Here is a 56,445-nt window from a genome sequence, read left to right on the forward strand (position 1 = left end):
GTCTCTCCTCGTACCGTCGGCGGCGTGCGTGCTGTTCAGGCGATTCGTAACGCAGGACCGGGAGTTGGAGGCGGCCGGTCCCGCTGATCGGGAGGTCGGCCGCGGCAGGCGCGAAGAGCCTCCGGCGGAATCCCGTGCACACCTCTTCCTCCTGGTCCCGCACGTTGCTAGCTTCCAAAAATAGAATTCATTTCAGGAGAGCAGGAGGAGGGCCCATGACGGTTGTCAATGACGTGGCTGCTGTGGACACGCCCGCTCGCAAGGAGCTTCCGCCGTCGATGGTCGAGCGGATGACGCTGATCATGGACACGGCGAGTTCTTTCCACAGCCTCATGACCGCGATCGGCGAGGCCGCGGTCGGCGGCCGGATACGGGTCCGAAGCGACGAGCCGGACAGCGGGCCGGGGACTTCCTGAAGCACCCCGATCGGCCACCGGCCACCGGTCATCGGTCATCAAGGCACGGGATCCCGGACGGGAGAGAGAAGCCGGAACATGCAACTCGAAGGACGCGTCGCGATCGTCACAGGAGCCGGCGACGGCATCGGCGCCGCGGTGGCCCGGTGGTTCGCCGCCGAGGGCGCCGGCGTTCTGGTCGCGGAACTGAACGAGGAGACTGGCCGCGCCACCGCCGAGCGGATCGGCGGCCGCTTCGTCCGCACCGACGTGGGCGACAAGGCGCAGGTGCGGGCGATGGTCGACACGGCGCTCGAGGAGTGGGGCGGCGTGGACATCCTGGTCAACAACGCCTGGTCGCCCGGGAACGTGGGCCGTGTCGAGGACAAGACCGACACGATGCTGGCCCGAGGCCTTGGCATCGGGTTCTACGGGCCGTTCTGGGCGATGCAGGCATGCTTCCCGCACATGCGCCGGCGGGGATGGGGACGTGTCATCAACATGTGCAGTCTCAACGGTGTCAACGCCCACATGGGAACCCTGGAGTACAACGCCGCGAAGGAGGCCCTGCGCACCCTCACCAGGACCGCGGCGCGCGAGTGGGCGCCGACCGGAGTCGTCGTCAACGCCATCTGCCCCGGTGCGAAGAGCGCCGCCTTCCACCGGATGATGAGCGAACACCCCGAACTCGAGGCCCAGGCCGCCGCCATGAACCCCATGGGCCGGATCGGCGACCCCGACCGCGACATCGCCCCCGCGGCGGTGTTCCTCGCCGGAGAGGGCGCCCGCTACGTCACCGGCAACACGCTCTTCGTCGACGGCGGGGCGCACATCAACGGGGTGGCCTGGGCGCCGGACCTGCCCTGAGCGGCCCGTAGGCACGTGTCACTGTCCCCCGAGGCGATCGCCTCGGGGGACAGTGGTCTTCGGCCGACCGGATTCAGCCGATGTGCTCGGCGGCGAACTCCCTGAGGGAATCCTGTTTCTCCTCGACCGGGCCGTCCATCGGCAGCCCCTTCATCGCCCACGGTGACACCGTCACGTTGGTGACACCCGCGGCCGCGAGCTCCGCGTAGCCCTCGGCGCCGTGGCGATCGGCGCCCGACGCCTGGATGTCGAAGGGCCGGTCGGCGGTGCCGAACTCCGCGCGCAGGGCGCGCAGTCGCGCGATGGTCGTGACCAACTCATCGAATCCCATCAGCGCCGAGGTCCACCCGTCGCCGACCCGGGCCGCGCGCCGCAGCGCCGCGTCGGTGTGGCCGCCGACGACGAGGGGGACCTCGCGCGGCGGAGCGGGGCTCATCCGGAGCCTGTCGAAGTCGTAGAACTCGCCGTGGTGTTCGACCATGCCTCCGCCGAGGACGAGCCGGATCACCTCGATCATCTCGTCGACCCGCGCACCCCTGCGCTCGTACGGCACCCCGCACCACTCGAACTCCTCGGGCGCCCAGCCGACCCCGACACCCAGCTCGAACCGTCCCTGGGTGAGGTTCGCGACCGTGCCGACCTGTCTGGCCAGGAGCAGCGGGTTACGGGAGCCGAGCTTCAGCACGTTCGTCCGGAAGACGAGGGACCGGGTCACGGCGCCCATCGCGGCGGCGGCGATCAGCGGGTCGGCGAACGGGGCCTCCTCGGTCCACATGCGCCGACCGTCGGACGTATAGGGGTACTTCGCGGCGGCGCGCTCGGAGAAGAACACCGAGTCCGGCAGCGCGACGGCATGGAATCCGCACTCCTCGGCCGTCCTCGCCAGCGGCACGAGCTGGTCCAGCGGCACCATGGCCGGCGCGAGCGTGAACCTCATAGCCCCGCACCCGGCAGCTTCACGACCTTCGACGTCGGGATGGGATGCGCATCGGCCTTGATCCAGCGCAGCGCGAAGGTGCCCTCACGGTGCCCGTCCGTGTTGATCCAATTGCCGTGGCCCGGGTCCTTCGCCGCCACCACGATGGTCAGGGTGCCGTCGTCGTTGAGCTTCGCCGTGTGGTTGTTGAGGTAGATGTTGGTGCGGTGGTAGTCGAGGGATTCCATCCAGAAGTTCTGGAGCACGAAGTTGAAGTACTCGCAGTTCGGTACCTCGGTCTCGATCACCCACTCCTCGTCCTCCGCCAGTTTCCAGTAGCCGTGGAGATAGAAGATCGTCGGGTCCCCGCCGGCCTTCTGGAAGTAGTCCTGGCCCCAGTCCACGATCTCGTTGGGCCGAGGCGCGAACTTGCGGCACCACTCGAGGAAGGTGTTCGCGGTGCCGCGGACGTTGCCGACGGCCGCGGTGAGCCGCTCGCCGATCTGCTCGGGGGTCAGCGGGGTGAACTCGCCGTCCGGGTCCAGGCATTCGATGGTCAGCTCGGCGGGGATCTCGTGGGGGCGGTCCTGGTGGGTCTGCCGCACGGAGATGAGATTGCTGTCCGGTGCGAGCGGGAGCCAGTCGCCTTCCGCGGGCTTGTCCACGCTCGCGATGATCGAGAACCCGCCGTGCTCGTCGACCGTGAGGTCGTGGGCGTGCAGATCGCCGGTCTGCAGCATGGTGCCGTCGATGTGGTAGCGGTTGACGCGTGACCCGAACGTCACCAGCGGTATGGTGCCGCGCCTGCCGGTGATCCGGTAGGTGTGCCTGCCGGAGATGTTGGCACGCATGTAGACGTTGTCGGGGTTGTCGGCCCCGATCTTGGTGCTCATGTTCGGGTTGGGCGCCGATGTGAAGCTCGGCCAGCGCGGGTCGGTGTACTCGACGCAGTTGATCGTCGCGTACCGGAGCAGACGGCTCAGGTAGCGGACGCCCTCGGCCTGCGTCAGCGGATCCTGCGGCACGATGTCGTCCTGCAGGACGCTCCCGGCGTCCAGCAGATCGGCGCAGAACTTCTCCCATACGGCGTTCATGGTCATTCCCCTTGCTCGGTCGGATGTGTGCGGACACCGGGTCGTGCGTGGGTGGCGAAGTGTTCGTCGACCTCGGCCCCGGTCAGGCCGAAGTCCTCCAGGTAGTAGCGGTGTTCGGGGCGCCGGTGGGCGCCCAGGCTCCTGCGGTGCGAGGCCTCGATCGCCTCGCGCGCGACGGCCGTGAACTCCAGGCCGAAGTGGCCATAGATGTCCTCGACGGTGCCGAGCGGATCGGTGACGAAGTCCTGGTAGTCGACGTCGAGGAACTGCCGGGGGTCGTAGCGGCGGCGGGCCGTCTCGAAGTGCTCGATTCCCCGTGACCACAGGGCGAGTTGGGTGCGGCCGATGGTCTTCCGGTCGTATGCCTCGGACATGTCGTGCTTGCCCTGCTCCGCGAGGCTGCAGGTCGAGGCCATCGCCGTGCGCGGCGCGCGGTGCGTCCGGATGATGAGGGCGTCCGGGTAGATCCGCATGATCTCGTCGAGCGCGAAGACATGGCTGGGGTTCTTGAGCACCCAGCGCTTCTCCGGGTCGTTCATGCCGATCAGTTGCAGGTTCTTCTTGTGCCGGGCGTAGGTGTCGGTCCAGTCCTGTCCGGCCAGCCACGTCGAGTACGTGGGGAGGTACGAGACGCACTCGAAGGCCACGGAGCGCATCGACTGCTGCAACAGCTGCCAACATTCCTCGACTTCGTCGGCGTCCATGAAGTGCACCTTCATCAGCTCCGCCTCGTTGCGCCGACGCGCGGCGAAGTGGGCCTGGACGCGCTGGAAGTCGGGGTGGTCCGGCCAGTCCTCGCGGGTGGGCCGCGGCTGCGGGGCCTCGGCGAGCCATGTCTCGATGCCTTGCTGGCCGGGGTCGGCGGACAGCAGCCGGTGCAGCGCGGTGCTGCCCGTGCGCATGAGGCCGCAGACGAAGACCGGCCGTTCGATCGGTACCTCGGTGTGCTCGGGATGCCGGGCGAACGCCGCCTCGCTGAGCACCCTGCCCTTCAGAGCCTTCGTCAGCATGGCGCGCGCGATGGTCCTGCCGTGCGGGGTGAGCCGCGCGTCGTTGTCGAAACTGGAGATCAGTACGTCGAGGCCCTCGCGGAAGTCGTCGTCGCCGAAGTCGGTGAGCCCGGTCGCCTCGGTGGCCAGTGCGAGGAGTTCGTCGGCGGTCCCGACCGTGGGGGAGTGATGGTGGACGGTCATGTGTGTCTCTCCGGTTCAGTGGTGGGCGTGCCCGCAGTTGACGTCCAGGCACTGCCCGCTGATCGCCCGCGCGTGGTCGGAGGCGAGGAACACCGCGGTGTTCGCGATGTCGTCGGGTTCGGGCAGCCGGCGCAGATCGGTCTCCGCCGCGATCTCGTCGTAGAGCACGCTCGGTTCGACGCCGCGCTCGCGCGCCAGGCGCTCGAACCACGCCTGGACCGAGTCCGCCCAGATGTAGCCGGGCGCCACGGAGTTGACGCGCACCCCCTGCGGCCCGAGCTCCAGGGACAGGCTCCGGGCGAGGGCCAGCAGCCCCGCTTTCATGACCCGGTAGGTGCCGAACCCCGGCAGCCGGTTCCGCAGCACCATCGAGTTGATGACCACGATCGAACCCTGGGCCTCCACGAGCGCGGGCGCGACCTTGCGGGTGAGGCTCAGGGCCGCCAGCAGGTTGATCTCGAGCCCCTGGCGTACGTCGTCGGGTTCCGCGTCGAGGAGCCGGACCTGGGCGGGCTGGACGAACGCGTTGTGGACCACCGAGTCGAGGCGGCCGAAGGCGTCGTGCGCCTGCTGCGCGAGGTTCTCGACCGAGGCGTCGTCGGTGAGGTCGGCCGGCACCACGGCGGCCTCGCCACCGAGGCCGCGGATCTCGTCGGCGACCGCGTCCAGCCTGGACCGGGTGCGGGCCGCGAGCACCAGCCGGGCTCCGGCGAGGGCGCTGCGTACCGCGAGGGAGCGGCCGAGGCCAGGGCCCACCCCGGACACCAGGACGACCTTTCCCTCCAGCAACGGGATCCGGGTCACGGCGCCCACTCCACCGGGTCGGCGAGCGCCAGGGGATCGAGGACCACGCTGAGCGAGACGATCCGGCACGCGTCGTCGAACTCGAACAGGTCGGTGGCCACGAAGGGAGTCATGCCGGCCCGCTCGACACGGAGTTGTGTCGCGGCGAATCTCCCGGTCACGGTGATCGGCGAGAGCAGGCCGACGGTGAAGTCGACCTTCGCGTTCTCGGTGTCGAACGCCCGGATCTCGTCGACCCCCCGGTAGGCGGCGACACCGAGCGGCTCGTGCTGGACGGCGTCCTCGGCGAACAACGCCACGAGCGCGTCGACATCGTGGCTGCCGAGGTGTCTAACATAGGACTCGATGGCCGAGTGGATTTCTTCCCGACTGGGCATGGGGCTCCTTTGTCAGGCGATGGCGCCGCGCGAGCGAAGCACGTCGACGATCCGGTCGGCCGCCTCCGCCGGCGAGGCGGACGTGGTGTCGATCCGTACCTCGGGGGAGAGCGGGGGCTCGTAGGGCGAGTCGATTCCGGTGAAACGGGGCAGCTCGCCGCGGCGCGCCTTCCGGTAGAGCCCCTTCGGGTCCCGCGCCTCGGCGACGTCGAGCGGGGTGTCCACGTGCACCTCGCAGAACCGCTCGGGCCCGACCAACTCCCGGGCCGCCTCCCGCTCGGCGCGGAAGGGCGAGATGAACGACGCGATGACGACCAGACCCGCGTCGGCCATCAGCCGGGCGACCTCGGTGACGCGCCGGATGTTCTCCACCCGGTCGGCATCGGTGAATCCGAGGTCCCGGTTCAGGCCGTGGCGCACGTTGTCGCCGTCCAGGAGATAGGTGTGCACGCCGAGCGCGTGCAGCCGGCGCTCGATCTCGTTCGCGATCGTCGACTTCCCGGAGCCGGACAGGCCCGTCAGCCACAGGACCTGGGGGCGATGGCCCATCAGCTCCGCGCGAGCGCGTTCATTGACGTCGACCACCTGCCAGTGCAGGTTGTCCGCGCGCCGCAGCGGGTGCGCGATCATGCCGGCGCCCACCGTGTTGTTGCTCAGCCGGTCGATCAGGATGAAGCCGCCGGTGTCCCGGTTGGCGCTGTACGCGTCGTACGGCACCGGGCGGTCGAAGCTGATGTTGCAGACGCCTATCTCGTTGAGCGCGAGGGTGTTCGCCGCCGCCTTCTCCAGCGTGTTGACGTTGATCCGGTGCTTGGGCCGGGTGATCCGTGCCTGCACGGTCATGGTGCCGATCTGGCAGAGATACGAGCGCTCGGGCAGCATCTCCTCCTCACCCATCCACACCAGGTGAGCCTCGAACTGGTCGGCGACACCGGGCGCGTCGTCCGCCACGGCGAGCACGTCACCGCGGCTGACGTCGATCTCGTCGGTCAGCGTGACCGTGACCGACCGGCCGGCCGTGGCCTCCGTCAGGTCGCCGTCCCTGGTGACGATCCGGGCGACCGCCGACTCCCGGCCGCTCGGCAGCACCCGCACCCGGTCGCCCGGCCGCACCACGCCGCTGACGATCTGACCGGAGAACCCGCGGAAGTCCAGGTCCGGCCGGTTCACCCACTGCACGGGCAGCCGGAACGGGGCGGCGCGGAGGTCGTCGTCGATCTGGGCGGTCTCCAGGTGCCCCATGAGCGTCGGGCCTCGGTACCAGGGGGTGTTGGGGCTGCTCTCGATGAGGTTGTCCCCGACGTACGCCGATATCGGGATGGCCACGACGTCGCTCAGACCGATCTCGTCGGCGAAGGCGGAGTACTCGCCGACGATCCGGTCGAAGACCTCCTGCGAGTAGCCGACGAGGTCGAGCTTGTTGACCGCGAGCACCACGTGCCGGATGCCGAGGAGCGACACCAGGTAGGAGTGCCGGCGGGTCTGGGTGAGCACGCCCTTGCGGGCGTCGACCATGATCACCGCGAGGTCCGCGGTCGAGGCCCCGGTCACCATGTTGCGGGTGTACTGCTCGTGGCCGGGCGTGTCGGCGACGACGAACTTGCGCTGTTCGGTGGAGAAGTAGCGGTAGGCGACGTCGATCGTGATGCCCTGCTCGCGCTCGGCGGCAAGCCCGTCGACGAGCAACGCGAAGTCGAGGCCCTCGCCTTGGGTGCCCATCTTGCGGGAGTCGGTCTCCAGCGCGGTGAGTTGATCCTCGAAGATCAGCTTGGACTCGTAGAGCAGCCGGCCGATCAGGGTGGACTTGCCGTCGTCGACGCTGCCGCAGGTGAGGAAGCGGAGCATGCTCTTGCTCGCGTGCTGCTCGAGGTACTGCTCGATGTCGTCGGCGATCAGATCGGTCGCACGGGTCAACGAACGGGTCATCAGAAGTAGCCCTCCTGCTTCTTCTTCTCCATCGACGCACTGCTGTCGTGGTCGATGACGCGGCCCTGGCGTTCCGATGTGTGGGTCAGCAACATCTCCTGGATGATGTCGGTCAGGGACTCGGCGACGCTCTCCACGGCCCCGGTGAGCGGGTAGCAGCCGAGTGTGCGGAAGCGCACGCTTCTCAGCTCGGGTTCCTCACCCGGCAGCAGCGGCATCCGCTCGTCGTCGACCATGATCAGCGTGCCGTCGCGTTCGACGACCGGTCTCCTCGCCGCGAAGTAGAGCGGCACGATGGGGATGTGTTCCTGCCGGATGTACTCCCAGACATCGAGCTCGGTCCAGTTGGACAGCGGGAATACGCGCACGCTCTCGCCGGGCGACTTGCGCACGTTGTACATCCGCCACAGTTCGGGGCGCTGCTTCTTCGGGTCCCACCGGTGTTCGGCCGAGCGGATCGAGAAGATGCGCTCCTTGGCCCGCGACTTCTCCTCGTCCCGGCGCGCACCGCCGAACGCGGCGTCGAACTTGTAGAGGTCCAAGGCCTGTTTGAGCCCCTCCGTCTTCCACATGTCGGTGTGCACGGCCGACCCGTGGGTGAAGGGGTTGATCCCCTTCTCCACGCACTCGGGGTTCCGGTACACCAGCAGGTCCAGATCCGCGGCGGCCGCGGTCTCGTCGCGCAGGGCGTACATGTCGCGGAACTTCCACGTCGTGTCGACGTGCAGCAACGGGAACGGCAGTTTGGACGGGTGGAACGCCTTGCGCGCGAGGTGCAGCATCACCGCGCTGTCCTTGCCGACCGAGTAGAGCATCACGGGGTTCTCGCTCCCCGCGACCGCCTCCCGCATGATGTGCATGCTCTCGGCCTCGAGCCGTTCGAGGTGGGTCAGAGTGGGTGTCATCGTCCAAGTACCCCCAGCGCACGGTCCGTCAGTTCGGGACGGCAGATGAGCAGATCGGGCAACCAGGGGTTGGCCTGGTTGTAGTGCGGCTCGGATCCGTCGATCCGGGACACGTGCAGTCCGGCGGCGCGGGCGACCGCGACGGGCGCCGCCGAGTCCCACTCGTACTGGCCGCCGGCGTGGGCGTAGATGTCGGCCTCGCCGCACACCACGGCCATCGCCTTGGCCCCCGCCGAGCCCATCTCGATCAGTTCGGCGCCGAGCGCCTCGGCCATGGCCATCACCGGCTCGGGCCGACGGGTGCGGCTGACGGCCACGCGGGGCACGGCGGGCAACGTGGCGGGTGCGGCGAATGTGTCCGCCGTCGAGAAGGTGACACCGAGGCCGGGCATCGCGACGGCGCCGGCTACCAGTCGCCCCGCCTCGACCAGCGCGACATGCACGGCCCAGTCGGAACGTCCCGGTTCACCGAACTCGCGTGTGCCGTCTAGGGGGTCGACGATCCACACCCGGTCTGCCGCGAGCCGGGCGGGGTCGTCGGCGCCCTCCTCGGAGAGCACCGCGTCGCCGGGGAATCGCTGGGCGAGCGTGGCGACCAGAAAGTCGTGCGAGAGCCGGTCACCCGTCGCGCGCACCTCGGAGGGATCGGCGCCGGCGCGTTCCCGGTCCGTGCGATGGGCGAGCAGCAGGGCACCGGCCTCGGTGGCGGTCTCCGCCGCCGCCCGCCCGTCGGCGGCGCGGCGCCGAGCGCTCCGGGAGGAGTGCGTGAGCACAGTTGATGACGCATCAGGGTTCGTCATGGGGAGGACTGTAGACCCGGAATGAACATCGTTCAATCCATTCTGAACAACGTTCGTTCTTGGCTCTCCGTGCCGGCAGGGCCGACTAATGTGAGCGCATGAAGGATTCGAACAAGAAGTCCGTCTACGGCGACGCGGAGGCGCGGCGCCGGATGACGCTGGACGCGGCCGCCGAGCTCCTGGACGAGGGCGGGTACGCGGCACTCACCATCCGGTCGGTGGCCCAGCGCGCGGGCACCAGTACCGGGCTGATCTACCAGTACTTCGCGGACAAGGAAGAGATCTTCATCGCCCTGCTCAGCGAGAGCCAGATCGAATCCACCGCCTTCGTCGAGTCTCTCCCCAGGGATCAGGGCGTCGCGGCGCTGCTCGCGTCGGTGATCCCCCACTCCGCCCGTCAGTGGAGCCGGGTGGGCAGCCTGACCGCGACCTGGAGCAACTCCGAAGGCGACGCTCGGTACGATCGCAAGTCGGTCCTCGAACTGCGCGAGACGGCACGCCGCTACGACGAGGCGCTGCACACCGCTCTCATCGAGGCGGCCGACCGGGAGGGCCGCACCCTGCGCGAGGATCCCGCACTCGTCCGCTTCGTGGTGGCCGCGCTGATGGGCGTCAGCGAAAACCTCGCCAACAACTGGGCCCAGCACCTCGATCCGCAGGACTTCATCGCCTTCGCCGCCGACACCATCACGCGAGGCATCACCGCACCGGGTGCGACCGAATCCTCCGGCCGACCGGTGGGGTGAGACCGCTGCAGCCTCGAGCCGGTCCGGCAGGTGCGCCAATCGCAGCGGGCTCGGCGGCGGCAGCACACCGCGGGCAGGGTGGCTGCGGAAGGACTCCAGGAGGTACGCGACGAGTCGGCGGGAGGCCGCCGGGCCGTCCGGGAGTGCGGTGACCAGCGCGTCGTTGGTCAGCCAGACGATTCCCGGGTCGGACGGGTGGACGTCGGGCCGCAGCGCGCCCGCGGCCTGGGCCCGGCGCACCAGATCGGTGATGTCCTGCTGGAAGTCCGTGGGCTCCTGGTCGGGCGCGGCGCGCCAACGCCGGCATCGGCACCGCAGCTCCGTTCGGCGAGGTGACGGAGGAACTGATCGACTCGCTGTTCGTCACCAACGTCAAGGGAGCGATCTTCACCCTGCAACTAGCGCTGCCGCTGCTCAGTGCAAACGCTTCGGTGATCCTGACGGGATCGACCGCCGGGACACGGCCTGACCCGGGACTCGAGGTCTACGGAGCGACGAAGGCCGCGGTCCGCAACCTGGCCCGCGGTTGGGCCCACAGCTCGCGCGCGCATGGCTTTCGGGTCAACGTCGTATCCCCGGGTGGTACACGCACCCCTGGCCTGCTTGAGCTGGTCCCGCCCGAGGTTCTCGAGCAAGCAGAAGGTGAAGTCCCTCTTGGTCGGCTCGCCGAACCCGAGGAGATCGCCGCCGTGACGACGTTCCTTGCCTCGGACGCGTCGAGTTTCGTCAATGGTGCCGAGTTCTTCGCCGACGGTGGTTACGCGCAGGTGTGAGTGCTCTCTTCATGGAAGGGCCGGACTCCGAGACCCTCTGGGCTCGTAACACGATCACGATCCGGGCCACTTGAGGCGTCTCCACGCACGCGCGGGTCGTTGGCGGTGTGCGCCCCGAAGACGGGGTTCCCTATCGGGCGTACTTGCTGTCCCGGTCCCGGAGGAGGAAGCGCTGCGACTCCAACCGGGGCCCCTGGGTGGGCGGTGGGGCCGGAGTGCTGCTGCGTGGGGTAGATGCCGGCTGCGTGGAGGATCTCCCGGACTGTGGACGGGGCGATCGGGTAGCGGACGCGGGCGATCTGACGGCGCAGCACCGCGTTCTCATGCCGTAACGCGAGAGTCTCTGCGTCTTTGGCCGTGCGGCTGCGCAGTACGGCAGAAAGGCACCTTGATCAGGCTCCGGACCAGGGTGGTGACGGTCGACAGTGACATTGAAGGATCAAAACTGTATTTCCGAGCGGGACACGTGGGTGGCAACACCGGAGCGGAACTCTGACAGCACGCTGTGGTCGACGCCCGGATCCTGAAGGTCCAGGCCGAGTGCGTACTTCCAGGCGAGGTTCTCGCGAACCTCGTCAGCAGCCTGTCGGTCGGTCAGATTCGCGGCCTAGTTGTGTTGTTGCATGAGGTTGGTTACGCGACAGGGCCTCTCACTCTCCGGCGTCATCGAATCCGTCGCGCAGGGCTCGCAGCGCCTCCAGCTGCCGCGCGGTGCGGTCGTGAAGTTCTTGGAGTAGGGCGATACGGCCGTCCAGGGCTCCGACGGCCTGGGTGTATTCGCTCTCATCGAGTGCCTCGTAGGTCTCCGCATCGCAGACCGCTCGCACGGTAGAGGTGATCTCGTCGAGGGTCAGACCGTAGTCGAGCAGAGTCCTGATATTGCGCACCCGGCGGGCGTCGCTGTCCTGGAATTCGCGGTATCCGTTGGGCAGGCGAATCGAACACAGCAGGCCCGCTGCCTCGTAGTGGCGGATCTGCCGGGGCGAGGAACCGGAGATCTGCGCCAGCTCACCAATCTTCATGAGGACGCTCCCTATGGGCACGGTGCGCGCTTGACCTTGACACGGATGTCAATGTCTACCTTAACGCTCAGGAGAAACCGCGGCGAATACTGCTTTTGCCGCATAACGGGTCGATGGCAGCTTCGTCGTCCCGAAGGCCCTGACAGCACAGGAGGAGTCATCATGCTGCGTGTCGAGTTCGATCGTTTCGGCCCGCCCGAGGTCCTGGAAGTGCGGGAGCGGCCGGAACCGCTGCCGACCCGAGACCGCATCCGAGTACGGGTCCGGGCCCGCACCGCCAACGTCAGTGATGTGGAGCTCCGGCGCGGCGACACCCCGCAACGACTCAAGGATCTCGGCCTCGCCTTCCCCGCCGTACTGGGCTGGGACTTCGTCGGTACTCTCATCGATCCGGCTCCGACGCTCCCCGCCGGCTCCGCTGTGGTTGGTTTCGTCCCTTGGCTCGGTTCGGAGGTGGGCCGCGGCACCTATGCGGAGGTCATCAGTGTCGCGCCGCAGTGGGTGGCCGCGCTGCCGCCGGACCTCGATCCGGCGCGTGCCGCCGTCTTCGCGATGAACGCCCTGACTGGCGCGCAGGCCACCGATCGCATGGGGCCCCTTGAGGGAGCGAACATCCTGATCGTTGGTGCTGGCGGCCCGGTGGGCATGAGCGCTGCCACCGCGGCTGCAGCTGCGGGGGCGCATGTCTATGTCACCGGCTCGATGGCAGACGAGGCGCTTGCCGCTCAGGGCTACGCGGGAGGGCTCCTTCGTGGCACGCCGGAGGAGATGGCCACTGCGGCCCGTGAGGTGGTGCCGGGTGGCATGGACGCGGTCTTCAACGCCGCAGTTGCGGGCCCCGGGCTGATCCGCGCGGTGAAGGACGGCGGCGCCTTCGTCTCCATTCACGTCGCCGACAAGAACGAGCCGGAGCGCGGCGTCGCCGTCGAGAAGGTCGTAGTACAGGCCGACCCTCCTCGCCTGACCTCCCTGCTCACCACGTCTCTCCTCGACCGGATCCGCATCGAGACGCTCCCGCTTGCCCAGGCACGCGAGGCCCACGAACGCCTCGAGCGCGGTGGCCTTGCCGGGCGCAAGATCGTGCTGGTCTCGTAGGGCCACCTCTTGCGCGGATACGGAGAGTGGCAGCAACGGCGACGCCGACGTCTCCCACGCACGCTGACAGGCCAGCCGCAGACAGCCGCCTGGCAAGGCATCCCCGAGGGGAGCCGTCCTGGTGGCCTGGCCGCTGGGAGACCGAGGGCGTCCGGATGCGCATGAACTCCGCGTCCTGACATGGTGGGCCACCCCAACGCACCGCTGACACCGGAAGGGCGTCGCCGGCTCTGCGAGCGAGTGGACGCCGGACGCCCGATCGCGCATGTTGCGGCCGAGGCCGGCGTTTCACGGCGCTGCCTGGGCAAGTGGTACGCCCGCTGGACGGCGCACGGCGAGAACGGACTGCTCGACCGCTCCTCCCGGCCGGATGCCAGCCCGGACCACACCGCCGAGGAGGTCGCGGACCTGGTGGAGGCGCTGCGACGGCAGACCAAGTACGGCCCCGTCCGCCTCGCCGCCGACCTCGAACGCCTGCACGGCATCACTATCTCCCCGGCCACCGTGCACCGTGTTCTGGTCCGGCGAGGTCTCAACCGGTTGCGCGACCTGGACCCGCCCACCGGCGAGCAGATGCGCGAGGTCATCCGCTACGAGTACGAACACGCTGGTGACCTGGTCCACGTCGATGTCAAGAAGCTCGGACGCATCCCCGAGGGCGGCGGCTGGCGCATGCACGGTATGGGCACCGAAGCAGCTCGCGCCTCCAAACGGACCGGTCCAGGCAACGGCAAAGTCGGCTACGCGTACCTGCACTCGGCGCTCGACGACCACTCCCGGCTCGCCTACACCGAGGCCCTGGACGATGAAAAGGCCGTGACCGCGGTCGCCTTCTGGCACCGCGCCGTCGCCTTCTTCGCCGCCCATGGCATCGCCCCGCTCCGCCGCTGCCTCACCGACAACGGTGCCTGCTACCGCTCCACGACCTGGGCTGACGCGCTCACCGTGACCGCCACGAAGCACAAGCGCACCCGCCCCTACACCCCGCGCACGAACGGGAAAGTGGAGAGATACCAGGGGACGCTCGCCCGCGAGTGGGCATACGTCCGCGACTACAGCTCCGAGCACGAACGCCGCATCGCACTCGCCGAGTTCGTGAACTACTACAACCACGAGAGACCACACGCCGCGCTCGGCGGCCGACCACCCATCAGCCGGACTGCCGGAAGCGACTACCGCCTCGTCTTCGACCAGCCGCCAGAACCGATCGCGGGCATCCCGCAACAGCTCACCTTCGAGGACCTCGTGTAACCAACCTGGTGAGACACGACACCTAGTGCACCACCGTGACCACTTGGCCGAACGCGTCAGCAAAGGCGGCGTCCGGGAACGGCTCGCCGAGCCGGTCATGGACCTGCACCGCCAGCGGCGCCTCCCGCCTGCCCCGGTACGTCGCCCGGATCGCCGCCGTGACCTGCGGATCCGGCTCAGGCCAGGACTGTCGCTGCATCGGCACGACACACTCCGATCTCCAAGGAAGCACGACAAGACCAGCGACCAGCATGATCCCGTCCGCAGGAATCGTCGTTCCTCAGTGACCAACTCCGGCTCACCGTATGTGAATTGGATCAGCCGCAAGATCGCGCAGTGCTCGCCACGCCGCCGAGATCGAGAACCGGTCGGACAGTATCTGCACGGTCGCATCCGTCGGCGTCGGCGAGGGTCCCAGTCCTGCCGGGCGAGAAGCTGCGCGTCGATGCTTCCGTTGCTTGTGAATCGACCAGCGAAGCGGTGAACACCGAACGAGGGGCTGATGCAGGCCAGGCGTACCTACGTTCGCGTCGACGCCTCTTCCTGAGGCGGCGCGGTCGACGCCCGTACGACGAGTTCCGTGGCGAGTTCGATGTGGTGGGACTCGACCCGCTCGCCGTTCGCGAGGCGCAGCGCGGTGCGCAGCGCGACGCCGCCCATCTCGCGCAGTGGCTGGCGCACGGTGGTCAGCGGCGGTGACGCCATCCGGGCCAGGTGTGTGTCGTCGAAGCCCACCACGCTCAGGTCCTCGGGGATGCGCAGGCCGCACGTTCGGGCAGCCTCGATGGCGCCGAGGGCGATCTCGTCGTTGCCCGCGAAGATCGCCGTCGGTGGTTCGTCCAGTCCAAGGAACGCGGTGGCGCCGAGCAGGCCGGCTCGGTGCGTGAACGCTCCGTGCCGGACGTAGGTGTTGGGCGTCGGGGCGCCCGCTGCCTCCAGGGCGGCGCGGTAGCCGTGCATGCGGGCCTGGTTGCACACGGCCATGGTCGGTCCGCCGAGATAGCCGACGCGGCGGTGGCCGAGACGGAGCAGATGCCCGGTCGCGGCCAGGCCGCCGGCGAAGTTCGTCGCTCCGACGCTGTGAACCTGGCTGTGCGGCAGGTGGAGCGGGTCGAGGACCACCAGCGGAAGTCCGGCCTTGGCCAGCTGCTTCACATGTGCGGAGGTGTACATGCTGGTGACCGCGATGAGAGCGTGCCGCCCCGCCGACACCAGGTCCCGCGCCCAGTGCGGGGCGGGTGATGACTTGCTGATCACGACCGAGGTGCCCAGTTCGGCGGCGGCTTCGATGATGCCCTCAAGGGCTTCGACCGAGTACGTCTTGAGGTCGTTGTTGAACTGCACCTCGATCGTCGGGTTCTTCGCGGCCTCGCTGTGCCGGAACACCGGGGCCAGGTAGTCGTGCTCGCGAAGCAGCACCTGCACCCGGGCACGGGTCCCCGGCGCCACGTCGCTGCGGTCGTTGACCACTTTGGACACGGTCGCGACGGAGACCCCCGCCTCGCGGGCGATGGTCGCCAGGGTGGTGCGTCTAGCGTGCGGTGGCATCGGCTTCTTCCAGGGTTACGTCCACTCCGGGGTGACGTCCACCGGTGTGGTGAACCGCCGGTCGTGGCCGACCTCCCGGGTGGGGCCCGTCAACCGTACGGTAGCCCGGCAGGGCAGCTCCTGCGACGAGGTGCCGACCTGCACGTCGACCTCGCCGGGTTCGACGATCCGGGTGAGATCGCGTCCGGTGAACGCGGTCCGGTCGGCGTGCACCCGGAAGTTCACGCGCGCACTCGCCCCCGGATCGAGGTCGACCTGCGTGAAGCCGGTCAACTGCCGTACGGGTCGCGTGACTTGGGCGACGGTGTCGCGCAGATACAGCTGGACGACCTCGCGCCCCGACCTGGCACCCGTGTTGCGCACAAGCACCGACACCGTGAACTCCCCGTCGGTGGGGATGTCGTGCGCGCTCACGCGCAGGTCCCCGATCTCGAACGTGGTGTACGACCTGCCGAATCCGAAGGGGAACAGCGGCGTCGGGTCGACGCTGCTGATGCCCTGCGTGTGTGCGCCGAGCGGCGGCTGCAGATACGTGCCGGGCTGTCCGCCCCGGCGGCGCGGAATCTGCACCGGCAGCCGGCCCGCCGGCTGGACGCGCCCGGTCAGCACACCCGCGATCGCCGCCGCACCCTCTTGTCCCGGCATGAACGCCTGGACGAGGCCGGCCGCCCGGGGATGCACCTCGCCGAGCGCGTACGGGCGACCGGACAGCACGACCACGACCACGGGCGTCCCGGTGGCGAACAGCTCCGCGAGCAACTCGGCCTGAACACCCGGCAGTTGTAGGTCCTCCACGTCGCAACCCTCGCCGGACGTGCCTGCTCCGAACAGACCCGCGCGGTCGCCCACCACCGCGATGCACAGCTCCGCCTCGCGGGCCGCGGCCACCGCCGCGGCGAAGCCGGACCGGCCCTCCTCGCGCACGTCGCACCCCGGCTCGAAGACGATCTCGGAGTCCGGGAGTTCGCCGCGCAGCGCGTCCACGACCGTCGGCGCGGAGATGCCGAGCGGCAGACCGGGGTGGCGGGGCAGAACGTGGTTCGGGAAGGCGTAACAGCCCATGAGGGTGCGCGAGTCGGCCGCGCACGGCCCCACCACGGCGATTCGCCCCGGCGCCGCACGCCCCGCATCCGCGTCGAGGAGCGGCAGCGCGCTGCCCTCGTCGAGCAGCACGACGGATCGCTCGGCCAACTCCCGCGCAAGGGCCCGGTTGTCCGGTGAGTCCAGGTCCGTTGCCGCGGCCGAGGCGACCGAACCCTCGGGCGTCCAACCGGGATCGAGAAGGCCGAGCTCGACCTTCTGGGTCAGCAGCCGGCGCACCGCCCGGTCGAGCAGGGACTCGGCAAGCTCGCCACGACGGACCCGTTCCTCCAGGTGCCGGCCGAACGTGAGGGTGTCCGGCAGCTCCACGTCGATGCCCGCGCCGAGCGCCATCACGCCCGCCTCGCCGAAGTCGGCCGCGACCCCGTGCAGGCCGGAGAGGAACGCCAGCGACCCGTAGTCGGAGACGACCGTGCCGGTGAACTGCCACTCTTCGCGCAGCAGTTGGGTCAGGAGCCAGGGGTCGGCTCCGGCCGGTACTCCGTCGATGTCGGAATAGGAGTTCATCACGGAGCGGGCACCGCCCACCGCGATCGCCGTCTCGAACGGTGGCAGGATGACATCCATCAGTTCGCGTCGGCCGATCGGTACGGGGCCGTGGTTGCGGGCGCCGCGGGCGGCCGAGTACCCGGCGAAGTGCTTCAGGGTGGTGATGACACCCGCGCCCTCCACCCCGCTGACGTACGCGGCACCGAGCATCGACACCAGGTACGGGTCCTCGCCCATGGTCTCCTCGACCCGGCCCCACCGGTAGTCCCGCACCACGTCCAGGACCGGTGCGAGCCCCTGGTGCACTCCGACCGCCCGCATGTCCCTCCCGATCGCCCCGCCGAGGCGGTGCACCAGGTCCGGGTCGAAGGCCGCCGCCCACGCAAGCGGAGCGGGGTAGACGGTGGCGCCGTAGGTGTTGAACCCGGTGAGGCACTCCTCGTGGGCCAGGGCCGGGATGCCGAGCCGGGAGCTCTTGACGACCGCGTGCTGCTGCGCGACAAGCAGGTCCGCGCCCTTCTGTACGCTCACCGGACGGCTGCCGTACACCCGCGTGAGGTGGCCGAGCCCGTCCTGCGCCGCCTCCTCGAGCGGAACCCGCCCCGCCTCCTCGAACACGGCCTCCAAAGGGGCCACTTGAGGTCGCTCGGCCTTCCCGTCACCGGCCTTCCCGTCACCGGTGTCGCCGTCGTCGGCCGCTTTGCGCCCCACGAAGTTGCCGAGCCAGCGGCTGCCGAGCTGTGCGACCTTCTCCGTCACCGTCATCTCGGCGAGCAGTGCGTCGACCCGGTCGGACACGGGCAGCACCGGGTCCTGCCAGCGCGGCAAGACCTGCCCTTTCCCGGCAAGTGAATCAGCTGCGGACATGCGCATCCTCCTCTGTCCTCAGCCGCAGCGTGTCGAAACATTTTCGATGTCTGTCGCGGCTTCTGTGTGCGTCGTGTCTGCCGGACGCTACGCACAAGTGCCTTGCCCCACAACGTTATTGCGCATGCCTTGACACCCCCGTGCCCGCTACCTAATTTGCACTCACAGAGCTAAACGCTGGTTGGATTTCGAAAAGTTTTCACGGTGGCTCATGAGCTGCCGACGGCTCCCGAGTGCGGAGAACAGATATGGAAATCCCCCTCTCACGACGTCCCGTCTCAAGACGGACCGCCCTCGGCATCGCCGCCGGCGTCCCGCTCTCCGCGGCGCTCGCGGCCTGCGGCTCCTCAGGGCCCAGCAAGAACGGTGCCGGCGGCAAGGGAGCCACTTACTGGTACCTGAGCGGCCAGCCCGACGAGGGCGTCAGGGCCGATACGGTGGCGGCCTTCAACAAGTCCCACCCCAAGAGCCAGATCGCCGGCACCGCCTTCCAGAACGACGCGTTCAAGACGAAGATCAAGACCGCCATCGGCGCCGGGAAGGCGCCCACCATCATCAAGAGCTGGGGCGGCGGGACGCTGCGCAGCTACGTGGCGGCGAGCCAGGTCGAGGATCTGACCCCGTGGTTCGAGCAGCACCCCGAGGTCAAGAAGACCCTGTTCCCCACCTCGTTCCCCGCGGCGACCGTCAAGGGCAAGATCTACGCGATGCCCGTCGAGCGGGTGCAGCCCATCTTCCTCTACTACAACAAGAAGGTCTTCGAAAAGGCCGGTGTGAGGCCGCCGCAGTCGTGGGACGACATCATGTCCCTGGTTCCCAAGTTCAACGCCAAGGGCATTGCCCCGTTCTCGCTCGGCGGGCAGTCCCGGTGGACGAACATGATGTGGCTGGAGTTCCTCTTCGACCGCATCGGCGGCCCCGAGGTGTTCCAGGCCATCTTCGACGGCGAGAAGAACGCCTGGTCCGACCCCGCCGCCATCAAGGCCCTTGGCATGGTGCAGGACCTGGTCAAGGCCAAGGGTTTCGTCAAGGGCTTCTCGTCGATCACCGCGGACTCCAATGCCGACCAGGCGCTCCTGTACACCGGCAAGGCCGCGATGATGCTGCACGGCTCCTGGTCGTACGGCATCCAGAAGCACGACGGCGGTGACTTCGTCTCCAGCGGCGGCCTGGGCTACATGAACTTCCCGTCCGTCGCGGGCGGCAAGGGCGATCCGAGCAATACCGTCGGCAACCCCGGCGAGTACCTGTCCATCTCCTCGAAGGCCAGCGCGGAGGAGAAGAAGATCGCCAAGGAGTTCTTCGCCAAGGGCATGCTGCAGGATGCCGAAGTGAAGGCGTGGATCGACGGCGGCGGCGTTCCGGTCAAGGTGGGCACGGAGAAACTGCTCGCCGCTTCCAAGGACGCCGATTTCCTGCAGTTCACGTACGACATTGCCACCAAGGCCAAGACGTTCAGCCAGTCCTGGGACCAGGCGCTCAGCCCGACGGCGGCGGAGACGCTGCTCGACAACATCGCCAAGCTGTTCCAACTGTCCATCTCGCCCAAGCAGTTCGCCACCAACATGAACAAGGTCATCGGTACATGACCTCGCTCACCGCCCACCCGCCGCGTCGCGGTCGGCGCAGCATCCTGCCGTGGCTGACCGCGCCGGCGCTGGTGGTCTTCGTCGGCTTCGCCGTCATCCCGCTCGTCGGCGTCTTCGCCCTGTCCTTCACCACGTGGGACGGCATCGGCGCCATCCACCCCTCGGGTCTGACCAGTTGGCGGTCCGTGCTCAGCAACCCCGGCCTGCCGCACGCGGTGTTGGTGACGTTCGGGGTGATGATCGCGTCCTGGGCGTTCCAGACGCCGATCAGTATTCTGCTCGGTACGTTCATGGCGGGACGCCAGCGCTACCGGGCGCTGCTCGGAGTGGTGTACTTCATCCCGCTGATGCTCAGCTCAGCCGCGATCGCCGTCGCGTACAAGGCACTGCTCAACCCGACATTCGGGCTCGGCGCGGGACTTGGCGTCGACTGGCTCAGCAAGGACTGGCTGGGACGGCCCGGACTCGCCTTCGGCGTCGTCATCTTCATCGTCTCCTGGCAGTTCGTCCCCTTCCACTCGCTGATCTACCAGGGTGGTGTGCAGCAGATTCCGAAGTCCCTTTACGAGGCGGCCCAGTTGGACGGCGCCGGGCGGATCCGGCAGTTCTTCAGCATCACGCTGCCCCAGCTGAAATACACCATCATCACGTCGTCGACGCTGATGGTGGTCGGATCGCTGACCTTCTTCGACCTGATCTACGTCCTGACCGAGGGAGGACCAGGAGACGCCACCCGGGTCCTCGCGCTCGACATGTACAAGCGGGGCTTCCAGGCCAACCTGATGGGTCCGGCCAGTGCCATCGCGGTCATCCTCGTCCTGGTGGGTCTCGCCTTCGCCCTGCTGCTGCGCCGGCTCGGCGGCAGGGATGCCGCCGCGAGCCAGCTCGAGGGAGCCTGACGTGACGACCACACTGACCAAGGCACAGCGTCAGGAAGAGACCGCCCGTCGCGAGCGGCGCCCCCGCCCAGCCACTCAGCGCCGCAACTGGCTCGGCGGCCTGGCCGGCTGGTTCTGGCTCGTCATAGTCGCCGTTCCCCTGTACTGGACGCTCATCACCAGCTTCAAGGCCCAGAGCACCTACTACGCGAGCAACCCGCTGGTCCCGTCCGGCGACCCCACTCTCGACAACTACCGCCTCGTCCTCGAAAACGACTTCGTCGGCTACTTCGTCAACAGCGTCGTGGTCACCGTCGGCGCGGTGGTGCCGGCGGTTGCGATCTCCTTCATGGCCGCCTACGCGATCGTGCGCGGCGGCCGCGCCCGCTACCTGCGCGCGGTCAACGGCCTGTTCCTCATGGGCCTGGCCATCCCGCTGCAGGCGACGGTGATCCCGGTGTACCTGATCATCATCAGGCTGCATCTGTACGACAGCCTGCTGGCGCTGATCCTTCCGTCGATCGCCTTCGCCATCCCACTGTCCGTGCTCGTCCTCGCCAACTTCATCCGGGACGTGCCCAAGGAACTGTTCGACTCGATGCGGGTCGACGGCGCCACCGAGTGGGGCACCCTGTGGCGCCTCGCGGCCCCGCTCACCCGCCCCGCCATCATGACCGTGAGCATCTTCAACGCGCTGACCATCTGGAACGGATTCCTGCTCCCGCTGATCCTCACGCAGAGCCCCGACATGCGGACCCTGCCGCTGGCCCTGTGGACCTTCCAAAGCGGCGAGCACGGCGTCAACGTCCCCGCCGTTCTCGCCTCTGTCGTCCTCACCACGCTGCCGCTCCTGATCCTGTACGCGTTCGGCCGCCGGCAGTTGCTCAGCGGCCTGACGGCCGGGTTCGGCAGGTGACTGGGCCGGATGTGCTCGGACGCGCCTGGCGCGGTGGCGTCCGAGCGGATCCGGCGGCTATTGGCCGAGCGCGAGGACGTTCACATCCGTACGGGTCTGTGACGGCCCGTGGGCCCTTCCCCACGGAACAGGCCGCTCTGAAGTGTGTCTACCTGGCCGTGTCATGAGCCTGGATCCCACCGGCACCGGACGCAAACGCTGGACCATGCGCTGGAAGGCCGCGCTCCAAGCCTTCGACATCACCTTCGACGGCCGACTCACCGCCGGTCGCAGCTAGATCAACCCGACCGAGTTCCACCGATCGCTACACAGACCCGGGCTGGGGTATCAGGAGCCTGGCGCGCCACACCGCGGTGGACGCCCGGCCGGTGTCCGGCGCGGCAGCCGCCGTGCGTGCCTGCTGCAACTGGTCAGCGGCGGCGTTCGCGAGCAGTGCCACGTCGGAGGTGACGGCGAAGAACGCGCCCCGGCGGCCAGCCAGTCGGGCAGGTGGGCGGCAGAGCCCATTACTCCGGCGGGAGACGTCTCGGCGCGGGCCGCACGGATCGCTGCGCAGGATGCCGCGACGACATCGGGGTGACCGGGGTTGCCCGCGTGGCCCATGGACGCGGCCAGGTCGGAGGGGCCGAGCAGGACGGCGTCGGCTCCGGGAGTACGGGCGATGGCGGCGGCGTTCTTCACAGCGGTCGCCGACTCGATCTGCACGATCACACCTGTCGTGGTGTCGGCGGCGGCTTGGTAGTCCTCGAACCGGCGCCACCGTGAGGAACGCCCGAGGCCGCTGCCCATGCCGCGGATGCCGTGCGGCGGATAGCGGGTCGCGGCGACAGCTGCGGCGGCGTCCTCGGCCGTGTCGATCATTGGGATGAGGAGGGTACGGGCGTCGATCTCCAGGTATCGCTTGACGGTGACGGGGTCCGCGGACGGCAGGCGCACCACGGCCTCGGTCCGGGGGCGGCCGGCGGGCAGGCTCGCTGCGGCGCTGTCGATCGCCTGGAGTTCGCGGAGCACGGAGCGCACGTCGTTGGGGGCGTGTTCGGCGTCGATGAGCAGCCAGTCGTAGCCGATGCCCGCGAGGATCTCCGCCGGGTACGCGTCGGCGAGCGCCAGCCAGAGGCCGACCTGTCGTTCACCGGCCCGCAGGCGGTGCAGGAAGGTGTTCGTGGGGGTGGGGTGGGTGTGCGTCCTGAGAGTGGAGTCGGCCCTGCTGGCCGCGCTCGGCGACGACCGGCTCAAGGTTCTGGAAGCCTTGTCGCTGCTCGTGCGGTCGATGGAGTCGAGGCTCGCGATTGCCTCGAAGGAGGCACCGGCGGGTGAGTTCGCGGGAGGACTCGGCGGCCCGGAGTCCTTCATCGCGGGTGGGGAGTGTGGGTGCGCATCTTGATTTCCCGGGGCCGCGGCGAGATCGCGTGAGAGGCGCCGGCAGCCGGAGCGCTCACGAGCGCGCTACATGCCCTTGACCTGACGTGGAGGTGCCAGTTCGGGCTTCCGATAGGAGTCGGAAGCCCGAACCGGCCGGGAAGGGCTGCTACTTCGCTGCGAGTTCGGGGGCGTCGCCCCGACCGGTGGCGGAGGGCTCGGCCGGGGACCGAGTGGGGGTGCGGTGGGGGCGGACGCCGATCATGCCGACGGCGGTAAGGACCGCGGCCAGGGCGGCCGCGGTGCCGCAGATGAGGAAGGCGGTGCTGAAGCCGCTGCCCAGCGCGTCGAGGGCGAGGCCGTGCGCTGCCGACCCCGGAGCGCCGTGCGGCAGGCTGTTCACGGCGATGGGTCCCCCCTCCGCGGCGATCCCGCGCGCGGCTCCCAGCTGCTCCGCCGGCAGGTCCGCGACGTTCAGTTTCGACGCGAACGCCGTTCCCGCGTTGCTGAGGGCGACCGAGGTGACGACGACCGGGCCGAGCGCGAAGCCCAGATCGCGGAGCATGTTGGTCGTGGCGCTCGCCATGCCCGCCAGCCGCGGGGGCACGCTGTCCAGCGCCACGGCCGTCACCGAACTCACGCACAGAGCGAAGCCGACACCGATCAGCAGTGCGGGCGCGACGAACGGGGTCAGGCCGAGGTCGGTGATATCGAGCCGGGTGCACAGGAGGCAGCCGACGGCCATCAGGACGAAGCCCGAGGTCAGCAGCCAGGTCGGGGCGACCCGGTGCAACAGCCGGGAGACGACCGGTATGAGGACGAACGCGGGCCCTTGCAGTAGCAGGAACGGGATGGCGACGCGAAGCGGGTCCTGGTGCTGCACCGGTCCGAGCCACATGGCCGTCGCGAAGCATGCGCCGAGAAAGGCGAGCATGCCGATGACCGCGACGACGGACGCCACCGTGAAGGCCCGGTTCCGGAACAGGGTCAGGTCGAAGATCGGGGACTTGGCGCCCAGTTCGACCAGGACGAAGCCTGCGAGGAAGCAGAGCCCGAGGACGGCGGACATGATGACAGGGAGGGTTGCCCACCCCGACTCGGGTCCCTCGACGGCCGCGTACAGCACCAGGATGAGGCCGATGGCGAAGGTGATCTGGCCCGGTATGTCGAGCTCGCGGCCCTCGGGCGATCGGGACTCGGAGGTCAGCGCAAGCGTGAGCGCGATGCTCAGCACGGCGACCGCGACGAGCACCCAGAAGGAGCCACGCCAGGAGCCGACCTTGGCGAACGCCCCGCCGAGGAAGGGCGAGACGGCGGCGCCCGCGGAGAGGAACCCGCTCCACAGAGCGACGGCGTGAGCGCGTTCCCGGGCGTTGCGGGTGACCGACACGAGCATGGTGAGCGAGCCGGGGAACAAGGCGCCGGCGCCGAGACCGTTCAGCGCGGCACCGATCCAGAGGACCTGCACGTTGGGCGCGACCGCGGCCACGGTACTGCCGATGGCAACGAGGCCCGCTCCCGCGGAGATCAGCTTCTTGCGGCCGAACAGGTCGCCGAGCACGCCGAAGGTGAATTCGAAGCAGACCACCGCGACCATGAAAGCCGCGGTGATCCAGGTCAGTTGGGAGCCGTGGGTGTTCAGGTCCTCCTGGAAGAGTCCGAGGAGGGACACCGGCAGTGCGTTGGCTACCTGCGCCACGAACACCGCACAGCAGGTGGCAGCCAGCGTCCCCGCGTAGCCCGCCTTCCGGGCCGCCCCCGCTGTGGGGCTGTGGGACGTCGTCGTCCCGTTGTTGCCAGTCATTACTTCTCCCTGACTGTGAAGGTGAAGTGCCCCGCCGTCGGGCGGGGCCGCTTCGGCCGACTGCCGAAGCGAGGAGAGCGTGAGAGTTGCGGTCGCTCACCGTTCTCGCCGGGACCCGGGCGCGCCGACGGGCTTCTCGTCGAGCGCTGCGGGCCTGTCCTGGAGGGGCAGGTGTGGCGAGCCGCTGTCGTACTCGAGGTGGAGGGGCACGGCAGGAGTCAGGCGCGGTGTCGTGGAGAATGGCATCTCGCTTTACGTCGCGTCAATAAAATGTTCGCTGTTTAAGCAAAATGTTCACAGCGTAAGGGTCGGGCTGCTTCGGCGGGGCGACACCTGTTCCGGCGGCGGTGCCGGCAGGGGCTCAGTGCGTCGCGGCCAGGTCCGCCGCCGGCGCGCGTGCCGCGACGCGCAGGGCGACGCCCAGGGCGGCGATCGGCGACCGGAGGCCGCGGGGGTCGTAACGCACGCTGGGCATCGCCCGAGCTCGGTCGTCACCTTCTTCGCACGCCGTCCGTTGCGGTAGTTCTCCCGGCCGCCCTCGGCCCGCTCGCCGGGCTCGTGGCCCGGGTGGGCGGTCAACTCATCTTCGAGCGCGGACTCCAGCACCCGCTTGGTCAGCTGCTGCAGCAGCCCGCCCTCGCCGGTCAGGCTCACCCCGTCGGCCTTCGCCTCGGTGCCACCTGTCACGTCAGTCATCAACTGTCGCTGCCTACACGGGAGTTACACCACTCACCGTACGGACCCCGGGCAGAGGGAGGAGCGAGACGCCGACGCACGGGAAGGCGGCGGCATCATTCTTGCGGAAACCGGCGGCACCCCCTACAGGAGGGCCGACGAGGCAGGAGCCGTGGTCCGAGGCGCCAAGACCTGTCAGGGCATGAACGCCTGGCACGTCGAGGACGAGGGGCAGCGCATCAGTCTGCGAGTCTTGCGAGACCGAGTCGTGGCCTCCGGAGCCTTGTGGCCGCACGCCGTCGCTCGGGCATTGTCTGAGGCTCTCCAGGCCTGAGACGATCGGTAAGACCGTAGGGCTGGACGCGGAGGGGAAGAACATGATTGTTCTGGTGCTGCTATGCATCTTGGCGCTCACCGTCGGTGGGTGTGCATGTGTGGTGTGGGCGGCGCGCGGCGGACCCCGCTGGGTCCGCGGCGTAGCGACAGCAACTCTCGCCGCGGGCGAGCTGGTGCGTCACTCCCAGAAGGACCGACGCCGGAGCTCCACCAGCGGCGGCGGTGACTAGGAACGGTCAAGGTCAACTGGCAACCTGTCAGGATCACCTGTCAGAGGTCAGCTGTGGGGTGGGCCACGTTGGTTGAGGACGAAGAGCACAACTCCCACCGCCCGCACCATGGCATCGCTTGCGTGGTTTCCGGCAAGGCCGGCGTCAGATCGTTCGGGGTGGTCAGGGCAGCAGCCGCGGTCGACGATCCCAAAGCCATTCCGGGGAACGCCGGGCGAACGCCTGCAGGAAGTCGCCAAGAATACCTGCTCCGGGCCCGCTCGCTTCCTTCACTGTGCAAGTCAGGAACCGGCTGTCGAGCTGCCCCGATACCTCGATGATTTCCATCGGGGGGGCGCCCTCGATTTCCTGCAGGCCCTCTTCCGGGGCGGCACGCATGTCGAGTGCGAAAAGGTAGTCATCAATGCGGAGTTGGCGCTCCGAGGCCCACCCCGATTCCAGCACGTTCACCAGCCCCTCCCGCTCCATCAGCATGTTTTCAATGGACTGAGTCGGAGTGGTCATTTTCTCGGCCGCTGCAGGACTCACCCGGCTGCGCTCAACGTTAAGGCGCTGACGGTCACGCGCGGCCACGCGTGAAAGGTCGGTGGCGGTCAGGCGGGTAAGTGCCCGAGGGGTCAGCGGGAACATCGAACGATCGCCTGAAGGGAATGCCGTCACTGTCTACTCTCACTGAAGGGTCAGGATCCATCCCAGGCGCCGTTGAGGCTGTTGCCTCGCGTGAAGAAACTGCAGGCCAGAGCCGAAATGGTAATTCCGGGCGGGACACCGTGGGACGGCGCCGTACCGCGCGCCACCTGCGCTGCCGCTGCGTCCGCCGCCGCGCCGTTCCTGCCGACGGCAGCCGGTCTGCAGCGCTGACACCAGCGGCCGAGCGGTCGGACGACGGCCTCCGTCGCTGTCGTGAAGCGGCATCGACCACGGCCGGCGGGCCGTATGTACCCGTCTGACGGAGCTACTGGGCTGCGTCGAGCCGGATGGGCGGATGGGGCACGGCGGCAGTGAAGTTGTCAGAAGGGCGAGGCGCCGCGATTTCGGGGGCCGCGCGCTCCAGGAGGATCCCGGGCAGGTTGTCCTCGGTGGAGACGAGGACCGCGGCGGAGATGGCCGCGGCCAGCTGGAGCGCCTCGGGGGTGGAGAGCGGCGTCGTGCCCAGCCCGGCCGCCTCCAGCGGGATCAGGGTGTCCACGGTGTGCCACACGCCGGTGTCGATCGTGCCGAGCAGTACGGCCCGAGGCACCTGGGTGAAGTCGGTCTCCACGTACTGCACGCCGTTCGGCGGGAATTGGGCCTCGGTGAGTCGACGGTGGTCGTCGGAAGCCGGGTCGAGGGCCACGCGCAGGGGACCGGTGCGGTGGCCTGCCGTGCTGTCCGTGCGGGAGACCGTGACCAGGGTGCCTGGAGCGTAGTAGGTGCACTCGCCAAGACTGATTGAGCGATGCCCCTGCGTACTGCCGGGCCGGAGCAGGTCATCGGCGGCGCCCGCCGATACGAGGGCGAGGTCGGCCTCTTGGCGGCCCAGCGCCGCCAACCGGCCTTCCGCGCCCCGCTGATGGCCGATGGTGGTGAGGATGCCCGAGTCGGCGAAGACTCGTGCCACCGCCCGGGCGACATGGGTCGCTTCGAGGGGCGCGTTCGGCGGCAGGAGCAGGTGCACGGGGGCGAGGCGGGCCGCCGACCACAGCTTGCCGGTGTCCAGGGCGGTGACGAAGGTGCCCTGGTGTCCCCGGGCCACCAATGCGAGGGCGTGTTCGTCGCGCAGGGTGCGTAGTGCCTTTTGCACGGTCCCGGAGCCCACGCCCAAGGTGTCTTGGTAGTGCGTGGTGGTGGGGAGCCGGCCGCCGGTGCCGACGCGTAGCGCGTCACGGGCGATGGCTGCCGTCGGATCACCGGCTGTGCTGGGGGTCACTGTCATCAGGTCTGCGTGTGCTCTCGCGTATTCCGGTTCCCGCGGCCCGAGTTGACGGGCCACGGGACGGTTGATGGTGGGTCAGCCGAGGAACTTCCCGGCCGCGTCGGCGGACATCCCATCATGGACGACCGCCGCAAGCCCGGACAACACAGCCTCGGGGCTGGGCGCGCGGAACACCCGCCGTCCGAACATCACGCCCCCGCCGCCGGCTCCCACCGCGTCGGCGGCCAGGCGCAGGGTGTCCTCGGGGTCCTCGCCACCCTTGCCGCCGGCGAGGAGCACAGGCGCATAGGTGCTGGAAGTGACTTCCTGCCAGGCCTCGGCCGATCCGGGCCACAGTGCCTTGACGAGGTCGGCGCCGATGTCTGCGGAGATACGGCAGTAGGCGCTCATCACCTTGGCGCTGAGCGCGTCCGGGTCGTCGCCCTCCAGGGCCGAGCGCGGTTCGATGATGACACCGAGGCCGAGGCGTTCGCAGTCGCGCACGATCCGGGCGTTGCGCTCGATCTCCGCTCGCTCCAAGCGGCTGTCGCGCTGGCCGAGGTAGAGGTACGTCATCACCGCGTCGATGCCGGCCGCGGCGACCGACTCCAGGTCGGAGAGCTGGGCGAGCACGCCCTCGCTGCGGCCGTCGGCGCCCGGGGTGTAGACGCCGCGGGCGTGGCTCTTCCAGTCCAGGTGCAGGACGAGGCCCGGCCGGTCGCGCCCGATGAAGGTCGACTCCACGTGCGGCACCATGCCCGGCGTCACCATGATCGCGTCGGCGCCGCGCATCCGGGCGAAGACGGCGCGGATCTCGTCGAGAGTGCGCAGTCCTTCGGTGGGGCCGCTGTTGACGCTGTGCGAGGCGGCCACCACGACGGCCCGTCCGCTCTCGGGGCGCACCAGCCGTCCGAGCCTGATCTTCTTGCCGGTCCGTGCGTCCATGGTGACTCGCTTCCTTGAATATGCAGCTTGCGGAGAATTGCATTTTGAGCCTAGGATCCGGAACGGCGGCTGTCAATCGAGCCGCTCCGGCCCACCGGCGGTGCCGAGACCGACCCGCCCTCAACGAACGCCGGTTCCCGCAACCCAGGAGCTCTCATGGCAGACCTGTCCACGACTCTGGCCACGCTGACCAGCGTGCTGGGGCCGGAGGCCGTCCGCACCGACGACACGTCCCTCGCCTCCTCCAGTCACGACTCCTGGCCCCTGTCGACCAAGCTCGCCAGGCTGGAGCGGCACGAGCACCGCGGTGACGTGGTGGTCCGTCCCGCCGACGAGGGGCAGATCCGCGCCGTGCTGGCCACCGCGGCACAGCACGACGTTCCCGTCACCGCGCGCGGCCTCGGCTCGTCCGTCACCGGCCAGCCGCTGCCCGTGCGAGGCGGCATCGTCCTCGACCTCTCGGCGCTTCCGGTCTCGCACGAGCTGGACGAGGAAGACCTGGTCGTCACCGCCTCGGCGAGCTGCAACGGCGGCGAGCTGGAGGACGCGCTCCAGGCTCGCGGCTACACCCTCGGTCACTCCCCGCAGTCCCTGTACCGCTCCAGCGTCGGCGGCTGGCTCGCGACACTCGCGACCGGCCAGTTCTCCTCGTACTACGGCGGCATCGAAGACCTGGTGACCGGCTACACCGTCATCCTCGCCACCGGTGAAACACTGCGCCTGACGGCGTCGCCGCGCGCGGCCATGGGCCCGGACCTGCGCCGTCTCTTCCTCGGATCCGAAGGGACGCTGGGCGTGATCACTTCCGTCACCCTCAAGGTGTTCCCGCTGCCCGAGACCCGTCTTCTGGAGACGTACACCCTGCCCTCGGTGGAGGCCGGCGTCGCGGTGATGCGCGCCCAGGCGGCCGCCGGACTGCGCCCGTTCCTGCTGCGCCTGTACGACCCCGTGGAGGCGCGCCACGCACTGCAGGACGAGACCGTCGACACCGCCGTGATGTTCGCCGGGACGCAAGGGCCGAACGATGTCGCCCGCGCCGAACTCGACGCCCTGGGCCGCATCGCCGCCGAGTACGGCGGTACCCCCACCGGACCCGAAGGGGCCCAGAAGTGGATGGGACGCCGCTTCGACTTCTCCTCCGTGGAGACGCTGCTGGACCAGGAGGGCGGATTCGCCGAGACCATCGAGGTCGCCCACACCTGGCGCGGCATCCTGCCCCTGTACCACGCGCTGGCCGAGGCGCTGGCCCCGCTCGCCGACGAGGTCCTGGGCCACTTCTCCCACGTGTACACCCAGGGCACCTCCCTGTACCTCATCCTGCGCGGCCACGCGGAATCCGACAGCGCCGCGGTGGAGCGGCTCCGTGAGATCTGGGCGACGGCGATGCACGTGGCCCTCGAGCACGGCGCCGAACTCTCGCACCACCACGGCGGGGGACTTGCACGCTCCCCGTACACCCGGCAGTCCCTCGGCGCGAGCCACCTCCTGCTGCGCCGGCTCAAGAACACCCTCGACCCGGATGGCGTCCTCAACCCCGGCAAGCTCGGACTGAACTGACGCCGTATCCGCTCTTCCCACCCCGCCGCCGCTACACCGGCGGGCCCGCACCCCGACGCGTGAGGAGGCCCGGAAACAATGTGGTTTCTCGGCATCGACATCGGCACCACCCACCTCAAGACGGTCGGCGTCACGGACGAGGGAGCCGTCCTGCCCGCGGGCCGCATCCGTACCCCCACCGTCACCCGTGACGGGCTCACCTTCCACGATGCCGAGGAGGTGTGGACCCGCACCCGAGAACTCGTCACCCGATACGCGGCCACCACCGCACACCCCCACGGAGCGCTCGCCGGGGTGTGCGTCGCCAGCTTCGGACAAGAAGAGGCCGTGCCGGTGGACACGCGTGGGCAGGCGCTCCATCCGTCTCTGGCGTGGTGGCAGAATCCGCCGCGGACCGCTCTGACACCGGACACCGCCGAACTCCTCGACTCCTACGAGCACTACACGGCGACCGGCATGCGCCACCGCCCCGCCCAGACTCCCGAACGCACTGCACACCTGCGGGCCGAACAACCGGAGGTATGGCGCTCCACGGCCCGCTGGGTGGACTTCGGCAGCCTTGCCGTGCACCGGATGACCGGTCGCTGGACATCGGCCGCCGCCCAGCTCACGCACAGCCAGTGCTTCGACCTGGTCACACTGGAGCCACTGCCCGACGTCATGCACCGCCTGGGCCTCACTCCGACGATGTTCCCCGAGCCGCTGCCGGTGGGGGCCATCGCCGGCGCCCTGCGACCCGACGTACTACCCGGAGTGACACTTGCGGGCGAGGTCCCCGTTGTCATCGGCGGCCACGACCAGGTCGTCGCCGCCCACGGTGTGCACCGCGACAGCGGGGCCCGCGTACTGGACTCGATCGGCACCTCGGAGTACCTGATGGTCGCCTCCGACAGCTACGCGCCCGAGCGCCGCGCCTGGGATCTCGGCATCGACCACAGCCGCTCCTGGTCGGCCCAGGGGTACCTCCTGGGCAGCGCCACTCCGACCGGCAAGCTGGTCCAGCTGCTCGCCGACCTGTTCTACGACGGCGACTTCGACGCCCTCTTCGTCGCCCTGGCCACCCAACCCCCGGGTCCCGACACCGCGTTGCACGTCGACCTCGCCGGCCCGGACACCTCGGACGAGGGCCTGCTCAGCATTTCCGGGCTCGCTCCCGGTCTGCGCGCCGCCGATCTCGTCCGCCACGCCCTGGACCGGGTCGCCGACCACACCCACACCGTCCTGGGCGAGATGTGCGCCCTGGCCGGCATCCAGCCGGACACCGTGGCGCTCGCCGGATCACTGTGGCGCCGCCCTGAGATGGCCGCCCACCGTCAGGCGCGGTGGGGCATCGACCTGGACGTGCGCACGGTGCCCGAGCCGGTGGCGGAGTCCGCCGCACGCATCGCCCTGGACGCCGTACTGCCCGGCGCGGCAGGCGCACCACCCCTGAACTCCGCCGAGAACAAGGAAGTCGGCCCGCAGTGAACACCGTCATCGCCATCGCCTCCGTCAACCCCGCGATCGAACGGCTCCTCGTCGTCGACCGCAACCAGCCCGGCAGCGTGCACCGCCTCGCCCGGAGCGAGACTCTCGCCGGCGGCAAAGGGGTCAACGTGGCACGGGTCCTCGCGAGCCTCGCCACCGACCCGCCGGTCACTCCCGCCGCGCACCCGACGCCGCACCTGTTCGGATTCGCGGGCGGACCCACCGGACAGCTGCTGCGCGACCTCCTCGACACCGAGGAACTCGCCGCCGGCCTCGTCACCACCCGCGGCGCCACCCGGGTCAACGAGGTCCTCGTCGACCTCGCCGACCCGGAGGGCGCGACGGTGTACAACGCCACGGGCGCGGAGATCGACCAGGGTGAACTCGCGGCCCTGGAGGCGGTGTTCGTACGGGCAGCCAACGACGCCGCGGCGCTGGTCTGCACCGGCAGCCTGCCCCCAGGCGCCCCGTACGACCTGTACGCACAGTGGACCGCGAAAGCACCTGGACACGTACTGACTGTCCTCGACGCCCATGGCCCGGCCCTCGCCGCCGGGATCCGCGCCTGCCCGGACGTCGTGAAGGTCAACGCCGAGGAACTCGCCGCCGTGTCCGACGCAGGCAGCTCGGCGCTCGCCGCCGCTCGAATCTGGCGGGACCGTGGCACCGGATGCGTCATCGTCACCGACGGACCGCGCCCCACGCTGGCACTCACCCCCGACGGTACGTACGAGGTGACCGCCCCCGACGTCCCGACCCGCAGCGCGGTGGGTTCCGGCGACGCGTTCTGCGCCGGGCTCGTGCACAGCCTGCTCACCGCCGCCGACCGCGGCTGGGGACGTCATCTGCGCGTCGCCGCCGCCTGCGGTGCCTCCAATGCGGCCTCACTCACCGCGGGACTGTCCAGCGACCATCCCGTCCGCTCCCTCTACGACCGGGTCACCGTCCGCCGCATCGACGACTGACCTGCGCACGCGGCGAGCACCCACGCCACATGTGACACCGACAACCACCCCAGGGCCGTTGCGGCCCTCCAGGACGGAGGTCCTGATGGACAGTACATCCTCCCCGGCCGGCTCCACCACGGCTCGGGGCACCGGCTCCATCGACGGTCCCCGCCGCCGAAACGGGCGCGGACACATGGCCAACGTCGTCGTCATCACCATGGTCACCGCCGTCGGTGGATTCCTGTTCGGCTTCGACAACGGCGCCATCTCGGGCGCCACCGGCTTCATCCAGGACCGCTTCCACCTCACCCCCGGCGGCCTGGGCTGGGTGACATCCAGCATCGTCGTCGGCTGCGTCATCGGCGTGGTGATCGCAGGACGCCTCAGCGACGTGGTGGGCCGCAAGAAGGTCATGCTCGGCACGGCCCTCGTGTTCCTCGTCGGCGCCTGCGGCGAGGCACTCGCCCCGACCTCCGGATGGCTGGTGTTCTTCCGCATCCTGGTCGGCATCGGGATCGGCACCGAGACAACAGTGGCCCCGCTCTACATCGCCGAGGTCGCCCCCGCCGCCGTCCGCGGACGCCTCGTCTCGTTCAACCAGTTCTTCAACACCATCGGCAACCTGGTGGTCTTCGCCGTCAGCGCGGTCATCGCGCACGTCAACAGCGAAGCGTGGAACATCGATCAGGGATGGCGCTGGATATTCGCCCTCGGAGTGATCCCCGCGGTCGCCTTCTTCCTGATGCTCTTCCTGGTGCCCGAAAGTCCGCGCTGGCTGGCCCGAAAGGGCCGCAGTGACGAGGCGTTGACCGTCCTGGAACACGTCAACGCCACGCCGGAGGACGCCCGTTCGGAACTGACCGCCATCGAGGGCGCACTCTCCCAGGAACACGCCGGACTGCGCGAGCTGCTGGCACCGGCACTGCGCCGCATGCTCGTCGTCGGGGTCGGCGTGGCACTCTTCCAGCAGATCACCGGCATCAACGCGATCTTCTACTACGCCCCCGAGGTGTTCCGCACCGCCGGCTTCGGCTCCGACGGCGCCATGATGAGTACCGTCCTGATCGGCGTCGTCCTGGTCGTGGCGACCCTGGTGTCCATGCGCCTCATCGACCGGGTGGGCCGCCGCGCACTGCTGCTGGTCGGCTCCACCGCGATGACGGTGCTGCTCGCCGGTACCGGGATGGTCTTCCGTGCCGCCCACCCGAACGCCGCCCTGCTTCTCGTTCTGATCCTCGCCTACGTGGGGTTCTTCGCGGTCTCCTTCGGCACCGTCGCCTACGTGATCATCTCGGAGATCTTTCCCACCCGGGTCCGCGGCGTCGCCGCCTCCGTGGCGACCTTCGCGCTCTGGGGCGGCAACTACCTGGTCTCGCAGTTCTTCCCCGTCCTCGTCGACGGTATCGGGGCCTCCGGAACCTTCTTCCTCTTCGCCGGCATCTGCCTGCTCGCCCTGGTCTTCACGGCGACGCTCGTCCCCGAGACGCGAGGCCGGAGCCTCGAGGACTTGGCGCCCACCGGGTGACCAGCAACAGCTCGCAGAGCGCGGGGCCTTGGACGACTGGTGCCGTCCCCGCCCGAAGGCTCAGGAGCAGCTACGTCGGGCAGCGGTGGCAACGCGCCGAGGTCGAGTGGGATCCCCGCGAGCACGGCCGCCGAGCTGTGTCCCGGCTCCCGGTTGCAGGGTCTCGGCGGCGGGCGGCAGGTGCCACCAGCCCCACGGCCCGACCTCGGTCACCGCTCCACCGAGTGGACCCAGGAGGACGGACGTGTCCAGGCGCATGGTCTCGCCTGGATCCAACTCGGCGTAGGGTCCGAAAACTTCGCACTCCGCGATGCGCTGCGTCGGCTGCAGCTCGCCCAGGGGATACCCCAGCCTGGGGTGATCCATCCGGATGCTGCGGGGAACCCGGTCTTGCCGACAACGTCCTGGGCCGGTACATGCGCCAGGCGGGGCCCGTGCCGCTCGACCTTAGGGTTGCCGGTTCCGGCCACCAGCTGCGTCGCCGTCGGCCCGGAGCCGTCGAGGCCGACCACCTGCCCCACGGTTTGGGTTCCAGCTATGGTGGCTAACTGGAGGCGTGGGTGGTGTCGTTCTCGGAGAGTGGTTCTACTCGACCGGCGTGCGGTAACGCAGTGCTGAGTGGCGCCGCTGTCGGTTGTGGCAGACCTCGATGTACTCGAAGACCCCGTTCGCCAACTCGTCCCGGGCTTCGACCGCTTGCGGTTCAACAGCTCGATCTGCATCGAGGACCAGAACGACTCCATCATCGCGTTGTCCAGACCGTCTCCGACCGCACCAATTGATGGCAAGGGTGCGAACTCAGCGGGGTAGGCACGGGGCATGTCCGGCGGGCGGTCCAGGCCCACCGGACCTGGTTCCGGCAGACGGTCCTGAACCTCGCGACCGCTGCGGGCTGCACCGACAGCGAGCACACCACCGCGGTGCTGATCCTCCTGCGGGACGGTGCGATGGCTGGGGGAGACCTGGATGATCCGCAATCGGTGCGTGAGCACTGATGCGGACTGTCTCCGCCCTCCTTGAGGACGGGCGCAAAGCCCGGTAGTGGGGGCGGTGTCCGCCGCTCCGGTCCCTACGTCACCCTTCCGTTCGCCCCAACCGGCAGGTCGGAAAATGCGGCAGCCGTGGAACGAACTCAGTGCCTTCCTGCGCGCGAACCGCGCCCGCACCGAACCGACCGACGTGGGTCTGCTCGCCGGTGGTGGCAGCCGAAGAGTCAAGGGCCTGCGGCGGGAAGAGGTGGCTGTGCTCGCCGGCGTGAGCGTCGACCACTACGCGCGCCTGGAACAGGGGCGCGAGCGCCACCCCTCACCGCAGGTGGTCGACGCGGTGGGGCGGGTGATGCGCCTGACGCCGGACGCAGGGACCCATCTCTTCCGGCTGGCGGGCCTTCACCCCGCGCTCACCTCGGCCGGGGGCCGTGACCTGGCCCATCCTTCTCTGCTGAACCTGCTGGACGCCTTTCCCGCAGCCGCCGCCTATGTGCTGAGCCCCGCCTTCGACGTACTCGCGAAGAACGCCGTCGCCACCGCACTTCTCGCACCCTTCGAGGGCACCTCGAACACGGTCCGGGTGCTGTTCCAGCATCCTCGTGCACGAGAGGTCTTCGTCGAGTGGCCCGTCGTGGCGCGCGCCACGGTGCACGCGCTGCGGCTGCACGCGGGCCGGTTCCCCGACGACCCCGGCATCAGCGGTCTCGTGGCGGAAATGTCGCAGGAATCACCGGACTTCCGCGGGGTGTGGCAGGAGAACGAGGTCGAGAGCATGCCCCGGGCGTACAAGGTCTTCGTGCTGCCCGGCGCCGGCCGTATCGAGCTGACGTACCAGACCTTCGACGTCCACGACGCTCCAGGACAGCAGCTCCTGGTCGGCGTTCCCGAGCCCGGCAGCGCGAGCGCCGCGGCGGTCGCGTCCCTCGTGGCGCCCGCCGAGCGTGGCGCGACCATCGCGTGATGTCCTGCCGGCGCCGCGACCGCGGTGTGCGAGAGCTCCGCGCCAGCTCCGACCCACGCGGGGCCGCCCCGCTCACGGCTTCCGGATAGGTTCGTTCCATGATCACCACCTCCGCTCGGCTGCTTCGGTTGGTGTCCTTGTTGTCCAGCAGGCCCACCTGGTCCAATGCGGAGCTGGCGCGACAGCTGGACGTCACCGAGCGCACGGTGCGCCGGGACGTCGACAAGCTGCGTGAGCTCGGCTACGGCGTGGAGTCCGTACCGGGGCCGGGCGGCGGCTACCGCTTCGGCGCGGGCAACCGCATGCCGCCGCTGAACCTGGACGACGACGAGGTGTTCGCCGTAGCCGTGGCGCTCAGGGAAGCCGCACACGGAGCGGCACTGGGTGCCGACCCGGCAGCACTGTCGGCACTGCTGAAGCTGCGGCAGATCCTCCCCACCCGGATGGCGAGGCGGCTGGAGGGGCTCGATGCCACCGTCGAACACACCCCGCGCTGCGAGACCCCCCGGGCGTCCGCCGACGTGCTCCTGCTGCTGGCCTCCGTCTGCCGGGCCTCCGAGCGCACCACACTCACCTACCGCGACATGCATGGCACCACCACGGTCCGGTGCGTCGATCCGTACCGCCTGGTGTACACCGGCGTCCACTGGTACTTCGTGGCCCGCGACGTCGAACGGTCGGCCTGGCGGACGTTCCGTGCGGACCGGGTGGTGGAGGCCGAGTCCACCGGGGAGGTGGTCGAGGTGCCGGACACCCCGGACGCCGCGCAGTTGGTCTCCGACACCATCACCCGCACCGGATATCCCTTCTTCGCCCGCGTCCGGCTTCCGCTGTCCCACGACGACGCCCGGCGCTTGGTGGCACCCATCGTCGCCACCCATGAACCCGACGGGCCGAACGCGACGGTCATCAGCATCGGCGGGTCCGACCCCGACCAGCTCGCCGGTTACCTCCTGAGCCTGCGCACGCCGCTGGAGGTGCTGTCCCCCGCCTCCGTTCGCGAGGCGCTGCTCGCCCGGCTCGACGCTCTGTACCGAGGGAACGAAGCGGGCCGGCAGGGAGCCGACGAGCAGCCGTGACGAGCCGCTCGTGACGACCGGGAGGGTCACGCGGCGACCGGTGGGAGACCAGGACCGTATGTGTCCGGATCTGCTCCTAGCCTGGATGCGAGGCACACAGCACCGAGCGCGTCACCGCTCGGGACGGGCCTTTCCCGCAGTCCCACCTCATTGCCTGTTCATGGGAGCGCATCATGTCAGCCACCCCCCGCCTGCTGATTTACGGAGCCACCGGTTACACCGGGAAGCTCGTCGCCGAGCACGCCAAGGAGTCGGGCCTCGACGTCGTCGTGGCCGGCCGCAACCAGGAGCGCGTCAAGGCACTCGGTGAGGAACTTGGTGTCGACAGCCGGGCATTCACGGTCGATGACCCCGCACTCCTGCGAGACGCGCTCGACGGCATCACCGTGGTCCTGAACGTCGCCGGCCCCTTCCAGCGCACCGCGGGCCCGCTGATGGACGCCTGCATCGACAAGGGTGTGCACTACCTCGACACCACCGCCGAATACGACGTGTTCGCCACCGCGCGTTCCCGGCACGCCGAGGCCGCGGCCGCCGGCGTGATGGTCATGTCCGGCGCCGGCTGGGACGTCGTGCCCAGCGACTGCGTGGCCGCGCATGCCGCGGCACGCGTCGACGAGCCCATCGGTCTGCGCCTGGCGCTCAAGCTCCTCAGCGCGACCCCCGAGGAGTCGGAAGGCTTGAATCTCTTCTCCCGCGGGTCCATCGTCAGCGCCACCGAGGGCATCGGTGACCTGGGCGTGCTGGTCCGCAAGGACGGGGACATCGTCGCGCTGCCGGAGCCCAAGGCCGCTTCGTTCGACTTCGGTGACGACGGTCCGGAAGAGTGCGTATCCGTGTCCATGGGCGACCTGATCACCAGCCACTACGCCACGGGCATCCCCTCGATCGAGGTGTACGTGCAGGTCGGCCGGCCGCTCCCCATCGACCTGGACCTCTCGACGCTGCCCGACGGCCCTACCGCCCAGGAGAGGGAAGTCGGACGCAGCAAGGTCGTGGCCGAGGTCACCGGCCGGGACGGCAGCGTGGTCCGTTCCCTGATCGACACACCGACCGGCTACCGGTTCACCCAGCTTTCCTCCGTGGAGATCGCCCGCCGTGTGTTGGCCGGTTCCTTCACGCCTGGCTTCCAGTCGCCTTCCTCCGCCTACGGGCCCGAACTGGCTCTCGCCGTCGGCGACTCGCAGATCAAGGACCTGTAGGGGACACCCCGGGGCACGGACCTGCTTCACCGAATGGCCTGGGTGTGGCACACCCGCCCTCGCGCAACCTCCCTCTTCGGGGCCCTGTCGGCGAGTGTGGAGTCCACGCCCCACCGCGGACCATCGTCCGCATCCGTAGTTCTGAGACTGCGAGACCCAGAAGGAAACACCATGTCACTCACCTCGTACCGCACCCTCGGCCGCTCCGGGCTCCGCGTGAGCCCTCTGGCCTTCGGCGCCATGAACTTCGACGACGGCAGCTGGGGTTCCGGCCCAGAAACCTCGTTCGGGCTGCTGGACCATTACCTCGACGCCGGCGGCAACTTCGTGGACACCGCCAACATGTACAACAGCGGCGCTTCCGAAGAGACCCTGGGCCGCTACTTCGCCCAGCGTCCCGGCCGCCGTGACCGCGTCGTCCTGGCGACGAAGTTCGGCGGCAGCATGGCGGCCGACGATCCCAACTCCGGCGGTGCCGGCCGCAAGGCGATCCGCGCCCAACTGGACGCGTCTCTGCGCCGGTTGAACACCGACTACATCGACCTTTACTGGATGCACCAGTGGGACCGGCACACTCCCGTCGCGGAGACCCTGTCCACCCTCACCGATCTGGTCCGCGCGGGAAAGATCCACGCCATCGGCCTGTCCAACGCGCCCGCCTGGTGGGTCGCCGAGGCCGCCACCACCGCCCGGCTGCGGGAATGGGAGCCCGTCGCCGCACTCCAGGTGGAGTACTCCCTGCTCGCCCGCAGCGTCGAGGGCGAGACTTTCGGAGCCGCCCGCCGCTTCGGACTCGGCATCACACCATGGAGTCCGCTGGCCAGCGGGGTCCTGACCGGCAAGTACTCGCGCACCGCCACCCAGGTGGCCGGTTCAGGGCGCACCGCGTACGCCGCCTCCTACCTGAGCGAACCGACCTTCGTCCTCCTCGACGCCCTGCAGGAGATCGCCGACAGCCTCGGTACGACAGTGGCAGCGGTGGCGCTCGCCTGGGTGCGGCAGCGCTTCGAGGTGACGTCCACCCTGGTCGGCGCCCGGACACAGGAGCAGCTGGCCGCCAATCTCGCCTCGCTCGACGTCACGCTCACCGACGCGCAGATCACCGAACTGAACAGCCTCACGGCAGTCACCCTCGACTACCCCCACAGCATGATCGAGTCCATGGTCGGCTTCCAGCAGGGTGACACCACGGTCAACGGCCTGTCCGCCAAGGCGTTCGTCCGCTGACCGCCATCAACAGCACTGCGTGACGAGAACGGAACACATCATGGCCGAGACACTTGAGATCACCACGTTGCGCCCGGTCCCGGGCCTCTCCGCCGCCGACTTCGTAAAGGCGAACGCAGACATCGACGCCTACCTGAAGCGACAGTTCGGCTTCCTGTGGCGACGCATCGTCGAGACCGGCGACGGACGCATTATCGACTCTCACGTCCGCGCCACGATCGACCACGACAGCATGGACCGGCAGCTCACCACCGCGCTGCACCACGTCACATGACGGAGAGACCAGCATGCCGTTCGCCGACGAACTCATCAGCCGCCACACCGTGCAGAACCTCACGCACGCCATCCGGGCCGCCGCTCCGGACGCCACCCTCACGGCACTGCACGCGGCAGCACGGCAGATCGGCCCGCTGCCACTCAGACAGCGCGCCGACCTGCTGCGCGACGCACTGCTGACAGACCTACCGGGCGATTACGGCACACTCGCCCGGACAGTACGAACGGCCCGCGACAATGCACCTCAGTTCACCGGATGGTTGATCTGGCCGGTCACCAGCGCGCTCGCCACCCGCGCCGTCCAGGAAGGCGAGACCGCCCCCTTCGACGACGCCATGGCGCTCCTCGCCGACCTCACCGGGCGGCTCTCCTCCGAGTTCGCGATCAGGACACTGCTGCGACACGACCTCGACCGGGCACTCCGCGCCATCGCGGACGACTGGACGGGATCGGCGGACCCCGACGTGCGCAGGCTCGCCTCCGAAGGCACCCGTCCCTATCTGCCCTGGGCGGTACGTGTGCCACAGATCCTGGCCCGTCCCGGAGCGACCGTCCCCATCCTGGACGCCCTCTACCGGGACGAGAGCGCATACGTACGCCGCTCGGTCGCCAACCACCTCAACGACCTCAGCCGCGACCACCCCGAGCTCGTCGTCGACACGGCGCGCCGCTGGCTGGACAGTCCTGATGCCACCACGGAACGCCTGGTACGGCACGGGCTGCGCACGCTCATCAAGCGCGGCCACCTCGGGGCACTGGAACTGCTCGGCTTCGCTCCCGCCGTCCTGGACGTGGTCGGGCCCCGGCTGGACCGGGACATCGTCCCTCTTGGTGAGAGCGTCCAGCTCACCGCCTCGATCCGCAACGTAGGTGATACTGCGGCGCGGCTGACGATCGCCTACATCGTGCATCACCGCAAGGCCAACGGAAACCGGACCGGCAAGACCTTCAAACTGACCACCCGAACCCTCGAACCGGGCGCACAGATGGAGGTGATGCGGGAGCATTCGTTCCGGCCGATCACGACACGCCGCTACTACCCCGGGCGACATGCAATCTCCCTCCAGATCAACGGAGTCGAGTCCGAGCGGTCCGAATTCGAACTGGCTCCCACAGACACACCGTGACGTGCGGCACGGAGGGAAGCCGGGCGGTCTCCGGGCCCCTGTAGGCGATCACCGGCTACGTCCACCTGCCTTTAGCGTCGTCAATGACACCGACCATCTCCCCGGAGGGACACCTAGTGAACGAGACGCCGGAACGCGACGAAAAGGCCGGCCTCATCGAGGCCGATGAGAAAGCACTGCAGGTCCGAGCCCAGTACGAGCAGATCGAGCAGCGCGTACTGGGCCGGACCTGGACCCTGCCCGAGCTCGCGCTCGGCTTCACCAACGACGCGGCCTACGTCGGGCGCCTGGTGCTCGCCGCTGAGCGCACCTGGGGCATCGACGGTGACGTGGACGCCGAACTGCGGCACAAGCTGGCCGAGTGCCTGTGGTGGGTCTTCGTGCTCGCCGACCGGCTCGACGTCGACATGCCGGAAGCCTACGAGGCCACCATGGACCGCATCGGCGACGGCCTGCAGCGGACCCTGCAGAGCATGCCCGAGGGCCCGAACCCGGACTTTCCGACCGGTGAAGTGGGCACACAGTGAGCGCGGTGTCGCACCGATCACAGGCCGGCCCAGCCCGGCACCGCCGAACGGCAGGCATCACCGCGCGTGGCCTGCCCCGCCAGCAAGGAGTCCTCTGATGAGCACCCATACCGATACCGATCCTGCGATCCGCTATTTGGCCGTCACCTTTGACTGTCCCGACCCTGCCGAGCTGGCCCGCTTCTACGGTGAGGCACTCGGCCTGCCCGTCACTCTTTCCACCGACGGTTTCGTGCTGCTGGGCCGTGAAGGGGCACCCGGGCTGGGCTTCTACCGCGTCGAGGACTACCAGCCCCCCAGCTGGCCGGACTCCTCCGTACCGAAGCAGGCTCACCTCGAACTGGGCGTGGAGGACCTGGATGCCACCCAGGCCAGGCTCATCGCGCTGGGAGCCGTCGAAGCGGAGGTGCAACCGCTTCCCGAGCGCCGGCGAGTCATGCTGGACCCGGCGGGGCACCCTTTCTGCATCATTCTGTGAGGCCACGCTCTCGTTCCGCCGGCGCCTCAGCTGTGCTGACTGACGGGGATGTAGTGGGCGTAGGCCAGTCCCTTTTCTGATGGAAGCCGCGGGGGCGCCGACAGGGCAGGGGCGGGTCCGCTCCGACCGGACGACCAGGCGCCGCCCGGGGTTCAGGCGGGCGGCGGGCCGTCGTGGTTCACGAACGGCGCCGAGCCGTCGGCTCAGGTCGTCGGCGACTGCGGTGGCTGACGGATCCAGTCGGGGAGGAGGGCGTACAGACGGACAGCGATCTCTTCCGGGTCGCAGTCGGTGATGCCCCCGACGGCGGCAGAGAAGACTCCGTGCACGCCGGAGGCGGTAAACACGTCCTCGACGGAGTTGTGCGGGCCGGATTCCCGCTCGTCGGCGCCGAGGTCGCGCCGAAGAGCGCGGAGCTGCTCCAGGAGAAGGTCGCCGATCCCCATCAGTCCGCTCGGCGATTGCCAGGTCGAAGCCAGCAGGAAGAGGCCTCTGCGCTGCCTGAGGGAGTCGAGCATGGCGTTCAGCGTCGCCACTGCCACGGCGGTCGGGTCCGCGCCCATCCGCCGATCGCTGATGTTCAGGTCGTGAAGGGAGCGGAAATCGTCTGCGATCACGAATACTGCCGCCTCTTCGACGGAGTCGAAGTGGTTGTAGAAGGTGGCGCGGTGGATGCCGGCAGCTTCCGAGAGGGCGGAGACCGAGGGGCACGACTGTGTCCGCTGCATGAGGTCGGCAAGTGCATCGGCGATCGCCCGTCGCGAGCGCGTGAAGCGCGGGTCCGCGTCGTTTGCCGGGGGCTGATCACTCACCATGGGCGCACTTTACTTCGAGGGTGATCACAGCGCTGCACCCCCGGGTCGCTGGGGCAGTCGCCGAGAACCGGCCATCGGCAGGTACGCCAAGGGCGCGTCGCAGGCGCCGGCGAGGGAGGGGATTCACGTCGGACATGTCGCTCCTTCGGTCGGGTTCGTTCTCGACGCTACCGCTATTCGACACCTGTCGTTTAGCGGTCTACGGTTGATCGTGTATCGGCCCGCCAAGTAAGGAAGCACCATGTCGACAACAGGCAGCAGCACCTCCACCGCGGCAATCACGGACAAGTTCGCCGTGGTGGAGACCATCTACCGCTACGCAGCCGGCCTCGACCTGCGTGACAAGGAACTTCTCTCGTCCGCGTTCACAGACGATGCAGTAGCCGATTTCGGTCCGGCCACGAAGAAGGCCGGCCAGGAGTACCCGCCGGTGGAAGGCCGCGAGATCATCGCCGCAGCCCTGTTGGCCTCGCTCGGCCACCTGGACACCACGCACTCCGTGAGCAACCCGCGCGTCAGCCTGGACGGCGACAGGGCGAGCCTCGAGGCGATCGTGGCGTGCCAGCACCTGCCCCGAGAGGACCACTCACGCCACGTCCTCATGACCAACCGCTACGACGTCGAACTTGTCAGGAGCGGGGAGGTCTGGCTCATCCACCACGTCACCGTCGACAACGCCTGGACCCAGGGAGACCCCACCGTCCTCGCCGGAATCTAGGAACCTGCCTGGCGACGGACCGTCTTCGCATCGCTCTCGGTCAAAGCCGGCGCGCCCCAGCGCACAGCCGCCGGCGCGGTCCAGACCGCAGGCCGCGCATGGCGCTTCATCTCCCCGGCGTCCCGGTGCGGCCTCCGCACAGGACATCAGGCCTGCCTGGGTGCGGCGCCCCCCTTCGTGCAGCCTCCCTCTCGTGCGTCGCGTCCATGAGTGTGGAATTCACACCCCCCACAGGCATTGCCGCAATCCAGCGCGCCCACGACCTGGGTGTCACCTTCCTCGACACCCCCGAGTTCTACGGTTGGGGCACCGGCTCCAACGAGAAGCTGCTCGGTGGGGCCGTCAAGAACTTCCGCGAGGAGGGTCGTCCTGGCCACCAAGCTCGGCTTCGACATGTCGCTGCCCCCGAGGAGATCGGGGTCGCCCTCGACAGCCGCCCGGACAACATCCGCAAGGTCGCCGACACGTCGCCGGCCCCGAAACCGTCCGCAGGGCGCACGCCGTGCCGCCGATCTCACGCTGAGCAAAGCCGATGTGGCCGCAATCAACGAAATTCTGCCGCACGGCGGCTACGGCGCCCGCCACGGCGAGGACTACGTGCCCACCTGGGCCGCTGCACGATCGAGTGCCACCACGACCCCGAGACCGCGACGCTCACCGCCACCACCCGCTACGGACCCTGTGGGTGCCGCACGGCACCCTCGGTGCTCTCGCGCAGCACCAACCTGTGGGCCACCACCAGGTCCTGGGGGGAGCGGGCCGCGGCCGAGGAGGTCTCCGTGGGGGTGCGGTCGGTGGCCTCGTCCATTCGGCGGGCCAGTAGTTCGACGGCGATCCTGGCGATTGCGGCCTTGTCGGGAGCCACCGTACTCAGCGTCGGCGTGCTGAACCGTCCGCCCTCCACGTCGTCGAAGCCGATCACGGCGACGTCCTCGGGCACCCGCACCCCGTTTTCGTAGAGGGCTCGCAGCGCTCCCAGCGCCAGTTGGTCGTTGAGGCAGAGCAGTGCGTCCGGCTGGGCGCCCTCGCGAAGCGCCCGGGTCACCGCCTCGGCCCCGTCGGGCATCCGGAAGGAACGCACGGGCAGCAGTGCGGCCGGGTCGAGGGCGAGGCCGACCCCGGCGAGGGCGGCGCGGTAGCCGCGAGTGCGGGCTTCCGCGGTGCCGAGGCCCGCGTCGTCCCGGCCGCCGACGGCGAGAATCGTACGGCGCCCGAGACCGATGAGGTGCTCGGTCGCCTCCCGCGCGGCCTTCTCGTTGTCGATGGCGACGTGGTCCGCGCCCTCCTCCAGCAGCTCGCCGAGCAGCACGGTTGGTGGCGTGCCCGTGCGGTCCCGCAGGTCGTCGGCGGTCAGGGCGAGCGGGCTGAGGATGACTCCGTCGACGAAGGTGGAGTCGAAGCCCGTCAGGGCCGCCAGTTCGTGGTCGCGGTCCGCGCCGGTCTGGTGGATCAGCACGGTGAGGGAGCGCTGTTCGGCCTCGCGGATGACGTGCCAGGCGAGTTCGGCGAAGTAGGGGACGTCGAGTTCGGGGACGACCAGCGCGATGATGCCGGTGCGGCCCTTGCGCAGGTGGCGGCCGGCCAGGTTCACCTTGTAGCCGAGCTGGTCGATGGCCTCCTGGACCACTCGCCGGGTCCGCGCCGAGACATGGACGTAGTCGTTGATCACATTGGACACCGTCTTCTCGGACACCCCTGCGTGTCGTGCGACGTCCTTGATCTTCGGTCGTACCACCGGCCACCTCTCTGCCCCGCGTCGGCCCCGAGTCTAGATCGTGGCGGGCCGGGGCCCGCTGTGCGTCGCCCCTCCGTACCGGCTCCCTGCCGCGGACTCTTTACAGCCAATGTACATCGATGTAAAAACATGCCACCGCACCGCGTCAGCAGGTGCGCGCCCTGCCTGCCGGGCCCGGAGGGCCACCTCGGCAGTGGTCCGCCGCCGGGTCCCACACGCGTGTCCGGCCGTCGAAAGGTCAATGATGACTGCGCGACCCCCTGTCACCGCTCCACCTCCGGCGTCCGCCGCCGGCCGTTTCTCCCGCCGTCGCCTGCTGGGCGCGGGCATGGCCGGAGCGGGCGCGCTGCTCGGCGCGGGCTCGCTGTCCGGATGTGCCTCCCCGGCCTCGGCCTCCGGCTCCACCGCCCTGAGCGTCTGGGATCTGTTCCAGGGCGGCGACGGCCTGCTGATGGACGACATGATCAAAGCCGTTTCCAGAAGTGGACGGGGCTTCGACGTCGACCGGACGATCCTGGACTGGGGGCCGTCCTACTACACCAAGCTGGCCATGTCGGCCGCCGGCGGCCGGTCCTCGGACGTCGCGGTGCTGCACCTGTCCCGGCTGGCCGGTTACGCCCCGGGCGGCCTGCTCGACCCCTTCGACCTGGACCTGCTCGCCGAGTTCGGTGTCACACAGACGGACTTCACCACCGCGGTGTGGAAGCGGACCCAGCACGACGGGTCCGTCTACGCGATCCCGCTGGACGTCCACCCCTTCATCGTCTTCTACGACAAGGACGCCGCCGACAAGGCGGGCCTGCTCGACTCCTCCGGAGAGCTGGCGCCCATGGGGTCGCCGGAGGCCATGCTGGACGCCGGTAAGGCGCTGGCCGAGGCGACCGGCCACGCGGGCATCGTGTTCGGACACATCAACGACACCGCGCAGAACTGGCGCCTGTTCGCCGCCCTCTACGCCCAGACCGGCGCCGCCTTCACCCTCCCCGAAGGCGGCCCGCCGCGGATCGACGTCGATGCCGCGACCCGGGTCGTGTCGTTCATGCAGCGGCTCTTCGACGGCAAGACCAATCCCAGGAACCTGGACTACTACGCGGGTCTCACCATGTTCACCTCCGGCCGCGGCGGCATGGCCATGCTCGGCGAGTGGGAGCTGCCGACGCTGAAGGAGTCCGACATCCGGCTCGGCGCCGCGCCCTTCCCCCAGGTCTTCGACCGGCCCGCCGTCTACGCGGACAGCCACAGCTTCGTCCTCCCGCACCAGAAGGCACCCGATCCGGCCCGGCGGCGCGAGGCGCACCGGTACGTCGCCGAGATGGTGAAGCAGAGCCTGACCTGGGCGAGCGCCGGCCACATCCCGGCGTACCAGCCGGTGCTCGCCAAGCCGGCGTACGCCGCCCTGAAGCCGCAGGCCTCGTACGCGGATGCCGGGAAGGTGGCGGTCCTCGATCCGCCGAACTGGTTCACGGGGGCCGCCTCCAGTTTCCAGGTCGGGATGTGCCAGCCGCTCCAGTCGGCGCTGCTGGGCGACATCACCGCCGAGAAGGCGGTGCGGCTGATGGTCCGCGAGGCGGACACGTTGCTGAAGCAACCCAACCCGGTGGCCTGACGAGTCGAAGGAGCCATTCCCATGACCACCACCGCACCCCCCGGCACCGGTCCGCAGACCAGACCGGCGCCCCGCCGCGCCGACCGCTCCCGCCGCACCGGACGGCGGCGCTCCCTGAGCGCCCCCGGCTCGGGCCTGGTCTTCGTCCTGCCGTTCCTCCTGCTGTTCGTCCTCTTCCTGGTGTGGCCCATCGTCCAGGGACTCTGGATGAGCTTCACCGACTCCTCACTGACGCTGCGCGACACGGCCTTCGTCGGCTTCGACAACTACGTCGAGGCCTTCGGTGATCCGGACGTCTGGAGCAGCCTCGGCAACACGGTCTTCTTCACCGCCGTCTCCAGCGTGCCGCTGATTCTTGTCGCGCTGGCCATGGCGCTGCTGGTGCACAGCGGAATCGCCGGGCAGTGGGCCTGGCGGCTGGCGTTCTTCGCCCCTTACCTGCTGCCGGTGACCGTGGTGACACTCATCTGGTCCTGGCTCTACCAGCCGGACCTGGGCTTCGCCAACCAGCTCCTGGGCACGCTCGGCATGGAGCCGGTGGGCTGGCTCTCCGACGAGTCCGTCGCGATGTGGGCGATCGCCGCGCTCACCGTCTGGTGGACGGTCGGCTTCAACTTCCTGCTCTACCTCGCCGCCCTCCAGTCGCTGCCCACGACCTTCGACGAGGCCGCCGCGCTGGACGGCGCAGGGGCGTGGCGACGGCTGTGGTCCATCACCCTGCCGCAGCTCCGCCGGACCACGGGACTCGTGGCCATGCTCCAGATCCTCGCCTCGCTCAAGGTGTTCGACCAGATCTACATCCTCACCAAGGGAGGCCCCAACAGCTCGACCCGTCCCATCCTCGAATACGTCTACGACGTCGGCTTCACCGGCTACCGGCTGGGCTACGCCTCGGCCGTTTCCTACCTCTTCTTCGCGCTGATCATCATCGTCTCGCTCGTGCAGCTCCGCCTCTTCCGCCCGGAGGACTGACCGTGTCCGCTTACTCAACGCCCTTCCAGTCGCGGCGTCCCCGGGAGGCGGCCGGCTCCCCGCTCCTCCTCGGCCACGGGCGGCTGCCCCGAGCCCTGGCCGGGACCGCGCTCGTCGTCCTGGCGGCCGTCTGGCTGCTGCCGTTCGTGTGGGCGATCGCCACGTCCGTACAGAGCGAACAGGACGTCTCCAAGCCCGGACTCTCCCCGTTCAAGGGCGCCTTCACCCTGGACGCGTACCAACAGATCCTGGAACGCGGGAACGTGCCCGTCTGGGCCTTCAACAGCGTCCTCATCGCGGGCCTGGTCACCCTCGTCACGGTGGCCGTCTCCACGCTCGCGGCGTTCGGCTTCTCGCGCGGCACGTTCCGCGGGCGCCGGGCCCTGCTCGCCGTCACCGTGGCCGCCATCATGGTCCCGCCGCAACTGCTCATCGTGCCGCTGTTCAAGCAGATGCTGCTCTTCGACCTGGTGGACACCTACGCGGCAGTCATCCTGCCGCAAGTGGTCGCCCCCATGATGGTGTTCATCCTCAAGCGCTTCTTCGACGGCATCCCCCAGGAGCTGGAGGAGGCGGCCCGCATCGACGGAGCCTCCGAATTCCGAGTCTTCTGGTCGGTGATCCTGCCCCTGTCGCGGCCGATCGTGGCCGCCGTGGCGATCTTCGTCTTCATCGGGGCGTGGAACAACTTCATGTGGCCGTTCATCGTGACCAACGACTCGGACCTGATGACCCTCCCGGTCGGTCTGGCCACGGTGCGGGACTCCCACGGCGTCCAGTACGTACCGGGGATGGCGTCCGCGCTGCTGGCCGCGCTGCCGCTGATCGTGGTGTTCCTCTTCTTCCAGCGCCGCATCGTCAACTCCGTGGCCACCACCGGCCTCGGCGGTTCCTGACCCCACTTCCCACCGACACCCCATCGATCGACTGGAGCATGTGTGCCCACTCACTCCGTACCGCGCCCGGAGTACCCGCGACCGCAGTTCACGCGCCGCGACTGGCTCAACCTGAACGGCGCCTGGCAGTTCGAGCGCGACCGGGGGGACAGCGGCCTGGAACGAGGTCTCCTCGGCCGGGAACTGCGCGACGAGATACTTGTTCCCTTCCCGCCCGAGTCCGAGCTCTCGGGCATCGGTGACACGGACTTCCTCCACGCCGTCTGGTACCGGCGGACCGTCACCCTCCCGCCGGAGTGGGCAGGGCGGCGGGTGCTGCTGCACTTCGGCGCGGTCGACCACGACACCACTGTCTGGGCGAACGGCGAGGAGGTCGCCCGGCACCGGGGCGGCTTCACTCCGTTCACCGCCGACCTCGGCGACATCACCCGCGAGGGCGCGGAGCTCGTCATCACCGTCCGGGCCCGCGACCCCAGGTCCGGCCCGCAGGCACGCGGCAAGCAGGCCGTCCAGTACGCCAACCACGACTGCAACTACACGCGGGTCACCGGCATCTGGCAGACCGTGTGGCTGGAGCCGGTGCCGGAGACGCATCTGCGGAGACCTCGGATCACGCCGGACCTCGCCGGTTCTGCCTTCCTCCTCGAACTACCGCTGTCCGGTAACCGGCCCGGCCACCGGGTGCGCGCCGTTCTGACCGATGGCGACGGCGAGGTGAGCCGGGCCGAGGCACGTGCGGACCTGGACCTCGCCCCGCGCCTGCACCTGCCGGTGCCCGAGCATCGGCGCCGCGAGTGGGGCCCGGACGACCCGCACCTGTACGGCCTGCGCCTCGAACTTCTCGACGCCGGCGGGGAGGTGGTCGACAGCGCCGAAAGCTACGCCGGACTGCGCGCCGTCGGACTACGGGGCAAGGCCGTCCTGCTCAACGGTCGACCGGTCTTCCAGCGGCTCGTTCTCGACCAGGGCTGGTACCCGGACGGGCTGATGACCGCGCCGACCGATGGGGCACTGATCCGTGACATCGAACTGGCCCTGGCCGCCGGCTTCAACGGGGCCAGGCTGCACCAGAAGGTCTTCGAGGAGCGCTTCCTGCACCACGCCGATCGCCTCGGCTACCTCGTCTGGGGCGAGTTCGGCGACTGGGGCTGTGAGACCGGCGGCTCCTCGGGCGACAACCAGAAGCCCGACGCTTCCTACGTCGCCCAGTGGCTGGAGGCCCTGGAACGCGACTACTCACACCCCTCGATCATCGGCTGGTGCCCGTTGAACGAGACGTATCAGAAGCTGCACGACCGCATCACCCAGCTTGACGACGTCACGCGGGCGATGTTCCTGGCCACCAAGGCCATGGACACCACCCGGCCGGTGATCGACGCGTCCGGCTACGCCCACAGGGTGGCCGAGACCGACATCTACGACGCTCACCACTATGAGCAGGACCCGGCGGCCTTCCGGCAACTGATGTCCGGGCTCGCGAAGGGCGAACCGTTCGTCAACGCCCACGAGAGCGGCGCGGCCTATTCACTGCCGTACGCGGGGCAACCGTACTTCGTCAGCGAGTTCGGCGGCATCTGGTGGGATCCCGAGGCGGCGGCCGAGCTGTCCGGCGAGGACCGGACGCAGTCCTGGGGTTACGGCGAACGGGTCCGGGACGAGGGCGAGTTCCACGCCAGGTTCAGTGGCCTCACCGAGGCGCTGCTGCGCGATCCTGACATGTTCGGCTACTGCTACACCCAGTTGACCGACGTCTTCCAGGAACAGAACGGTGTCTACCGCTTCGACCGCTCCACCAAGCTCGATGTCGCCCGGATCCGCGCAGCACAGACGCGACCCGCCGCCATCGAAGAGCAGGGGTGACGGTGTGACGCTGTGACGGGGGCCGCGGTCGTGACCGTGGCCCCCGTCGTTCACGTCACACCCGTCACACCCGTCACCGAGGAGTGATGGCGCCGGTGGCGAAGTACGGCTTGCACACCGTGCCGTCGAAGTCCGTGGCGATCTGGAGAACCTGTCGGCCGTCCGCCGAGGGCAGCAGCGGGGAGCTGTAGTTCTCGCAGTAGTTGACCTGAGGGTCGGACACGTTGACCGGTGCTTCCATCTCCGACCAGGGCCCGCTGCCGTTCTGCGTGTTGGCGAGGATCGTCCGTCCGCTCTCCGCGGCGACACTGCCGTCCTTGTTGAGAAGGCGCTGTCCGATCAGTAGCAGTCGCCCGTTCGCCGCGCCGTCCGGTGCGGGTGCCCAGGCGATGGTCGGCGTGGCGCGGAAGTACTTGCCGTCAGCGGTCTCGGGGCGGACGCCGAGGTCGGTGACGTTCCCCCAGTTCCAGCCGTCGGCGGAGGTGCGGTAGTGCACCACGCACTGGTACTGGCCGCCGGGGGTGCAGATCTCGTAACTCATGAAGTAGGTGCCGTTGGGCAGCTTGCGCACCAGTGGCATGCCGGGCCGGTCCGTCTGCAGGGCACTGGCCACGGTGTCGTGACGCTCTTGCCAATGGATGCCGTCGTAACTTCGCGCGGCCGCCAGTTTTTGACTGTGAGCAGAGTCCGTCTCGTCGGCGTAGTGGCAGACGAGGGCGCCGTCCGCGGCGATGGAGAACTCCGGTTCCCACAGGCCGCCGGTGCCGGTGGCGACGGCGCACGACGACAGGTGGGACCAGGTGCGGCCCACGTCGTCGCTCCGCCAGATCCGCAGCGCCATTCGACGGTCCTGCTCGTCCTGGCCGGCTGCGGAGGCCCAGAGCAGGGTGCCGGCGGGCAACTCGCCAACCTGCTGCGGGAGTTCGAACAGGGTGGTGCAGCAGAGTCCCTGGCCGGCAGCCGAGTCGGGGTCCGAGACCCGGCCGACCTCGTGGAACGACGCGCCGTTGTCGGTGCTCTCGTGGATGGCGCCGACGCCGTTGTTCCCGTCGAAGGTGGTGACGCCGGCGAGGATGCGGCCGTTCGCGGCACCGCTGTGGGCGAGCCGGACGGTGCGCGGGTAGAGCCCCGTGTCGTCACGCAACGGTGTACCTGTGGCTGTGACGGAGTGGTCGGCCTTCGCCGCTGGGGCGGGCGAAGTGGGAGGCGACGCGACCGCCTGGGCGGTGAGCACCGTGCCGAGCAGCGCCATCAGGGCAAGCAGTGCCACGTGGGAGCGAAGACGTCTAAAGGTGTGGAGCAGGTAGAGCGTCAACACCGTTCTCCTTTTCAGTGGAACTTCCTGCGGAACTTCCTGGGGACGAAATCCGCGCCAGGCTAGAGCCGGATGTACATCGATGTAAACAGCGGGGAGGCCGGGAATCGCTGTGGCATCAGAGGAGGTTTCATCTCGGACGGGGTGTCTCATCCTGAGGGGTGGGGTTTCTCCAGGTTAGGACGGTTTCTCCGGTGACCCGGCGGGCCATGGTGTCGATCATCGCGAGGTAGATCATGGCTCCGGAGCTGGCGGGCAGGGCCTCGTAGTCGCGGGCGAGTCGGCGGTGCAGCATGATCCATGCCGAAGGTTCGCTCGACTGGCCAGCGGTGGGGAATGGGGTCGAATCCCCTGCTCCCAGGCTTGCGTTGGACGATTTCAAGGCCGATGCCGAGGCGGCGGCGCTTTCGACGAGGTGCTGGCGGTAGCCGCCGTCGGCCCAGATCTTGCGCAGTCGCCGCAGAGTTCGGGAGGTGTGCTCGATCAGGGGCATGCCGGCGGTGGAGTCCTGCACACTGGCGGTGGTGACCAGGACGGACAGCAGCATGCCGAGCGTGTCGGTCAGGATGCTGCGCTTTCTGCTGACGATCTTCTTCGCGGCATCTGTGCCCTGAATGGCCAGCGGGACGGTGTGTCCGGTCTTCACGCTCTGCGCGTCCAGGGCCCCGGCACTGGGCTCGGAATTCCGTCCGGCCTGCTCGCGTAGCTGGTGCCGCAGCAGTCCGTTGAGTTTGGCGAAGACGCCTTCGTCGCGCCAGTACGCAAAGTAGTGGTAGGTGGTCTCCCAGGGCGGGAAGTCATGGGGCAGGTAGCGCCAGGGTATGCCGGTGCGGTCCACGTACAAGATCGCATCGAGCAGGTCTCGCAGGGTGTACTTCGGCGGGCGTCCGCCGGGGATGCCGGCCTGGCGGCGCTAGGTGCGCCACTCGGTCAACACCGGTTCCACCAGGGCCCACCGGTCGTCGGTGAGATCACTGTCGTAGGCGCGGCGTGTGCCCATGTCCTTGGCATACCGCGTTGCGGAACCCTCGGCCAGGGGCCGGACGGGTCCCGCCCATTTCCGTGCGATACCAGGCTTTTGTGAATGAGGCAGGCGTGGAAGCTGATATCCACCCCAAAGGTGCATTCCTCATCGCCACCTTGGCATCCTCGCGTCACGCCAGCCACTGATACCACATCCGTCACTCTGGCAGCCCGTCAAAACCTGGACACTCCAGCAGAATCCGAGATGAGACCTCCTCTGAGCTACCGAGAGGCCCTGCCCTCGTGCGCGCGTAGTGGCCCTCGTGGTCGTCGTGTGAGGAGCCGACGGCGACGTACGAATATGAGCTGAGCGCGAGGGGCTCGCTACCCCAGCGAGTGATCCGGTAGACGGCGGGGCCGGGGACGGCGGCGCCGTAGAATGCGCGGAGCGAGTCGAGCACCGGGGTGACGAGTTGGTTTATCGGCACCCGCAATGCCGGCCACCTTGAGGCCGACAACCCCGCGCCCGGCTTCCATCTGCTGCGCGCAACCGCCACGAGCGGCCGCCCACATCCGCGAAGCGCATGGGAGCAACCCCCACCAGTACGGAGAGCGCAAGGAATCGAATATGAGCGCAGCGCGACATGGCGGTACTCGTAAAGGATGCCACCGAGTCGGTTGTGTCGGCGAACGCTGAGAGAGGTTGTCCGCTCCGGGTCGGTGACCGGTTCCGGTAGAGCTCGAAGCGGCGCGGCTTGGCCGAGCGTCCGGTCCATCGGCGCCGTTTCTCGGATCTCCCTACGGCAGCAGGGTGTTGGGGGCAGGCCACTTGACCTCTGCCGCCCGGTCCGACGAACGGCCGTCAGGTGTCCGACATCGCCACCAGGACGCGCCGGGTCCCTTCGAACGGGCGTCGGCCATGGGCAAGCAGGACGTTGTCGATGAGCAGTACGTCGCCGCTCTGCCAGTCGACGTCGACGGCGCTCCGCAGCCCGCGGTCGATGATCTGCTCGATGTACGCGTCGGGGATCGCGGTCCCGTCGGCGAACGTCACGTACTGCGGGAATTCGTTGGGCGTGAGGATGTCGTACAGCTCGGCGGAGGCCTCGTCCCCCAGTCCTGCCGGATGCCACTGGTCGGCCTGGTTGAACCAGACCTCGGCGCCGGTGACCGGGTGCTTGGTGGTCGACGGGCGCAGCTGGGTGACGCGCAGACCGTCCGGGCCCCACTCCCAATCGGCCCGCGAGTGCCTGAGGAACTCCTCGACCACCGCGCGGTCGTCGGTTTCGAAGGTGTCCTGCCAGCTCTTTCCGAAGCCGAACCCGTCGTGCAGGTTCTGGACGTAGCGGATGCCGCCTGCGAACGCGTCGCGCACCTCGGCGTCGAGCGAGTCGAGCCAGAGCTGCCCGTCGAGCACCGGAGTGGCGCCGCCCGACTCCGCCGCCTTCTCGCAGTAGAAGGTGAGCCGGGTCGGCCAGCGATGGGCGTAACTGAGCTCGTTGTGCATGGAGATGGTGTACTGCTGCGGGTACTCGGTCGAGGTGTAGAGATTGCCGCCCACTTTGGTGCGCGGCGAGTTGCCGTGCACGTACGGCAGGCGGTCCGGCACCAGCCGGGAGAGCACAGGCTCGATGGTCTCGGGCGAGACGCCGAAGCCCCTGAAGATGAGCGCCTTGTGCTCGGTGAGCAGCTCGGCGAGACCGTCGGCGCCCAGCTCGTCGAGCCGATCGACGAGGGCGGACGCACCGGCCTCGTCAGCGCTTGTCTCGTACGGCCGCCAGGCACCACTGCCTGACTCAACGGTGTCCAACACGTCCTCCAAAAGCGCGTCGTGTCTTTGGGGTGTGACCGCGGTCAATTCCCCTTCATGGCCTCGATCAAGCTCTTGGGCCGCATATCGGTCCACGACTTCTCGATGTATGCGAGGCACTCTTCCCGAGCGGCCTCTCCGAATACGGTCTGCCAGCCGTCGGGCACATCCACGAAGACGGGCCACAGCGAGTGCTGGTTTTCGTCGTTGACCAGGACCACATAGTTTGCGTCAGGGGATTCAAAGGGATTCGCCATCTTGCTGACCTCTTCTCTTGGCGGCGAGCCGGGTTAGATGCCCGCCTTGTTCGCGACATTCTTGGGTGTGCCGTTCGAGTGCTGACCCGCGAATTGCGTGCGGTAGAGCTCGCTGTAGAGCCCGCCGGCGGCGAGCAGGTCCGTGTGGGTTCCGCGTTCGCGGATCCGGCCGCCATCGAGAACGAGGATCTGGTCGGCTTCCAGGATGGTCGACAGCCGGTGGGCGATGACCAGGGACGTGCGGCCCGCGAGGGCAACGTTGAGAGCCCGCTGGATCGCCGCCTCGGACTCGGAGTCCAGGTGCGCGGTGGCCTCGTCGAGGATGACGACCGGCGGTGACTTGAGCAGGAGCCGGGCGAGGCTGATGCGCTGCTTCTCACCACCGGAGAGGCGGTAACCTCGGTCGCCGACCACGGTGTCGAGACCGTCGGGCAGTGACGAGATCGTCTCCCAGATCCGGGCCGCCTCGCAGGCCTCGACGAGCTCCTTCTCACTGGCGCTCGGCCTGGCGTACAGCAGGTTCACCCGGATCGTGTCGTGGAACAGGTGCGCGTCCTGAGTGACGACGCCGACCGTGTCGTGCACGGACCGCATGGTCAGATCGCGTACGTCGTGACCGCCGACGCGTACCGTCCCGGAGATGGTGTCGTACAGCCGGGGGACCAGGCTGGTGACCGTGGTCTTGCCGGCGCCAGAGGGGCCCACCAGCGCGGTGAGCTTGCCGGCCGGCGCGTGGAAGCTCACCTCGTTCAGGACCATCGCGTCGCCGGCCCGCGCCGGCGTGCGCAGCGCGATCGACTCGAGCGAGGTAAGGGACACCTCGTCGGCGGCCGGGTACCGGAAGGAGACCTCGTCGAACTCGATGTCCGGGGCGAGGCCTTCGTCGAGCGGGAGCGGCCGGGCGGTGGGGCGTTCGTCGACGAGCGGCTTGAGATCCAGCACCTCGAAGACGCGGTCGAAGCTGACAAACGCGATCATGACGTTGACCTGCATGTTGGACAGCTGGTTGATCGGTCCGTACAGCCGCAGCAGCAGTGCGACCATGGCGACGAGGGTGCCGATCTGGAGCGTGCCGTGGATGGTCAGCACGCCGCCGAGGCCGTAGACCAGTGCGGTGGTCAACCCGGCGATCAACGTGGCGATGAGGACGAGAACGCGCCCCCAGACGGCTGTCCTGATCGCGACGTCACGGACCTCGACCGCCTTCTGCGTGAAGCCCTCGGACTCGTCCTCGGGGCGGCCGTAGAGCTTGGCCAGCATCGCGCCCGACACGTTGAACCGCTCGTTCATCAGCGAGCCCATGTCGGCGTTCTGGCGCATGCCCTCGCGGGTGAGCCGCTG

At 69.0% G+C, this 56,445-nt stretch carries 50 protein-coding genes and 6 pseudogenes (1 of these 56 only partly in view); 28 read left to right on the forward strand and 28 right to left on the reverse strand.

Annotated features, from left to right (window positions below; all coding sequences use genetic code 11):
• The first annotated feature begins 215 nt into the window (after nt 1-215).
• Complete coding sequence (locus ACWD2L_RS35840) at nt 216-416, forward strand: hypothetical protein (RefSeq protein ID WP_351333211.1); 201 nt, start codon at nt 216-218, stop codon at nt 414-416.
• 78 nt (nt 417-494) lie between these two features.
• Nucleotides 495-1,262 (forward strand): SDR family NAD(P)-dependent oxidoreductase, encoded by a 768-nt coding sequence (locus ACWD2L_RS35845; protein ID WP_351333214.1) that lies wholly within the window; start codon nt 495-497, stop codon nt 1,260-1,262.
• Nucleotides 1,263-1,335: 73 nt separating this feature from the next.
• On the opposite strand, the gene ACWD2L_RS35850 is transcribed toward ACWD2L_RS35845, so the two are convergent.
• Genes ACWD2L_RS35850 through ACWD2L_RS35885 form a run of 8 tightly spaced genes read right to left on the reverse strand, consistent with a single transcriptional unit; the run spans nt 1,336 to nt 9,277 of the window.
• A complete protein-coding gene (locus ACWD2L_RS35850) occupies nt 1,336-2,199 on the reverse strand; it encodes a TIGR03619 family F420-dependent LLM class oxidoreductase (protein ID WP_351333216.1) in 864 nt (287 codons plus the stop codon).
• Nucleotides 2,196-3,272, reverse strand: coding sequence for a DUF1214 domain-containing protein (locus ACWD2L_RS35855; RefSeq protein WP_351333219.1), 1,077 nt, complete (start codon nt 3,270-3,272; stop codon nt 2,196-2,198). The genes ACWD2L_RS35850 and ACWD2L_RS35855 overlap by 4 nt, the downstream gene beginning before the upstream one ends.
• A 2-nt stretch (nt 3,273-3,274) precedes the next feature.
• Nucleotides 3,275-4,465, reverse strand: coding sequence for a sulfotransferase family protein (locus ACWD2L_RS35860; RefSeq protein ID WP_351333221.1), 1,191 nt, complete (start codon nt 4,463-4,465; stop codon nt 3,275-3,277).
• 15 nt (nt 4,466-4,480) lie between these two features.
• Complete coding sequence (locus ACWD2L_RS35865) at nt 4,481-5,269, reverse strand: SDR family oxidoreductase (RefSeq protein WP_351333224.1); 789 nt, start codon at nt 5,267-5,269, stop codon at nt 4,481-4,483.
• On the reverse strand, nt 5,266-5,646 hold the full coding sequence (locus ACWD2L_RS35870) for a nuclear transport factor 2 family protein (RefSeq protein WP_351333227.1): 381 nt from the start codon (nt 5,644-5,646) through the stop codon (nt 5,266-5,268). The genes ACWD2L_RS35865 and ACWD2L_RS35870 overlap by 4 nt, the downstream gene beginning before the upstream one ends.
• Before the next feature lie 12 nt (nt 5,647-5,658).
• On the reverse strand, nt 5,659-7,572 hold the full coding sequence (gene cysN, locus ACWD2L_RS35875; protein WP_351333230.1) for a sulfate adenylyltransferase subunit CysN: 1,914 nt from the start codon (nt 7,570-7,572) through the stop codon (nt 5,659-5,661).
• Nucleotides 7,572-8,477 carry a sulfate adenylyltransferase subunit CysD gene (cysD, locus tag ACWD2L_RS35880; RefSeq protein ID WP_351333233.1) on the reverse strand — a complete coding sequence of 302 codons (906 nt, stop codon included), beginning with the start codon at nt 8,475-8,477 and terminating at the stop codon, nt 7,572-7,574. Before cysD ends, cysN begins: the two co-directional genes overlap by 1 nt.
• The gene (locus ACWD2L_RS35885; RefSeq protein ID WP_351333235.1) at nt 8,474-9,277 is read right to left on the reverse strand and encodes a 3'(2'),5'-bisphosphate nucleotidase CysQ; all 804 of its coding nucleotides are present in this window, start codon (nt 9,275-9,277) and stop codon (nt 8,474-8,476) included. Before ACWD2L_RS35885 ends, cysD begins: the two co-directional genes overlap by 4 nt.
• 98 nt (nt 9,278-9,375) lie before the next feature.
• On the opposite strand from ACWD2L_RS35885, the gene ACWD2L_RS35890 reads away from it, so the two are divergent.
• Complete coding sequence (locus tag ACWD2L_RS35890; RefSeq protein ID WP_351333238.1) at nt 9,376-10,023, forward strand: TetR/AcrR family transcriptional regulator; 648 nt, start codon at nt 9,376-9,378, stop codon at nt 10,021-10,023.
• 293 nt (nt 10,024-10,316) lie between these two features.
• A pseudogene (locus tag ACWD2L_RS35895) lies at nt 10,317-10,796 on the forward strand (SDR family NAD(P)-dependent oxidoreductase); the annotation flags it as partial.
• Between the two features lie 484 nt (nt 10,797-11,280).
• Here the strand turns inward: ACWD2L_RS35895 and ACWD2L_RS35900 are convergent.
• Together ACWD2L_RS35900 and ACWD2L_RS35905 are read right to left on the reverse strand one after the other, a co-directional pair.
• Nucleotides 11,281-11,397 (reverse strand): annotated as a pseudogene (locus ACWD2L_RS35900) (transposase); the annotation flags it as partial.
• 49 nt (nt 11,398-11,446) lie between these two features.
• Entirely contained in the window at nt 11,447-11,818 is a 372-nt protein-coding gene (locus ACWD2L_RS35905; RefSeq protein ID WP_351333241.1) for a MerR family transcriptional regulator, read from the reverse strand.
• Nucleotides 11,819-11,980: 162 nt separating this feature from the next.
• Between ACWD2L_RS35905 and ACWD2L_RS35910 the strand changes: the two genes are divergently transcribed.
• Complete coding sequence (locus ACWD2L_RS35910; RefSeq protein WP_351333244.1) at nt 11,981-12,913, forward strand: alcohol dehydrogenase catalytic domain-containing protein; 933 nt, start codon at nt 11,981-11,983, stop codon at nt 12,911-12,913.
• 183 nt (nt 12,914-13,096) lie between these two features.
• On the forward strand, nt 13,097-14,164 hold the full coding sequence (locus ACWD2L_RS35915) for an IS481 family transposase (protein ID WP_351333348.1): 1,068 nt from the start codon (nt 13,097-13,099) through the stop codon (nt 14,162-14,164).
• Nucleotides 14,165-14,186: 22 nt separating this feature from the next.
• On the opposite strand, the gene ACWD2L_RS35920 is transcribed toward ACWD2L_RS35915, so the two are convergent.
• The 3 genes from ACWD2L_RS35920 to ACWD2L_RS35930 form a co-directional block, all read right to left on the reverse strand.
• On the reverse strand, nt 14,187-14,369 hold the full coding sequence (locus tag ACWD2L_RS35920; RefSeq protein WP_351333246.1) for a hypothetical protein: 183 nt from the start codon (nt 14,367-14,369) through the stop codon (nt 14,187-14,189).
• A gap of 314 nt (nt 14,370-14,683) precedes the next feature.
• Nucleotides 14,684-15,712, reverse strand: coding sequence for a LacI family DNA-binding transcriptional regulator (locus ACWD2L_RS35925; protein WP_351333249.1), 1,029 nt, complete (start codon nt 15,710-15,712; stop codon nt 14,684-14,686).
• Between the two features lie 15 nt (nt 15,713-15,727).
• Nucleotides 15,728-18,169, reverse strand: coding sequence for a glycoside hydrolase family 3 N-terminal domain-containing protein (locus tag ACWD2L_RS35930; RefSeq protein WP_351333251.1), 2,442 nt, complete (start codon nt 18,167-18,169; stop codon nt 15,728-15,730).
• A gap of 248 nt (nt 18,170-18,417) precedes the next feature.
• Here ACWD2L_RS35930 and ACWD2L_RS35935 point away from each other — a divergent pair, with 248 nt between their 5' ends.
• The 4 genes and pseudogenes from ACWD2L_RS35935 to ACWD2L_RS35950 form a co-directional block, all read left to right on the forward strand.
• On the forward strand, nt 18,418-19,758 hold the full coding sequence (locus tag ACWD2L_RS35935) for an extracellular solute-binding protein (protein ID WP_351333253.1): 1,341 nt from the start codon (nt 18,418-18,420) through the stop codon (nt 19,756-19,758).
• Nucleotides 19,755-20,657 carry a carbohydrate ABC transporter permease gene (locus ACWD2L_RS35940; RefSeq protein ID WP_351333255.1) on the forward strand — a complete coding sequence of 301 codons (903 nt, stop codon included), beginning with the start codon at nt 19,755-19,757 and terminating at the stop codon, nt 20,655-20,657. Before ACWD2L_RS35935 ends, ACWD2L_RS35940 begins: the two co-directional genes overlap by 4 nt.
• A gap of 1 nt (nt 20,658) precedes the next feature.
• Nucleotides 20,659-21,552 (forward strand): carbohydrate ABC transporter permease, encoded by an 894-nt coding sequence (locus ACWD2L_RS35945; RefSeq protein WP_351333258.1) that lies wholly within the window; start codon nt 20,659-20,661, stop codon nt 21,550-21,552.
• 95 nt (nt 21,553-21,647) lie between these two features.
• Nucleotides 21,648-21,829, forward strand: a pseudogene (locus tag ACWD2L_RS35950) (IS256 family transposase); the annotation flags it as partial.
• A 50-nt stretch (nt 21,830-21,879) separates the two neighbouring features.
• Here the strand turns inward: ACWD2L_RS35950 and ACWD2L_RS35955 are convergent.
• The 3 genes and pseudogenes from ACWD2L_RS35955 to ACWD2L_RS35965 all read right to left on the reverse strand — a co-directional run.
• The gene (locus ACWD2L_RS35955; RefSeq protein ID WP_451193199.1) at nt 21,880-22,788 is read right to left on the reverse strand and encodes an HpcH/HpaI aldolase family protein; all 909 of its coding nucleotides are present in this window, start codon (nt 22,786-22,788) and stop codon (nt 21,880-21,882) included.
• Nucleotides 22,789-23,080: 292 nt separating this feature from the next.
• Nucleotides 23,081-24,715: an MFS transporter gene (locus tag ACWD2L_RS35960; protein WP_351333263.1), complete on the reverse strand. Its 1,635-nt coding sequence runs from the start codon at nt 24,713-24,715 to the stop codon at nt 23,081-23,083.
• 477 nt (nt 24,716-25,192) lie between these two features.
• Nucleotides 25,193-25,384 (reverse strand): annotated as a pseudogene (locus ACWD2L_RS35965) (transposase); the annotation flags it as partial.
• A 383-nt stretch (nt 25,385-25,767) separates the two neighbouring features.
• Between ACWD2L_RS35965 and ACWD2L_RS35970 the strand changes: the two are divergent.
• Nucleotides 25,768-25,956, forward strand: a complete 189-nt coding sequence (locus ACWD2L_RS35970; protein WP_351333265.1) for a hypothetical protein — start codon at nt 25,768-25,770, stop codon at nt 25,954-25,956.
• Nucleotides 25,957-26,118: 162 nt separating this feature from the next.
• Here ACWD2L_RS35970 and ACWD2L_RS35975 read toward each other — a convergent pair whose 3' ends face one another.
• From ACWD2L_RS35975 to ACWD2L_RS35985, 3 genes are all read right to left on the reverse strand, one after another.
• Nucleotides 26,119-26,586 (reverse strand): hypothetical protein, encoded by a 468-nt coding sequence (locus tag ACWD2L_RS35975; protein WP_351333267.1) that lies wholly within the window; start codon nt 26,584-26,586, stop codon nt 26,119-26,121.
• Nucleotides 26,587-26,911: 325 nt separating this feature from the next.
• Nucleotides 26,912-27,871, reverse strand: a complete 960-nt coding sequence (locus ACWD2L_RS35980; RefSeq protein WP_351333270.1) for a YhfZ family protein — start codon at nt 27,869-27,871, stop codon at nt 26,912-26,914.
• A gap of 75 nt (nt 27,872-27,946) precedes the next feature.
• Nucleotides 27,947-28,795, reverse strand: a complete 849-nt coding sequence (locus tag ACWD2L_RS35985; RefSeq protein ID WP_351333273.1) for a class I fructose-bisphosphate aldolase — start codon at nt 28,793-28,795, stop codon at nt 27,947-27,949.
• Nucleotides 28,796-28,951: 156 nt separating this feature from the next.
• Between ACWD2L_RS35985 and ACWD2L_RS35990 the strand changes: the two genes are divergently transcribed.
• From ACWD2L_RS35990 to ACWD2L_RS36005, 4 genes are all read left to right on the forward strand, one after another.
• Nucleotides 28,952-30,352 (forward strand): FAD-binding oxidoreductase, encoded by a 1,401-nt coding sequence (locus ACWD2L_RS35990; RefSeq protein ID WP_451193203.1) that lies wholly within the window; start codon nt 28,952-28,954, stop codon nt 30,350-30,352.
• Between the two features lie 78 nt (nt 30,353-30,430).
• Nucleotides 30,431-31,819 carry an FGGY family carbohydrate kinase gene (locus ACWD2L_RS35995; RefSeq protein ID WP_351333278.1) on the forward strand — a complete coding sequence of 463 codons (1,389 nt, stop codon included), beginning with the start codon at nt 30,431-30,433 and terminating at the stop codon, nt 31,817-31,819.
• A complete protein-coding gene (locus ACWD2L_RS36000) occupies nt 31,816-32,784 on the forward strand; it encodes a 1-phosphofructokinase family hexose kinase (RefSeq protein WP_351333281.1) in 969 nt (322 codons plus the stop codon). The genes ACWD2L_RS35995 and ACWD2L_RS36000 overlap by 4 nt, the downstream gene beginning before the upstream one ends.
• Nucleotides 32,785-32,869: 85 nt before the next feature.
• Entirely contained in the window at nt 32,870-34,291 is a 1,422-nt protein-coding gene (locus ACWD2L_RS36005) for a sugar porter family MFS transporter (protein WP_351333284.1), read from the forward strand.
• Between the two features lie 585 nt (nt 34,292-34,876).
• Here the strand turns inward: ACWD2L_RS36005 and ACWD2L_RS36010 are convergent.
• Nucleotides 34,877-35,079, reverse strand: a pseudogene (locus tag ACWD2L_RS36010) (integrase core domain-containing protein); the annotation flags it as partial.
• A 322-nt stretch (nt 35,080-35,401) separates the two neighbouring features.
• Here ACWD2L_RS36010 and ACWD2L_RS36015 point away from each other — a divergent pair.
• The 8 genes from ACWD2L_RS36015 (at nt 35,402) to ACWD2L_RS36050 (ending at nt 42,157) form a co-directional block, all read left to right on the forward strand.
• The gene (locus tag ACWD2L_RS36015) at nt 35,402-36,241 is read left to right on the forward strand and encodes a helix-turn-helix domain-containing protein (protein WP_351333287.1); all 840 of its coding nucleotides are present in this window, start codon (nt 35,402-35,404) and stop codon (nt 36,239-36,241) included.
• A 98-nt stretch (nt 36,242-36,339) separates the two neighbouring features.
• The gene (locus ACWD2L_RS36020) at nt 36,340-37,320 is read left to right on the forward strand and encodes a helix-turn-helix transcriptional regulator (RefSeq protein ID WP_351333290.1); all 981 of its coding nucleotides are present in this window, start codon (nt 36,340-36,342) and stop codon (nt 37,318-37,320) included.
• Nucleotides 37,321-37,493: 173 nt separating this feature from the next.
• Nucleotides 37,494-38,522 (forward strand): saccharopine dehydrogenase family protein, encoded by a 1,029-nt coding sequence (locus ACWD2L_RS36025; RefSeq protein WP_351333292.1) that lies wholly within the window; start codon nt 37,494-37,496, stop codon nt 38,520-38,522.
• A gap of 171 nt (nt 38,523-38,693) precedes the next feature.
• Entirely contained in the window at nt 38,694-39,749 is a 1,056-nt protein-coding gene (locus ACWD2L_RS36030; protein ID WP_351333294.1) for an aldo/keto reductase, read from the forward strand.
• A 40-nt stretch (nt 39,750-39,789) separates the two neighbouring features.
• Nucleotides 39,790-40,023, forward strand: coding sequence for a hypothetical protein (locus tag ACWD2L_RS36035; RefSeq protein ID WP_351333297.1), 234 nt, complete (start codon nt 39,790-39,792; stop codon nt 40,021-40,023).
• 13 nt (nt 40,024-40,036) lie between these two features.
• On the forward strand, nt 40,037-41,152 hold the full coding sequence (locus ACWD2L_RS36040; protein WP_351333299.1) for a DNA alkylation repair protein: 1,116 nt from the start codon (nt 40,037-40,039) through the stop codon (nt 41,150-41,152).
• 116 nt (nt 41,153-41,268) lie between these two features.
• Nucleotides 41,269-41,679 carry a nucleoside triphosphate pyrophosphohydrolase family protein gene (locus ACWD2L_RS36045; RefSeq protein WP_351333302.1) on the forward strand — a complete coding sequence of 137 codons (411 nt, stop codon included), beginning with the start codon at nt 41,269-41,271 and terminating at the stop codon, nt 41,677-41,679.
• Nucleotides 41,680-41,776: 97 nt separating this feature from the next.
• Nucleotides 41,777-42,157 (forward strand): VOC family protein, encoded by a 381-nt coding sequence (locus tag ACWD2L_RS36050; RefSeq protein WP_351333305.1) that lies wholly within the window; start codon nt 41,777-41,779, stop codon nt 42,155-42,157.
• 203 nt (nt 42,158-42,360) lie between these two features.
• On the opposite strand, the gene ACWD2L_RS36055 is transcribed toward ACWD2L_RS36050, so the two are convergent.
• Nucleotides 42,361-42,972 carry a TetR/AcrR family transcriptional regulator gene (locus ACWD2L_RS36055; protein WP_351333308.1) on the reverse strand — a complete coding sequence of 204 codons (612 nt, stop codon included), beginning with the start codon at nt 42,970-42,972 and terminating at the stop codon, nt 42,361-42,363.
• Between the two features lie 241 nt (nt 42,973-43,213).
• Between ACWD2L_RS36055 and ACWD2L_RS36060 the strand changes: the two genes are divergently transcribed.
• A complete protein-coding gene (locus ACWD2L_RS36060) occupies nt 43,214-43,690 on the forward strand; it encodes a nuclear transport factor 2 family protein (protein ID WP_351333311.1) in 477 nt (158 codons plus the stop codon).
• Between the two features lie 670 nt (nt 43,691-44,360).
• On the opposite strand, the gene ACWD2L_RS36065 is transcribed toward ACWD2L_RS36060, so the two are convergent.
• Nucleotides 44,361-45,425, reverse strand: coding sequence for a LacI family DNA-binding transcriptional regulator (locus tag ACWD2L_RS36065; RefSeq protein WP_351333314.1), 1,065 nt, complete (start codon nt 45,423-45,425; stop codon nt 44,361-44,363).
• A 244-nt stretch (nt 45,426-45,669) separates the two neighbouring features.
• On the opposite strand from ACWD2L_RS36065, the gene ACWD2L_RS36070 reads away from it, so the two are divergent.
• Genes ACWD2L_RS36070 through ACWD2L_RS36085 form a run of 4 tightly spaced genes read left to right on the forward strand, consistent with a single transcriptional unit; the run spans nt 45,670 to nt 50,759 of the window.
• Nucleotides 45,670-47,031, forward strand: coding sequence for an extracellular solute-binding protein (locus ACWD2L_RS36070; protein ID WP_351333317.1), 1,362 nt, complete (start codon nt 45,670-45,672; stop codon nt 47,029-47,031).
• Between the two features lie 21 nt (nt 47,032-47,052).
• Nucleotides 47,053-48,003, forward strand: coding sequence for a carbohydrate ABC transporter permease (locus ACWD2L_RS36075; protein WP_351333320.1), 951 nt, complete (start codon nt 47,053-47,055; stop codon nt 48,001-48,003).
• Nucleotides 48,004-48,005: 2 nt separating this feature from the next.
• Complete coding sequence (locus tag ACWD2L_RS36080; RefSeq protein ID WP_351333322.1) at nt 48,006-48,899, forward strand: carbohydrate ABC transporter permease; 894 nt, start codon at nt 48,006-48,008, stop codon at nt 48,897-48,899.
• A 42-nt stretch (nt 48,900-48,941) separates the two neighbouring features.
• A complete protein-coding gene (locus tag ACWD2L_RS36085) occupies nt 48,942-50,759 on the forward strand; it encodes a glycoside hydrolase family 2 protein (protein ID WP_351333325.1) in 1,818 nt (605 codons plus the stop codon).
• Between the two features lie 73 nt (nt 50,760-50,832).
• Here ACWD2L_RS36085 and ACWD2L_RS36090 read toward each other — a convergent pair whose 3' ends face one another.
• The 6 genes and pseudogenes from ACWD2L_RS36090 to ACWD2L_RS36115 form a co-directional block, all read right to left on the reverse strand.
• Complete coding sequence (locus tag ACWD2L_RS36090) at nt 50,833-52,029, reverse strand: exo-alpha-sialidase (RefSeq protein ID WP_351333328.1); 1,197 nt, start codon at nt 52,027-52,029, stop codon at nt 50,833-50,835.
• 175 nt (nt 52,030-52,204) lie between these two features.
• Nucleotides 52,205-53,074: pseudogene (locus tag ACWD2L_RS36095) on the reverse strand (IS5 family transposase).
• Between the two features lie 181 nt (nt 53,075-53,255).
• The gene (locus ACWD2L_RS36100; RefSeq protein WP_351333330.1) at nt 53,256-53,813 is read right to left on the reverse strand and encodes an FAD-dependent oxidoreductase; all 558 of its coding nucleotides are present in this window, start codon (nt 53,811-53,813) and stop codon (nt 53,256-53,258) included.
• 86 nt (nt 53,814-53,899) lie between these two features.
• A complete protein-coding gene (locus ACWD2L_RS36105) occupies nt 53,900-54,850 on the reverse strand; it encodes a TauD/TfdA family dioxygenase (RefSeq protein ID WP_451193210.1) in 951 nt (316 codons plus the stop codon).
• A 41-nt stretch (nt 54,851-54,891) separates the two neighbouring features.
• On the reverse strand, nt 54,892-55,104 hold the full coding sequence (locus ACWD2L_RS36110) for an MbtH family protein (protein ID WP_351333333.1): 213 nt from the start codon (nt 55,102-55,104) through the stop codon (nt 54,892-54,894).
• A gap of 33 nt (nt 55,105-55,137) precedes the next feature.
• On the reverse strand, nt 55,138-56,445 hold the 3' portion of the coding sequence (locus tag ACWD2L_RS36115) for an ABC transporter ATP-binding protein (protein ID WP_351333353.1). The gene runs 612 nt beyond the window's last position; 1,308 of the gene's 1,920 nt are visible here — the last part of the coding sequence; its start codon lies beyond the right edge, outside the window — the gene reads right to left on this strand; it ends in the stop codon at nt 55,138-55,140.

The sequence above is a fragment of the Streptomyces sp. NPDC002754 genome (assembly GCF_053592315.1).

Excerpts from the sequence above, each read along its gene's own strand:
- ACWD2L_RS36035 (WP_351333297.1), top strand. The coding sequence starts at position 39,790 with ATGGCCGAGACACTTGAGATCACCACGTTGCGCCCGGTCCCGGGCCTC.
- ACWD2L_RS36025 (WP_351333292.1), top strand. The coding sequence starts at position 37,494 with ATGTCAGCCACCCCCCGCCTGCTGATTTACGGAGCCACCGGTTACACC.
- cysD (WP_351333233.1), bottom strand. The coding sequence starts at position 8,477 with ATGACACCCACTCTGACCCACCTCGAACGGCTCGAGGCCGAGAGCATG.
- cysN (WP_351333230.1), bottom strand. The coding sequence starts at position 7,572 with ATGACCCGTTCGTTGACCCGTGCGACCGATCTGATCGCCGACGACATC.
- ACWD2L_RS35995 (WP_351333278.1), top strand. The coding sequence starts at position 30,431 with ATGTGGTTTCTCGGCATCGACATCGGCACCACCCACCTCAAGACGGTC.
- ACWD2L_RS36040 (WP_351333299.1), top strand. The coding sequence starts at position 40,037 with ATGCCGTTCGCCGACGAACTCATCAGCCGCCACACCGTGCAGAACCTC.
- ACWD2L_RS35985 (WP_351333273.1), bottom strand. The coding sequence starts at position 28,795 with ATGGACGCACGGACCGGCAAGAAGATCAGGCTCGGACGGCTGGTGCGC.
- ACWD2L_RS35990 (WP_451193203.1), top strand. The coding sequence starts at position 28,952 with ATGGCAGACCTGTCCACGACTCTGGCCACGCTGACCAGCGTGCTGGGG.
- ACWD2L_RS36110 (WP_351333333.1), bottom strand. The coding sequence starts at position 55,104 with ATGGCGAATCCCTTTGAATCCCCTGACGCAAACTATGTGGTCCTGGTC.
- ACWD2L_RS35905 (WP_351333241.1), bottom strand. The coding sequence starts at position 11,818 with ATGAAGATTGGTGAGCTGGCGCAGATCTCCGGTTCCTCGCCCCGGCAG.
- ACWD2L_RS35855 (WP_351333219.1), bottom strand. The coding sequence starts at position 3,272 with ATGAACGCCGTATGGGAGAAGTTCTGCGCCGATCTGCTGGACGCCGGG.
- ACWD2L_RS35870 (WP_351333227.1), bottom strand. The coding sequence starts at position 5,646 with ATGCCCAGTCGGGAAGAAATCCACTCGGCCATCGAGTCCTATGTTAGA.
- ACWD2L_RS36055 (WP_351333308.1), bottom strand. The coding sequence starts at position 42,972 with ATGGTGAGTGATCAGCCCCCGGCAAACGACGCGGACCCGCGCTTCACG.
- ACWD2L_RS35840 (WP_351333211.1), top strand. The coding sequence starts at position 216 with ATGACGGTTGTCAATGACGTGGCTGCTGTGGACACGCCCGCTCGCAAG.
- ACWD2L_RS35845 (WP_351333214.1), top strand. The coding sequence starts at position 495 with ATGCAACTCGAAGGACGCGTCGCGATCGTCACAGGAGCCGGCGACGGC.
- ACWD2L_RS35940 (WP_351333255.1), top strand. The coding sequence starts at position 19,755 with ATGACCTCGCTCACCGCCCACCCGCCGCGTCGCGGTCGGCGCAGCATC.
- ACWD2L_RS35930 (WP_351333251.1), bottom strand. The coding sequence starts at position 18,169 with ATGTCCGCAGCTGATTCACTTGCCGGGAAAGGGCAGGTCTTGCCGCGC.
- ACWD2L_RS35925 (WP_351333249.1), bottom strand. The coding sequence starts at position 15,712 with ATGCCACCGCACGCTAGACGCACCACCCTGGCGACCATCGCCCGCGAG.
- ACWD2L_RS36070 (WP_351333317.1), top strand. The coding sequence starts at position 45,670 with ATGACTGCGCGACCCCCTGTCACCGCTCCACCTCCGGCGTCCGCCGCC.
- ACWD2L_RS36005 (WP_351333284.1), top strand. The coding sequence starts at position 32,870 with ATGGACAGTACATCCTCCCCGGCCGGCTCCACCACGGCTCGGGGCACC.
- ACWD2L_RS35890 (WP_351333238.1), top strand. The coding sequence starts at position 9,376 with ATGAAGGATTCGAACAAGAAGTCCGTCTACGGCGACGCGGAGGCGCGG.
- ACWD2L_RS35980 (WP_351333270.1), bottom strand. The coding sequence starts at position 27,871 with ATGACAGTGACCCCCAGCACAGCCGGTGATCCGACGGCAGCCATCGCC.
- ACWD2L_RS36100 (WP_351333330.1), bottom strand. The coding sequence starts at position 53,813 with ATGGACCGGACGCTCGGCCAAGCCGCGCCGCTTCGAGCTCTACCGGAA.
- ACWD2L_RS35935 (WP_351333253.1), top strand. The coding sequence starts at position 18,418 with ATGGAAATCCCCCTCTCACGACGTCCCGTCTCAAGACGGACCGCCCTC.
- ACWD2L_RS35960 (WP_351333263.1), bottom strand. The coding sequence starts at position 24,715 with ATGACTGGCAACAACGGGACGACGACGTCCCACAGCCCCACAGCGGGG.
- ACWD2L_RS35910 (WP_351333244.1), top strand. The coding sequence starts at position 11,981 with ATGCTGCGTGTCGAGTTCGATCGTTTCGGCCCGCCCGAGGTCCTGGAA.
- ACWD2L_RS35970 (WP_351333265.1), top strand. The coding sequence starts at position 25,768 with ATGATTGTTCTGGTGCTGCTATGCATCTTGGCGCTCACCGTCGGTGGG.
- ACWD2L_RS35860 (WP_351333221.1), bottom strand. The coding sequence starts at position 4,465 with ATGACCGTCCACCATCACTCCCCCACGGTCGGGACCGCCGACGAACTC.
- ACWD2L_RS36020 (WP_351333290.1), top strand. The coding sequence starts at position 36,340 with ATGATCACCACCTCCGCTCGGCTGCTTCGGTTGGTGTCCTTGTTGTCC.
- ACWD2L_RS36060 (WP_351333311.1), top strand. The coding sequence starts at position 43,214 with ATGTCGACAACAGGCAGCAGCACCTCCACCGCGGCAATCACGGACAAG.
- ACWD2L_RS35885 (WP_351333235.1), bottom strand. The coding sequence starts at position 9,277 with ATGACGAACCCTGATGCGTCATCAACTGTGCTCACGCACTCCTCCCGG.
- ACWD2L_RS36050 (WP_351333305.1), top strand. The coding sequence starts at position 41,777 with ATGAGCACCCATACCGATACCGATCCTGCGATCCGCTATTTGGCCGTC.
- ACWD2L_RS35850 (WP_351333216.1), bottom strand. The coding sequence starts at position 2,199 with ATGAGGTTCACGCTCGCGCCGGCCATGGTGCCGCTGGACCAGCTCGTG.
- ACWD2L_RS36075 (WP_351333320.1), top strand. The coding sequence starts at position 47,053 with ATGACCACCACCGCACCCCCCGGCACCGGTCCGCAGACCAGACCGGCG.
- ACWD2L_RS36030 (WP_351333294.1), top strand. The coding sequence starts at position 38,694 with ATGTCACTCACCTCGTACCGCACCCTCGGCCGCTCCGGGCTCCGCGTG.
- ACWD2L_RS36015 (WP_351333287.1), top strand. The coding sequence starts at position 35,402 with ATGCGGCAGCCGTGGAACGAACTCAGTGCCTTCCTGCGCGCGAACCGC.
- ACWD2L_RS35975 (WP_351333267.1), bottom strand. The coding sequence starts at position 26,586 with ATGTTCCCGCTGACCCCTCGGGCACTTACCCGCCTGACCGCCACCGAC.